Here is a 55,949-nt window from a genome sequence, read left to right as displayed (position 1 = left end):
GACGGCGAGGTTGCCGTCGAGCCGCCGCCCGAGCTCGGCGGGCACGGCCTCGGCGGCCGTGTCGATCAGCCAGGGCAGGACGACGACGAGGACGGCGCCGATCGCGGCCCCGCCGATGCTGCCGAGCCCGCCGACGACGGCGGCGACCACGAGCAGCAGGGAGAAGCCGAGCCCGTAGCCGCCGGGGGTGACCTGCTGCGTGGCGACGGCGAGCACCGCCCCGCCGAGCCCGGCCGGGATCGCACTGGCGGCGAACGCGCCGGTCTTGACGAGCGCGGGGTCCACTCCGGAGAGGCCGGCGGCGGTCTCGTCGTCGAGCACGGCCCGCATGCGCAGGCCCGCCCGTCCGCCGCGGATCACGGCGAGCGGCGTCACGGCCACCGCCGCGATGGCGATCGCGAGCCACGCGTGCCACTGCTCGACCGCGATGAGGGCCGAGAGCGCCTCGGGCACGGGAAAGAACGGCGCCGGGAGGCCCTGATCGCCGCCGAGTGGCAGCACGTTGGCTGCCGAAGGCAGGGCGATGACGAGGGCGAGGGTCAGGCCCGCGAGGTAGGGGCCGCGCAGGCGCGCGGCGGCCAGGCCGAGCAGGAGACCGAGGGCGCCGGAGGCGGCCGCGGCGCCGCCGAGCCCGGCGACGAGGACGACGGCCGGACCGGCGCCGGGCGCGGCGTCTTCGACGGCCGTGGCGGCCGCCGCGTACCCGTAGCCGCCCGCGGCCATGAGGACGGCGTGGCCGAGGGAGAGCTGGCCGGTGAGTCCGACCAGGACGGTCAGCCCGGCGACGGCGGCGAAGACGCCCGCGGCGGTGGCGAGCTGGTAGTTGCGGAAGGGGTCGAGGCCGAAGGTCGCGGCGATGGCGACGAGGGCGATGAGCGCGGCGCGCAGGGTGGTCCTCATGCCTTCCTGGCCTCCCCCGCCGCGAAGAGGCCGCCGGGCCGCAGCAGGAGCACGACCGTCAGCAGCGCCAGCACGGCCAGCGGCGCGGCCGAGGCCGAGACGTACCCGGTGACGAGGCCCGAGAGCATGCCGACGCCGATCCCGGCCGCGAGCGCGCCGAGCGGCGAGTCGAGCCCGCCGACGACGGCCACGGCGAAGGCGTCGACGAAGAGCAGGTCGGCGGCGTGCGGGCTGAGCCCGAGTTCGGTGGGCACCGAGAGGAGTGCGGCCAGGGCGGCGGTCGCCACCGAGAGCGTCCAGCCGACGGTGACCATGCGCGGCACGCGCACCCCGAGGAGCCGGGAGGTCTCGGGGGCGAATGCCGCGGCCCGCAGTCGCAGGCCGAGCGAGGTCTTCGTGAACAGCAGCGCGAGCGCGCCCATGACGGCGGCGGCCGTGGCGAGGACGAACAGGTCGTACGGGGAGAGGACGGGGACGCCGCCGATCACGAAGGGCCGCTCGGAGAACGGCGCCCGCATCGGCCGGTGCTCGGGGCCGAACGCGATCGCGAGTCCGGCTTGGAGCACCATCACCAGGCCGATCGCGCCGATCATGCCGGGCAGCGGCGTGCGGTGCGGCAGGCGCCGCATGAGGCCGCGTTCGACGGCCGCGCCGAGCAGCGCGCCGGTGGCGAGTCCGCAGGCGAGTCCGAGCCAGTACGAGCCCGAGGCGGCGGTGACGGCGAAGGCGGCGTATACGGCGACGGCCGCCATGGCGGCCTGGGCGAAGTTCACCGCCCTGGCCGCGCGCCACACGATGACCAGGGAGAGGGCGAAGAGCGCCAGGACGGCGCCGCGCGCCAGTCCGGTCGAGAGGAGGAAGACGAAGCGGTCCACTGGGCTCCTTTCAGAATCCGAGGTAGGCGTGCCGGAGGGCGGGGTCGGCGGCGAGTTCGGCGGCCGGGCGGTCGGCGACGGCCTCGCCGAGGGACAGGACCACGCCGCGGTCGGCGACGGACAGGGCGCCGGTGACGTTCTGCTCGGCGAGGAGCACGGTCAGACCGGTGCGTTCGGCGGTGTCGCGCAGGACGCCGAGGAGGTGGGCCACGACGATCGGGGCGAGCCCGAGCGAGGGCTCGTCGAGCAGCAGCACCGCGGGGTCGGCGACGAGCGCGCGGGCGAGTGCGAGCATCTGGCGCTCGCCGCCCGAGAGGGTGTGCCCGGCCGAGGCGCGCCTGCGGGCGAGCGGTTCGAACAGCTCGTAGGCGGCCGCGACGGCGCGGGTGCGGGCGGGGCCGCGGTGGCGCCACAGGGCGCCGAGGCGGAGGTTCTCCTCGACGGTGAGCTCGGCGACGACGCTGCGCCCTTCGGGGACGAGCGCGAGGCCGCGCCTGACGCGGTCTTCGGTGGACAGTCCGGTGAGGTCTTGCCCGCCGAGGAGGACGCGGCCGCCGCGGGCGGGCACGAGGCCGCAGACGGCGCGCAGGAGCGTGGTCTTCCCGGCGCCGTTGGCCCCCAGGAGGGCCACGACGGCGCCGTCGGGCACTTCGAGGCTCAGGCCGTCGAGCACGGGGGCGCCGTCGCCGTAGCCGACGGTCAGGTCGCAGAACGCCAGGGTGCTCACGAGGCCGCCTCCAGACCGAGGTAGGCCTCTTCGACGGCCGGGTCGGCTCGGACCTCGCCGGGGGTGCCGGAGGCGATGACCCTGCCGAAGTCGAGGACGACGACGCGGTCGGCGACGTCCATGACGAAGTCGACGTGGTGCTCCACGAGCAGGACGGCACACCCGGCGTCGGCCGTGGCGCGGACGGTGTGGGCGAGATCGGCGATGTCGGCCTCGCCGAGGCCGCCCGCGGGCTCGTCGAGCAGGAGGAGTCCGGGGCCGGTGACGAGGGCTCGGGCGAGGGCGAGGCGTTTGCGCTCGGGGTACGGGAGGGTCCCGGCGGGGCGGTCCGCGTCCGCCGCGAGGCCGAGGTCGGCGAGCGCGGCGCGGGCCTTGGACGCCTTGCGGGTGGCGGGGCCCGGGAGACTCGACAGCGGCACCAGGACGTTCTCGAGCACGGTCATCCGGTCGAAGAGCCCGAGCCCCTGGAGGGTGCGGGAGACGCCCGCTGCGAGGAGTCCGGTGGCTTTGGAGGGAGCGGGGCGGCCCGCGAGCCGCACGTGCCCCTTCCGGGGCCGCACGAGGCCGCACACGGCGTTGAAGACGGTGGTCTTGCCCGCGCCGTTCGGTCCGATGAGGGCGACGGTCTCGCCGTCGCCGACGGTGAACGAGACGCCGTCGAGGGCCTTGAGGCCGCCGAAGGCCACCTCGATGCCGCATACCTCGAGTCGTGGCGGTGGAGGGGTCGTGGTCGTCATCGGCGCCTCTTCGTGGGGTTCGACTGGTTGGTGTGTTCGGCGGGGTGTGCTGCCACTCTACATGAAATACCGACCGGACGGTATGTTGCGGAGCCAGGGGATTCGCCTCGATGGAAGATCACGGCTCAGCGGTGCGGGATGCCCGCCGTCATGCCGCCGTCGACCACGATCTCGGCGCCGGTGAGGTACGCCGAGTCCTCGCCCGCGAGGAACAGGACCGCACCGGTGAGGTCGCCCGGTGCCCCCGGGCGGGACAGCGGGATGACGAGCGAGTCGGGGTCGATCCGCACAGTCATGTCGGTGGCGATGAAGCCGGGGTGGACCGAGTTCACGCGGATTCCCGCGGGGCCGAGCTCGACGGCGAGGGACTTGGTGAGCCCGCGCACCGCGAACTTCGATGCGGTGTAGCCGTGGAGGTGGACGCTCCCGCGCAGTCCCTCCACAGAGGAGATGTTGACGATCGAGCCGCGCCCGGCGGCCTTCATGGCGGGGACGACGGCCCGGCAGCCGAGGAACGTGCCGGTGAGGTTCACGCCGATCACCGCGTGCCACTTCTCCAGCGAGAAGTGCTCGATCGGCGCGGCGTTCGCGATCCCGGCGTTGTTCACCAGCACCTCGACGACGCCGAACGACTCCAGCGTCTCGCGGACGACGCGCGCCCAGGCCGCCTCGTCGGTGACGTCGAGCTCGGTGAAGCGGGCACCGTCCCCCAGCTCGGCTGCCAGCGCCTTCCCCTCCCCGGCGAGGACGTCGGCGATGACGACGCGCGCCCCGGCGCCATGCAGCGCCCGCGCACAGGCCGCGCCGATGCCGCGCGAGGCGCCGGTGACGATCGCGACGCGTCCGCTCAAGTCCCCCACTGCCGCTCCCTCACTCCGCGACCCGCACCACGAGCCGCCCGGTCGTCGCGCCGCCCGCGAGGTCCTGGACCGCCGCCGACGCCTCCTCGAACGGCACGGTCCCGCCCACCACGGGGCGGACGGCGCCCTCACCGGCCAGCCGCACCAGCTCATCGTGCGCGCGTTCGACGAGGTCGGGGCGCCGCCGCTGGTACAGGGCCCAGTGCAGGCCGAGCACGCTGTAGTTCTTCACCAGGGCGTGGTTCGCGCGGACCGCGGGCAGCTCGCCGCTCGCGAACCCGACCACGACGATGCGGCCCTCGAACGCGACGCAGCGCGCCGATCCCTCGAACGCCGCACCGCCGACGGGGTCGAAGACGACGTCGGCGCCGCCGTGGGCCTCCTTGACCGCCGCGATCCAGTCGTCGCCGCGCAGCAGGACCTCCTCGGCGCCCGCCGCCCGCGCCACGTCGGCCTTGGCCTCGCCGCCGACCACGCCGATCACCTCGGCTCCGGCGGCGGCGCCGAGCTGGCAGGCCGCCGTGCCGACGCCGCCCGCGGCGGCGTGCACGAGCAGCGTCTCCCCCGGCCGGATCGCGGCGCGGCGGTGCAGGCCGAACCAGGCCGTCTGGTAGGCGATGGTGAGCGCGGCGGCGGCCGCGTCGTCGAGGGAGTCCGGCGCGGGGCGGACGGCCTGGGCGGGCAACGCCGCGTACTCGGCCATCACGCCGATCTTCGAGCCGACGACGCGCTGCCCCACGGCCAGGCCGGTGACGCCCTCGCCGAGCGCGGCGACGTCGCCGCACAGCTCGATCCCGGGCGTGAACGGCAGTTCGGGCCGCTCCTGGTACTGGCCGCGCGCCAGGAGCACGTCGGGGAAGTTCACGGCCACGGCACGGACCCGCACGAGGACCTCGCCGGGACCAGCGGCGGGCACGTCGGTCTCCCGCAGCGCCATGACGCGCTCGGGCTCGCCGTGCGCGGTCACCTGCCAGGCCCGCATCGCCTCAGTCATCGGTCCTCCTGATGCCGCGCAGGAACAGCTCGGTGAGCTGGTGGGCGACCTCGGTCTCGTCCTCGGGGCCGTCGGGCGAGTACCAGTGCGAGAGGTAGTGCACGTCGGAGAAGAAGTGCGCGATGAGGACCGAGACGGGGATGTCGTCCCTGAGCGAGCCCTCGGCCTGGCCGCGGGTGATGAGCGCGGCGAACTCGTCGTGGTACTCGCGGCGGCGCCGCTTCACCTCCTGCTGCCGTTCGGGGGTGAGCATGTGCTGGCTTCGGAAGAAGACGGTGCCCTCGGGGAGGAACTCGATGGACGTGATGACCACGTCCTCGCACACGGCGCGCAGCACGTCCTCGGCGGCGCCGCCGGTCGCGATGATCTCGTCGAGCCGCCGCTTCTGGAGGGACAGCATGCGCTCGTAGATCGCGAAGAGCAGGTCGTCCTTGGACGTGAAGTAGTGGTACATGGCGCCCTTGGTGACACCCGCGGCCTTGACGATCTGCTGCACACTGGTGTTGGCGTAGCCCTGGGCGGCGAACAGCTCCAGGGCGGCGCGGAGCACTTCATCGGCGACGTTCGTGGTCTTCATGGCTCCCATCCTTCACCCCACCGGCCGGATGCCGGCGCCGCCGTCGATCCTGAGGGTCTGGCCGGTGACCCATGCGGCGTCGTCGGAGAGGAGGAAGGCGGCCGGGCCCGCGACGTCGTCGGGGACGCCGAGGCGGGCCAGGGGGTAGGCGCGGGCGACGCCTTCCTCGCGGCCCTCGTAGAGCGCGCTGGAGAATCTGGTCTTCACGACGGCGGGCGCGAGGGCGTTGACGCGGACGGCGGGCGCGAGCTCCTCGGCGAGCTGGGCGGTCAGGTTGATGAGCGCGGCCTTGGAGACGCCGTAGAAGCCGATGTTGTCGCTGGCGGCGGTGCCCGCGATCGAGGACATGTTCACCACCGACCGCAGTGCGCCGATGGCGAGGGACGCTCGCGTCCACTCCAGTGCCGCGAGGACGTTGACCTCGAAGATCTTGCGGGCGGCGTTCGCGTCCAGCTCGGTCAGCGGGCCCCAGGCGGGGTTGATCCCCGCGTTGTTGACGAGGTGGTCGAGCCCGCCGAAGCGCTCGGCGGCGTGGCCGATCGCCGCAGTGCGGTGCTCGGCGTCGTCGACCCGCCCGGGGACGCCGGAGGCGCGCTCCTTCCCGAGGTCCGCCACGGCGGCCTCCAGGGCGTCCTCGTCGCGCCCGGTGATGACCACCGAGGCGCCCTCGGACACCAGGCGACGGGCGATCGCGAGGCCGATACCGCGGCTCGCTCCGGTGATCAGGGCGGTCCTGCCCTCGAATCGCTGCATCCACGCCTCCGTACCGTCTGGTCGGTTTGTGGGAGACCTTATCACGGGCCCCGCCCGACCGAGGCGGTACCGTCGTGGGGTGACCGCGCCACTGACCCCCGAAGCGGCGGCCGCGCGCCGACTCGCGGAGGCCGAGTCGGTCACCGTGCTGACCGGCGCCGGGATCTCCACCGACTCCGGCATCCCCGACTTCCGCGGCCCGCAGGGCCTCTGGACGAAGAACCCCGCCGCGCAGCACCTGTTCACGATCGAGAACTACCTGGCCGACCCCGACGTGCGGCGCCAGGCGTGGCGGGCCCGGCTGGCGAACCCCGTCTGGGCGGCCGAGCCCAACGACGCCCACCGGGCCCTGGTCGACCTCGAAGCGGACGGGCGGCTGGAGGCGATCCTCACCCAGAACATCGACGGCCTCCACCAGGCGGCCGGCTCGTCGCCCGAGCGGGTCGTCGAGCTCCACGGCACCGCCCGATGGGCGGCGTGCCTGGACTGCGGCGAGCGCACCCCCATGCCGGAGGTGCTGCCGAGGATCGAGGCGGGCGAGGACGATCCGCCGTGCCTGCGCTGCGGCGGGATCCTCAAGTCGGCCACGGTCTCGTTCGGCCAGCAGCTGGACCGGGACGTGGTCGCCGCGGCAGTCGATGCGAGCACCGGGTGCGACCTGTTCATCGCGATAGGCACCTCCCTGACCGTCCACCCCGCGGCCGGGCTGTGCGACTGCGCGCTCGACGCCGGGGCGCGGCTGGTCGTCGTGAACGCCGAGCCCACGCCGTACGACGAGTACGCCCACGCGGTGGTGCGCGAGCCGATCGGCGAGGTCCTCCCCCGCCTGACGGCGGCGGCAAGGCGGTCTTGACCTCCTCTCCGCGTTGAAGGGGGAGACTCCCGGCTGCGGCACCGTTCGGCACGGCACCGCCACGGGTGGGTTCCTGTTTCATCCCGCTGCGCCGTCTGCCGGCGGTCCGCGGGCGTTTGACGTGTCCGGCAGTCCCTCGGCCACAGGGCGACGGCCTTCGCGCCCGATGTCGATCTCAGCGTTCGCCTCCCGGTCATGACGCCCGCCGCGCCCGCACACCCACTCGCGAACCTTGAGCCTCTCGATCGCGGTCGGCCCGGTCGGCGCACCGCAGACCGAGCACCACCGTCAGGCCCGCCCTCCTCGGCCGTCCGGGCCTCGCCGAGGAGGGCGCCGAACCCGCAGTGCGTCCAACGTCTCCGCGGCGCCTCTCAGGACGTGTCCTGGGTTCGCGGCGGCCAGAGCGCGGCGCCGCTGGGAGACGCGGACGTGGAGCGCCGCGGCGGGGTCGGCGGGCGCCGACTCGCCCCACAGGTCGTCGACGAGGCGGTCGGCGGACACCGCGCGGCCCTCGTGGACGAGCAGGTCGGCCAGGAGCGCCCGGACCTTGCGTCCGGGAATCGGGACCGGCTCGTCGCGGTCGTTCCGCACGGCCAGCGGGCCGAGGATTCCGAAGTGCACGGCCCCCGCGGCGACATGGAAAACCCCGGAGGACGAGGGCCGCAAACTGGCAATTTGTCGTACATACGGACTAAAATTGATGGTGAGGGTGTACTCCAGGGGAAGAGGAGTTGCGTGCACATGATTCAGATCGACTCACGCGCGCCGGTGTCCGCAGAGCCGGTCCGCCGGACGGCGGCGCGGGGCGGGCTCCCGGGCGGCCGCGCCGACGCCGCCGAGAAGGTCGGGGCGCTGGTGTTCCTGTCCGACGACGTCCACGTCCCCACCGAGCAGGTGGCGGCGTTCTACGAGGTGCCGGTGGAGGACGTCAGGCACCTCATGCGGCAGCACCGCAGGGAGCTGCGGGCGGCGGGGCTCGCCGAGCTCCGCGGCGAGCGGCTGCGGGCGTTCAAGGAGCGGTGCGCGGACGGCCTGTCCGCGCACGACCTCCGCTCCTCGCAGCTGGTGGTGTGGTCGCGCGGGGCCGTGCTCGCCGCCGGGCAGCTGCTGCCCGACTCGCCCGTGGCCGCGCAGGTGCGGCGGTTCCTGCTGTCGGCCGAGGAGTCCGCGGCCGTCGACCGGCGCCTGGAGACGGCGCGGTTCACGCGGTTCCAGGAGCGGGCCGACTACCAGGGCGTGCTGCACTCGATGAAGATGGGCGGGGCCGTCTCGGAGGACTACCGGCTGATCCAGAACACGCTCTACGCCGGCCTGTTCGGGATGACCGCGGCCGTCATCCGGGAGAGCCGCGAGCAGCTGGACGGCGACAGGAAGCGCGACGGGTCGTTCACGGCCGCCTCGGCGCGGATCGCGAAGAACTACCTCACGGAGAACGAGCTGGAGCTGCTCGACAACGTCACCGTGACCATCAACGCCCAGTTGAACATCAAGTATCCGAGAGGCGCGACGGTGGACCAGATGCTCGGCGTCGTCTACAACGCCGTCGCCCTGTTCCGCCCCCGGATCCTGCGGGTCAGGTCGTAGGGGCTCCCCGGAACGCGGCCCGGCCGGAGCCCGACGAGGGTCCGGCCGGGCCGCCGCCCGGCGGCATCACTGGGGCGTGCGTGCGGGCGCGGGTACCGACGGGATCGTGCGGCGCTCTCGGCCCGCTCACCGGCTCAGGATCGCGGCCCGCCGGGACCACTGGCCGGTCTCGGCGAGGCCGAGCATGAACTCGGCGGCGTCGGCCCGACTGACGCCCGAGCCGATTCGGCGCCTCGGTGTATGGACCGCGGTGCACTTCCCGGTGCGCGGGCCGTTCGTGAGGGTCAGCGGGTACACGATGGTCCAGTCGAGCCGACTGGATCGGATGAGCTCGTCGGCGAGGGCCTTGTCCGCGAACAGGCCCCGCATCGCCAGCTTGATGCCGAGCTTCGGCAGCAGCGCGACGTGCTGGAGCGTGGAGCCGGCTCCCAGGGAGGACAGCCACACCACGCGGGCGACTCCGGCGGCCTCGGCTGCGGGGAGGACGGCCCTCGCGGCGCGGCTGGCGAGGTCGGACCTGAGGTCGAGCCCGGCGCCGAGCGTGGCGATCACGGCCCGGCTGCCGGTCATCGCGTTCTTGAGGTCTTCGGCGTCGGTGGCGTCCCCGACCACGAGGCTCACCCGGTCGTCATCGCGCTGGGGCAGCCGGGCCGGGTCGCGGAGCAGGGCGGTGAGGCGGTGGCCGGACCGCAGTGTCCGTTCGACGACCTGCTGACCAGTGGTGCCGGTGGCCCCCAGAACGGTGATGTGCACTGCTCGTCTCCTCTGATCGGTCAGCGGACGGTGCCCCGCCGCGAACGTCGACCGAGAGGTATACCCCCGCGAGAGGGGAACGACTCGGCTCGGCCGGGTTTGCCATACCCCCGCGAAAATAGGCTATAAATTATAGGCTATATTGGCCGTATAGCCTATAACCTCATCTAAGGAGGCCGAATTATGGAGCGCGTCGCACCGACCGCCACTAAGAGCGAATTCGCCTATCTGCGCCTGCGGGACATGATCGTGTCCGGTGTGCTGGCGCCCGGCGAAGTCATCAACCAGGCCGTGGTCGCGTCCGACATCGGCGTGAGCACCACGCCGCTGCGGGAGGCCCTGCGCCGCCTTGAGGGCGAGGGCCTCGTCCAGCTGGGCGCGCACCGCGACGCCCGGGTCACCGCGCTCACCGCCGAGGAGGCGCGCGACCTGCTCGAGATGCGCCGCTCGCTCTGCCCGCTCGCCGCGTCGCTGGCGACCGAGCGGCGCACCGACGAGGACATCGAGGAGATGCGCGAGGCCGCCAACGGCATCGACGCGCTCCCGAGCGACCCCGGCCTCGCCGAGCTGGAGGCCTACCACCGCTTCTACGGCGCCGTCTACCGCGCCTCGCACAACGAGCTGCTCGTCGAGGCGCTCGACTCGCTGGCGAACAAGGCCGACCGCTACCAGCGGCTGGCGCTGGCCGAAGGGAGCGCGAAGAAGGAGCGGGGCGGGAAGAACGCCGAGTACCGGAAGCTGCTCGAGTCCATCGTCTCCGGCGACGCGGACGCCGCGTCTGCCTCGATGCTCCGCCACGTCGAGTCCGGCCTCGGCGCGAAGGCCCTCGACAAGCTCGAAGCCGAGGCCTCCGGCGCCAAGTCCTGACTCCGAAGTGGATCGCAATGCGCCGCCGTGAGCGATCACGGCGGCGCTTTGCGTCCCGTGGGGTGCGCTTATGAGGCGCCGGGCCCGCGTTCGGCCTTGAGCGTCTCGGCGATCGCCTCGATCTGCGCGGGCGTGCCGGTCATGATGGTGCGCACGTGCTCGGTGACGGCCTCGATCGGCCAGTCCCACCAGGCGGCGCGGAGCATCCGCTCGGTGTCGGCCTCGTCGAACCGGCGCCTGATCGGCTTCGCCGGGTTGCCGCCGACGATCGTGTAGGGCTCCACATCGGAGGTGACCACGGCGCCGGAGGCGATGATCGCGCCGTCGCCGATGGTCACGCCGGGCATGACGAGGGACCGGTATCCGAACCAGACGTCGTTGCCGACGACGGTGTCGCCGCGGGTCTCCATGCCATGCAGGATGTCGAGCGTCCGCTCGGCCCATTCGCCGCCGAAGATGGTGAACGGGAAGGCCGAGACGCCCAGCATGGGATGGTCGGCCCCGGCCATGATGAAGCGCGTGTCGGTCGCGATGGCGCAGAACCGGCCGATGACGAGCCGCTCGGGGCCGTAGCCGTAGAGGACGTTCCGCCGCTCGAACTCGGTGGGGACGTCGGGGTCGTCGTAGTAGGTGTACTCGCCGACCTGGATGCGCTCGTCGGTCACCAGCGGCTTGAGCAGCACCACGCGGGGCTGTCCCTCCAAGGGGTGCAGGACGGTCGGGTCGGGGATCGCTGCTGGCATCGGTTTCCTCACGGTCGTGTCGGTTCGCGCGCGGGCCTTAACTTCGTACGTTGTACAACAATAGCGGGAGCGGGTCTCGGCGGCAAATGCCGCAGCCGTGGCAACGGCGTCGACTGGTCGCACCGGTCCCGTCGGCAAGCGGCCGGGCCGTGGACGGCTCGGTCGTCGGCCGGTCTACGGTTCGCGCCGTCGGCGAGTGGCCGTGTCGCGCGGTGATCCCCGGATTCGGTCGGATCCGGGGATCACCGCATGGAGGCGGCTGGCGGGGACGCGTTTTCAGACGGCGCGCGGACCGCTACGCCAGGAACACCAGCCCCGCCGCGACTATGAGGTCGATGACGCCGCACGCCTCGGCGTACGAGCGCGAGACGACCCTGTCGAGCCGGTGGTGGACGAAGTCCCAGACGGCGTGGGCCAGCCACGCCGCGGCCACCGCGTACCGGGCCGCGTCCGAGTCGACCGCCACGGCCACCAGCGTGAGCGCCCCGAAGCCGATCATGCCGAACACCTGGAGGCGGTACATGCCGTCCTTGAGCAGCCGCCCGTCGGCGACGCTCCAGACCAGCACGACCACGGCGACGGCGCCGAAGACCAGCGACGGCCGGAGCAGACCGACGATCTGCGCGGCGGCCATGACCAGCGACAGCGCCACGACCACCGGCCATGACCACCCGCGCCGGCCGAACTTCGCGATGAGCAGGTACTCGAGCGCCAGGAGCGGGACGAGTTCGCCGAAGCTCGTCACGAACTCGGCGTCCACGCCGCCGCCGGCGAAGATCAGCGCGCCCGCCGCGATGGCGAGGGCGGTGGGCCAGCGCCGCAGGAGCCATCGGCCCCAGGCGGCGCGTTCGGGCCGTGTCGCGGTGGTGCTCATGCCGACTGCCCTCCGTACTCGCCGCGGCGGCGCAGCATCGCCAGGAACATGAGCGGGAACATCGCCACGTGCTCCAGGAGCATCGCGGTGTCGGCGCCGAGGACGCCGAGCCGCACGAACGGGACGAGGACGAGTGCCGGGGCGATCATCACCGCGGCCATCTCCAGCGCACCGGCCCAGCCGTGGCCCCGGATGCGCATCCAGGCGACCATGCCGATCGACATCTCCAGGGCCATCTCCAGGATGGTGAGCTCGGGGTGGGTGGCCATGCCGTACTCGACGCCGCCCAGCGCCAGGGCGCCGCGCACGGCGCCGCCGAGGACGAGCATCCCGACCAGCATCGCGACGACCATCTCGGCATAGTGGACGAGGAAGCGCCGCTTGCCCGGCGCCCCATGGCGATGGGCCGCGTGTCCGATGTGCCGGTCCGTGGTGTGCATGGGAAACTCCTTCATACAGGGGCGGGGCATCCGCCTGACGCATCCACAGTCGCAGGTGCGCATCGGCGCCGGTAGTGCCGAATTCCCACGGCTCCGCATGGGACGGTCATCGACCCGGATGACATTTGTCATGCCCGGCGCGAGATCGGACTGCCGCCCTTCGTCGGTGACCTGCGACAATGACTCGCGTGCAGGACACGCCGATCGACCGCGAGGCGGGGCTGACGGGCCTCCGCCGCTACACGTGGTGGGCCGTGCCCGGAACGACCGCGTTCTTCCTGGTGTTCTTCGGCGCGGGCTGGGTCATGGACGCGAGCGTGCCGGTCTGGATCCGCGTCGTACGCGTCGCGGCGCTCGCCGTGGCGGCCTGGGCGAGCGTGGTCCTCCTCAACCGGCGCATGGCGCTCGAACCGGTGCCGCGCCTCGACCGCTCGACGGCGTGGTGGCTGGTCGCCGCGAGCGCCGCGTCGGTCGTCATCGGCGCCATCTCCTTGGCGCTGTACGACTACGGCATCTGGGGCGTCGTGCCCGCGACGACCGTGGCCATCGCCGCCACGTTCCTGCGCCTGCGGCCCCGGCTGATCCTCATCATCGCGGCGGCCGCCGTCGCGCCCCTGCCCGGTTGGATCATCAGTGCGGCCACGGGCGGCGACGAGACGCTCCACGCGGCGCTCATGCCGCTGGGGCTGGTCCTGTTCATCACCGTCATGGTGCTCGGGCCGCTGTGGGCCTGGGACATCGCCAGGCGCCTGAACGAGGCGCAGCAGCTGGCCGCCGAGCTCGCGGTCAAGAACGAGCGGCTGAGGTTCGCGGCCGATCTGCACGACATCCAGGGCCACCATCTCCAGGTCATCGCGCTCAAGAGCGAGCTGGCGGCCCGGCTGGCGGGTGCCGACGCGGAGCGGGCCTCAGCCGAGATGCACGAGGTGCGGCGCCTGGCCGTCACGGCGCTGGAGGACACGCGGGCGGTCGTGCGCGGCTACCGGCGCACCGCGCTCGACGACGAGCTCGCCAACGCCACCAAGGTCTTGGCGGCCGCCGACATCGACGCCGAGATGCGCCTGGAGCCCTCGGCGGCCGCGAGCATCGGCCGCCTCTCCCCCGCCGCCCGGCACCTGCTGGGCCTGGTGATGCGCGAGGCCACCACGAACGTGCTGCGGCACAGCGGCGCCGAGCACGCCGAGGTCGACTACCGGATCGAGGACGGCGCCGCCCGGCTGCGCATCGCGAACGACGGCGCGGGCGGGGAGGACGGGACCTCGACGGGCACCGGGCTGCGCGCGCTGGCCGAGCGCCTGGAGGCCGCGGGCGGCGGTCTGGCGTGGGAGCGCGAAGGGGACCGCTTCGCCGTCACCGCGTCGCTCCCGATCGGCATCGCACTCGAGAGCGCAACGGAGACAACGTGATACGGATCCTGCTGGCCGACGACGAGGACCTGCTCAGGGGCGCTCTGGCCTCGCTGCTGGACCTGGAGGCGGACTTCGAGGTCGTCGCGGAGGCGTCCACTTCGACCGACGCGGTGCGCCTGGCCGAGCGGCACCGCCCCGACATCGCGGTGCTCGACCTGGAGATGCCCCCGGCCGACGGGCTCCGCGCCGCCGAGGAGATCCGCGCCGCGCTCCCCACGCGGATCGTCCTGGTCACCAGGCACGCCCGGCCGGGCGTGCTGCGCCGGGCGCTCGGCGCGGGCGTCAGCGGCTTCGTGCCGAAGACGACGCCCGCCTCCCGGCTGGCCGAGATCATCCGCGACATCGCCGCCGGGAAGCGCTATGTGGACCCCGACATCGCCGCGTCGGCGCTGAGCGAGGACGACTGCCCGCTCACCGAGCGGGAACTGGAAGTGCTGCGGGAGACCAGGACCGGAGCGTCGGTGGGCGAGATCGCGTCACGGGTGCACCTGGCGCCTGGCACCGTGCGCAACTACCTGTCGTCGGCGATGGCCAAGCTCGGCGCCTCCTCGCGCCACGCGGCGGCGCACCGGGCCTGGGAGGAGGGCTGGATCTGAGGCCGCGGCGGACGGCGGCCTACGCGGGGCGGCGCAGTGGGAATACGCGCGTCCGCTGATGCGGCGAGCGGCCCCGAGCCGCGACATTGGAGGACATGAATCGATCGACATTGTTCAAAGTCCTCGCGGTCGTGGCGGCCGCACTCACGACGATCATGGCCGTCGGCGCTCCTTCGTACGCCGAGGATCCGTCCCTCGTGGAGACCTCGAGCGGATGGCTCCGCGGCACGGTCGAGGAGGGCCGCCGCACGTTCCTCGGCGTGCCCTATGCCGCGCCGCCGGTCGGCGAGCGGCGCTGGCGCGCCGCCGAACCGGTCGAGCCGTGGCCCGGAGTCCGCGACGCCACCGAGCCCGGCTCGATGTGCCCGCAGCTGGACTGGACCGTCGGCGGCCTCGCCGGAAGCGAGGACTGCCTCTTCCTCAACGTGGACGTTCCGAGCGATGCCCCCGGGCCCCTGCCGGTCATGGTGTACCTGCACGGCGGCGGTCTCATCAGCGGCCAGGGCGCGAGCTACGACCCGGCCCGCATCGTCGAGGGCGGCGACGTCATCGTGGTGACCGTGAACTACCGGCTCGGGGCGCTCGGCTTCCTGGCGCATCCCGGCCTGGACGACCCGTTCGCGGGGAACTTCGGGCTCGCCGACCAGCAGGAGGCGCTGCGCTGGGTGGAGGAGAACATCGCGGCCTTCGGCGGCGACCCCGGCAACGTCACGCTCTGGGGGCAGTCCGCCGGCGGCTACGCCGTCTGCGCCCAGCTCGCCGCGCCGGGCGCCGAGGGCCTGTTCGACAAGGCGATCGTGCAGAGCGCCACCTGCGCCAACGACGTGCTCACCGTCGAGGAGGCCGAGGCGAGGGGCGAGCGGCTGGCCGAGGACCTCGGCTGCACCGATACCGCGCTCGCCGTCGAGTGCCTCCGCGCCGTCGATCCCGCCGAGCTGGTGCCGTGGGGGATGGACGGGGTCGGCGCCATCACGCGCCACCACTCCGACTACACGTGGAACCCCGTGGCGGGCACCGAAGTGCTCCCCTCGCAGCCGCTGGCGGCACTGTGGCGCGGCGCGGCCGCGGACGTGCCGCTCATCCACGGCGCCACCGAGGACGAGGCGCGGATGTTCGTGGCGAAGGCCTACGACTGGCGCGGCGCGCCCCTCACCGCCGAGGCGTACCCCGGCGTCGTCGAAGACCTCTTCGGGCGACGCGACGCCCGGACGATCCTCGCGACGTACCCGCTCGCCGACTACGCGACGCCGAGCCTGGCGCTGGCGACGCTGCTGACCGACTACGGAGGACTGACCGGCACCTGCTCGCAGCTGCCGGCCCTTGAGGCGGCCTCGCGCCACGCGCCCGTGTACTCCTACGAGTTCGCCGAGCCCACCGGTGAGGTCGTGGGCGACTTCGCGCTCGGCGCCAGGCACAGCGCCGACCTCCCGTACTTCTGGGACGGCCAGCTCGAACCGGTGCCGCCGACCGAGGAGCGGGAGGCCCTGGCCGAGAGGCTGATCGGCCACTGGACCGCCTTCGCGGCCACCGGCGACCCCGGTTGGGAGCGGTACCGGCACGGGAACGCGATGTCGTTCGCCGTCGATGCGACCGGACCGATCGCCATCGCCGAGGGGCACCACTGCGGCTTCTGGATACCGCGTCTGCGGTGAGCGCACGGCGAAGCCCCGCGCCGAGCGGCGCGGGGCTTCGCCGTTGCCTTACCGCAGGATCGGGAAGCGGCGGACGGGACCGAGGTCCTGCCACCAGCGTCCCAGGCCCCACCGGTCGCCGGCGTTCGCGACGGCCAGAGCGACCATCGCCACCGCGTAGAAGATGTGGACGTCCACGATCGGGTTGGAGTCGAGCGGCAGCATCGACATCCACATCGTCACCATGAGCACGGGGCCGAGGATGGCGGCCACGCGCAGGCCGATGCCGAGCGTGAGGGCGATGCCGAGGCCGGCGAGGCCGCCCATGAACAGCCACCCGGACCAGGGCTGGTCGGACATGCTGCGGAACAGCTCGCCGAAGGAGCCGTCTCGGCTGGCGAGGAAGCCCTCGGTGGGGCTGGCGCCGTCGGCCCACCCGTGCCCTTCGGCGGTGGGGTAGCCGAGGCCGAAGGTCTTGTCCAGGAAGGCCCAGAGGAAGACCCAGCCCAGGACGATCCTGACGACGGCGAGCGAGCGCGCCGGGAGGGCGCGCTCGGGCGTATCGGGTTCGTGCGGGGCTGCGGTCGGGGTCGATGTCGAAGCACTTGAAGCCATGTGAAATCCCCTCGGAGTGCGGGACGACAGCGGGGATCGCGGCGGAAGGCACCCCCTGTTGGTGCCGGCCGCCTAGGGTTGGCCGTCGTCGATACATGCCATAGAAGCGCTCCCACTCTAACATAGAGATACGTCAATATCAAGTCCTAAGCCCCGACCGGGCGCAAAAGCGACCGATTCCGACGCTCGCCGCACGGTCGGAGGCTATGCACCGGCCCGCCGGACTCCTATACTTAACCCTTAGGCTAAGCATTGATAATTGCATGTATATGAATTTAGTTTCGCCGCCCGCGCGATTCCCCGGCACGCCCGCGCGAGCGCCGCCGACACCCCTTGTCCCCCATCAGAACGCACACCAGGGAGCGAACATGCGATCGCGAACACGCCCACGACTGACCCGACTCGCCGCCGCACTGGCGGTGGCACTGGCCTCGGTCTTCCTCGTCAGCCCGCCCGCCGCCGGCGCCGTCGACACCGGCACCTGGTACCTCCTCCAGTCCCGCAGCTCCGGCCTGGTGCTCGACATCGACGGCGCCTCCACCGAGCCCGGAGCCGGGCTCATCCAGTGGAACCGCAGCGGCGCGGCCAACCAGCAATTCCGGTTCATCGACGCCGGGAACGGCTACTACCGCATCCAGGCCAGGCACTCGGGCCACGTGCTCGACGTCTACGACTGGAGCGCGGACAACGGCGCCGAGATCGTCCAGTGGAACGATCTGGACAACACCAACCAGCAGTGGCAGGTGACCGAGTCGGGCGGCTACGCCACCTTCGTCAACCGCTTCTCCGGCAAGGCGCTCGACGTGTGGCAGCAGTCGACCGAGCCCGGCGCCCGCGTCTCCCAGTACACCCCCACCGGCGGGGCCAACCAGCAGTGGCGGCTCATCCCGGTCGACGACGGCTCCGGCAGCGCCGAGGGCGACCCGTACGGCTACCTCTTCGCCTACATGACCGGCGAGGGCAGCGCGGGCGGCGAGCAGGTCTACTTCGCGCTCAGCCGCGGGAACGATCCGCTGGCCTACGACGCCCTCAACGGCTCGCAGCCGGTCCTGACCTCCGATGTGGGCGAGCAGGGGGCGCGGGACCCGTTCCTCGTCCGGTCGCCGCAGGACGGCAAGTACTACATGATCGCCACGGACCTGAAGATCTACGGCAACGGCGACTGGGACCGCGCCCAGCGCCACGGGAGCCTGTCGCTGGTCGTGTGGGAGTCGGACGACCTGGTGAACTGGAGCTCGGCGCGCTTGGAGCAGGTCTCGCCGTCATCGGCGGGCAACACCTGGGCCCCCGAGGCCTACTGGGACCCCTCCCAGAACGCCTTCGTCGTCTACTGGGCCTCGAAGCTGTACGGCACCTCGGACCACTCGGGCAGCACCTACCACCGGATGATGTACGCGACCACCACGGACTTCCGGAACTTCAGCGAGGCGCGCGTGTGGGTCGACAAGGGATATTCCACGATCGACTCCACCGTCGCCGAGCACGACGGGACGTACTACCGCTACACCAAGGACGAGCGCAGCGGCACCTCGTGCGGCAAGTTCATCCTCTCGGAGACCTCGACCTCGCTGACGAACACGAACTGGGCCTTCCAGACCGAGTGCATCGGCTCGGGCACGATCAGCCACGGCGAGGGTCCGCTGATCTTCAAATCCAACACCGAGGACCGCTGGTACATGTTCATCGACGAGTACGGCGGCCGCGGCTACATCCCCTTCGAGACCACCGACCTCTCGAGCGGGCAGTGGACGCCGGTGTCGGGTTACAGCCTGCCGGGCCGCCCGCGCCACGGCTCCATCCTGCCGCTGACCTACGGCGAGTACCAGGCGATCCAGAACGCCTGGGGCTGAGGCGGAACGGCAAGGCCACGCGTCCGCCTGAGGGCCCTCAGGCGGACGCGGCGCCCGAGCGGCGGAGGTCCTCGATCACCTTCTCGGTGATGTGATCGGGGAGGTCGGCGACGTCGACGGTCATCCCCGCCTCGTCGGCCCCGAGCGGTTCGAGGTCGCGGAACTGCGAGTCGAGCAGGCGCGGCGGCATGAAGTGCCCGGTGCGGGCGCTGAGGCGGGAGGCGATGAGCTCGGGAGAGGCACTGAGGTGGACGAAGAAGACGCGGGCGGGCGCCTCGCGCAGCATGTCGCGGTAGGAGCGCTTGAGCGCGGAGCAGGTGACGACGGTGTTCACGCCCTCGGCGTCCTGCTCGCCGATCCAGTCGCGGATGTCCCGCAGCCACGGCAGCCGGTCCTGGTCGGTGAGCGGAACGCCCATCTCCATCTTGTCGATGTTGGCCTCCGAGTGGTACTCGTCGCCTTCGGCCATGGACCATCCGAGCCGGTCGGCGAGCCGCTTCGCGATGGTGCTCTTCCCGACGCCGGAGACGCCCATCACCACCAGGCAGGTCGTCGTCATGAACCCCTCCTCACAAGCCTCTAGCGCGAAAAGATATCACCGATCGCCCGGCGCGGCGCCGTCGAACCGATGGCGAGTGCGCCTCAGGGAGGTGCCGTCGACGATACGCTCGACGCGGCGCCCGCACCGGGCGGCGCCGACGAGGAGAGGACGGCGGCCGTGTCGTATCCGGAACCGAAGTACCTGGGCGAGACCGGCGAGGTCAGCGCCGTCTTCCGAGCCGCCGACCACCCCGCGGAGCTGCTGTTCGCCAGCGGCGGGTCCGCGGGCTACCTGGCCACCGGCGCCTCCACCGGCGGGCAGTTCGGGCTGTACCAGTGGAACATGGCCCCGGGCCGGTCCGGGCCGGACCCGCACTTCCACAAGTCCATCTCGGAGTCGTTCTACATCCTCTCGGGCACGGTGCGCCTCTACAACGGCACCACGTGGATCGACGCCGAGCGGGGCGACTTCCTGTACGTGCCCGAGGGCGGCGTCCACGGCTTCCGCAACGAGTCGGGGGAGGCCGCGTCGATGCTGCTGCTGTTCGCCCCCGGCGCGCCCCGCGAGGGCTACTTCGAGGGGCTCGCCACTCTCGGCGAGCTGAGCGAGGAGGAGCGGCGGGCGTTCTTCGAGTACCACGACACCTACTGGGTCGACGAATAGTCTGCGCCGCTTCGCAAGCGGCGGGCGAGCAGGCGGCCACTAGACTGGGATGCTCGGGACCGGTCCCGCAGTGCCCGTGGGACTCTCGAGACTGGCCGCCGTTACCGTCGGAGCAGAGCGGAGCCGGGCATGCAGGAAGGCCGCATCGGAATCGACCTGACCTCGATCGCGGGCGTCGACCTCTACCGCGGCAACGCCTTCCGGCTCAGCGGCCTGCCAGTGGACGCTTCCTTGCGGCGGGTGCGCCGGCGCTCGACCGAGATCGAGGCCGCCGACCGGCTCGGCGCGGAACTCCCCTCCCCCGGCGGCCCGCTCCCGGTCGACCCGCCTCCGGCGAGCACCGAGATCCTCGACGCGCTCAGGCGCCTGCACGACCCGACCGCCAGGATCGTCGACGAGTTCCTGTGGCTGTGGCCCGAACCGGCGGCCGCGGGCGAGGCGGACGAGGCGCGCGCCGTCGCCCTGCACAACCTCGCCGTCACCGCGCACGTAAGCGCCTTGGAGGACGACTACCCCGACGGAGCCGTCGAGGAGAAATGGGGCGCGGTCTACCGCCGATGGAACCAGGTCCTCGAAGAGGAGGCGTGCTGGCGCCGGCTCGCCCGCCGCGTCGAGGCCCTCGCCGACCCGCAGCTGCGGACCACCGCCGTCGACCGCCTCCGCCTCGGGCTGCCCGAGCTGGTGCTGTCGACCCACGCCGGGCTCGCCGTCGCCGACTTCGCCCGCGACCGGGACCGGGGCCTGCGCCAGGCCGACGCCATGCTGGGGTCCGATCACGACGACGCCATGATCGACCGGGCGCTGCTCGGCGCGCTCGGGCCGCAGGTGTCGCGGCTCAAGGCCCTCGCCGAGCAGACCAAGGACGCCGCGGGCGACCACGAGGCGTACCAGCGCACGTGCCAGGCAGCTCTGGAGGGCTCGGCCGCCGACCTGGCGGCGCTGCGGACCCTGGTGTGCGACGAGAACGCCGTCGTCTCCGGCATCGCCGACGACCTGGCCTCCGGCGTGCGCGAATGCGTGGTGGGCGCGATGAACCGCATACCGGAGGACGAGGCCGTCAGGCGGCGCGTCGAGGTCGCGCACGCCATCCGGTGGCTCGACCTCGCGAACGGGGTCGCGGTCGGGGACCACGTCAGGGAGCGGATCGGCGAGGACCTCCAGACGCTGCTGAGCAACCTCGTGGTCGCCGCCTGCCGTGCGGCCCAGGAGGAGAGCCGGAGGTCCCCCGCCTCGGGGATCACCGCGCAGCGCTCGCTCGTCGAGCAGACGCGCAAGCCGCTGCGGCGCATCATGGCCAAGGACCGGGGCCGCTACTTCGACCTGTGCGACGAGGTCGCGGGCACCGCGTTCCTGATCCTGCTCGAGTACGCCAACGTGACCGGCGAGGGCCGCGCGGTGCTGCCGGAGCTGCGGTCGCTGCTGCGCATCGCGCACGACCCGAAGCTGCGCGACCAGCTGACGCGGGCCGTCCACGCCTTCGAGTCCGGCGGCCCCGACACGGGGCGGCGGGGCGCCTCGCGCTCGGTGTGGAGCGCCGTCGACGCCTCGGCGGACGCCTGCGCGATGTGCGAGCGCACCGCCACCGGCTCGCGGACGGTCGTCATGGGCCATCCCCAGCGGTACGGCGAGGCGCTCGCCGTCACCGTGCCCTCCTGCGGCCGCTGCCACCGCAAGCGCCTGAACTCCGACCGCTCCGGCTGCCTCATCGGCCTGCTCTTCCTGGCCGCGATCGTGCTGGGGCTGGTGGTCCTGTTCTCGTCGCTGACGTGGTCGGCCACCGACGCGTGGTTCGGGTGGATGGTCGTCGCGGTCGCGCTGCTGGGCTACGTGTCCGAGCGCGGCGAGAAGCGGCGTCGGCGCCTCGGCGCGCACCCCGAGATCCGGCGGCGGCTGTCCGAAGGGTGGCGGATCGCCAATTGAGCATCCACATGGAGGTTGACGCATGCCCGTTGCCATAGACGAAGGACCGCTCGCCGAGCTCGCCGTCGCGGTGTGGCGGTTGCGGAGCCGGGCGCCCGACGGCCCGGTGGGTCGCCACGCCCTCAGCGCGGCCGACGCGCTGGCGGCGATGGGCGTCGAGGCCCGCGGCTACGACGGGGCCGCCTACTCCTCGGGGCTCCAGCTGCGCGTGCTGGCCTTCCAGCCCACCGCCGGCCTCGCCGAGGAGCGGGTCCTGGAGACCGTCAGCCCCGCGGTCTACCTGCGCGGCAAGGTGATCCGCATGGGCGAGGTCATCGTCGGCATTCCCGAGACCGAACCGGAAGCGCAGAAGGAGCAGGGCGAATGAGCAGGACCACCATCGACTTCGGCATCGACCTGGGCACCACCAACAGCGCGATCGCGGTGCTGCGCGGCGTCGGCACCGAGGTCGTCAAGAACAACGACAACGACGAGACCACCCCCTCGGCCGTGTGGGCCGACCGGCGCGGGCGCCTGCACGTCGGCCGCGCCGCCCGCGAGCGCAGCGAGTCCGACCCCGAGCACACCTGCGTCGAGTTCAAGCTGCGCATGGGCACCGTGGACCCGGTCAAGACCCTCGCGGGCACGCCCATGACCCCCGAGATGCTCTCGGCCGAGGTCCTCAAGTCGCTGCGCGCCAGTGCCGCCCGCCGCCTCGGGGAGGACGTCGAGGCCGCGGTCATCACCGTCCCGGCCGCGTTCGACCTGAGCGCGTGCGACGCCACCAGGCGCGCCGCCGAGCTGGCGGGCCTGGCCTCCTCGCCGCTGCTGCCCGAGCCCGCCGCCGCGGCGCACAGCTACGGCTTCCAGGCCACCGACGAGAACGCCATGTGGCTGGTCTACGACCTCGGCGGCGGCACCTTCGACGCGGCGGTGATCCGCCTGCGCGAGGGCGAGTTCTCGGTGGTGCGGCACGCGGGCGACAACTTCCTGGGCGGCAAGGTCATCGACTGGCGGATCGTCGACGAGCTGCTCATCCCCGCCGCCGTCGAGCAGGCCCCCGCGCTCGCGGGGCTCTCGAGGGGCGACGCCCGCTGGGCGGGCGCGATCGGCAAGCTCAAGCGCAACGCCGAGATCGCCAAGATCGAGCTGTCCCTGACCGACGGCGCGTGGATCGAGGCGGAGCTGGAGGACCGGCGCGGCGGGCGGCACGAGTTCGAGTACGAGCTGCGCCGATCCGACGTCGAGCGCCTCGCCGACCCGATCGTGTCGAAGTCGGTCAACCTGTGCAGGGACGCGCTCGCCGGGCTCGGCATCGGGCCGGGCGACATCGAGAAGGTCATCATGGTCGGCGGCCAGACCGCCATGCCGTACCTGCGCGAGCGGATCGCCGACCCCGTCAGTGGCCTGGGCATCCCGCTCGAGTTCGACCAGGACCCGATGACGGTGGTGGCCAGGGGCGCGGCGATCTTCGCGGGCGGCCAGCCGCTCGATACCGAGGCGCTCCCGGCCTCGCCGGAGCCGGGCGGGTACCGCGTCAGGCTCGAGTACCCGCGCGTCAGCCCCGACGTCGACCCGATCGTCATGGGCCAGGTCTCCGGCGAGGGCGAGGCGGCGCTGTCGGACCTCACGGTCGAACTGGTCGACCGGGAGGCCGACCCGGCGTGGCGCAGCGGGAAGATCCACCTCACCGACCGGGGGAACTTCTCGACGACGCTGTGGGCCACGCGCGGGAGACGACACACCTACGCGATCGAGCTGTCCGAGGCCACCGGTCGGCTCCTGCCGGTGAGCCCGGACGAGCTGTCCTACACCGTCGGGTCCGTCGAGGAGCGGCCCACGCTCGGCACGACGATCGCCGTCGGGCTCGACGGCAACCGGATGAAGCCGCTGATCCCCCAGGGCACGCCCCTGCCGACCCGGCAGGTCATCCCGCTGCGCACCACCGTCACCGTCCAGCGCGGCGAGGGCGGCGGCATCCTGCCGGTGCCGGTGCTGGAGGGCGTCCACGCGCGCGGGGACCGCAACCGGCGCATCGGCAGGATCGAGGTCCGCGCCGACGAGGTCGGCCGCACCGTCCCGGCGGGCAGCGAGGTCAAGTTGACGATCGCGATCGACACGTCCCGGATCATCCGCGCGAGCCTGGAGGTGCCGCTGCTCGACCAGGTCTTCGAGCACACCATCAACTTGAACACCGAGTCGGCGCCGGGCCATGAGGAATTGGAGGCGATGGCCGAGGAGGAGCTGTCGCGGCTCGCGGCGGTGCGCGAGCGCCAGGCCGGGCTGCACAGCCCGCTCGCCGAGATCCACCTCTCGCGCATCGACGACGAGCGCCTGCCCGAGGACGTCGCGAGCCTCGTGGCGGCGGCCCGCGCCAGCCAGGACGACGCCCTGGCGGCGCACAAGCGGATCATCGACCTGCGCGTGGCCATCGACGCGGTCGAGGACGAGCTGCGCTGGCCCGAGCTCGTCGAGGAGGCCGAGGGCATCATGGTCGAGGCGCGGGACCTCATCACCGCCCACGGCAGTGCTTCTGACCGGGAGAACCTGCCGCTCTACGAGCGGCGGATCACCGAGGCGATCGACTCGCGCGATTCGGATCTGCTGCGGCAGCGGACCGGTGAGCTCCAGGAGCACGTGATGCGGGTGCTCGACCGCGGGCCGGTGCTCCAGACGATGATCTTCACCAGCCTCACCGAGTACCGGTCGGACATGCGCAGTCCCGCGCAGGCCGACCGGCTCATCGTCGAGGGCCGCCGGGCGATCGACCAGGGCGAGCCGGAGCGGCTGCGCACGATCAACATGCAGCTGCGGGACCTGCTCGACGACCGGAGCGGCGGGCCGAGCGCGGCCGGTTCGATCTGGAGCGGCGTGGACCACCGCGGTTGAGTCGGAGCGGCGCCGGAGGCCGAACGTCTCGGCCTCCGGCGCCGGTGCGCCGTACGGGGTCCCGGCGCCGGCTGCGGGCCCCGTGCGCGGCGGCTTGGAGGCGGCCTAGTCGAGGTAGCGGGCGTAGGCCAGCAGGGTCAGGAACGTCGGGTAGTCCTCGCCGAGCGCGCATTCGGTGAAGATCTCCAGCGCGTCGTCGAAGCGGTCGCCCTCGAACCGGTCGAAGGAGGCGAACTCCTCGCGCATGAGCGCCTCGACCCATTGGCGGGTGACGACGCGCCCGGCGTCGGTGCACGCCTCGCCGTGGATCCACTGCCAGATCTGGGACCTGGAGATCTCGGCGGTGGCGGCGTCCTCCATCAGGTTGTTGATGGCCGCGGCGCCCTCGCCGCGCAGCCACGACTCGATGTAGCGGATGCCGACTTCGAGGTTCGCCCTGATGCCGCGTTCGGTGACGTCCCCTTCGGTCGAGGCGATGTCGAGCAGGGCGCGGTCGTCGGGGACGACGTCCTCGCGGAGCCGGTCGATCTGGTTGGGCAGGCCGCCGAAGGCCTCGTCGAAGACCGCCATGGCGACCGGGACGAGGTCCGGGTGGGCCACCCAGGAGCCGTCGAAGCCGTCGTCGGCCTCCCGTGTCTTGTCCTCCCTGACCTTCTCCAGGGCCGCGGCGTTCGCCTCGCTGTCGCGCCGGTTCGGGATGAACGCGGCCATGCCGCCGATCGCCGAGGCGCTGCGCCGGTGGCAGGTGCGGACCAGCAGCTCGGTGTAGGCGCGCATGAACGGCTGGGTCATGGTCACCAGGCCGCGGTCGGGCAGCATGAAGCGGGTGCCCCGCTCGCGGAAGTTCTTGATGACCGAGAAGATGTAGTCCCACCGTCCGGCGTTGAGCCCCGAGGAGTGGCGGCGCAGCTCGTAGAGGATCTCCTCCATCTCGAACGCGGCGGTGATCGTCTCGATGAGGACGGTCGCCCTGATGGTGCCCTGCGGGATGCCGAGCAGGTCCTGGGCGAGGACGAACACGTCGTTCCACAGCCGCGCCTCGAGGTGCGATTCGAGCTTCGGCAGGTAGAAGTAGGGTCCGCGGCCGAGTTCGATGAGCCGCTCGGCGTTGTGGAAGAAATAGAGACCGAAGTCGACCAGGCCGCCGCTGATGGGGACGCCGTCGATGCGCAGGTGCCGCTCGGTCAGGTGCCAGCCGCGGGGGCGGACGATGATCGTTGGCAGGTCGGTGAGCGCCTGGCCGTTCAGGCGGTAGTCCTTGCCCTGGTCGGTGGTGAAGTCGATGCGGTGCTCGATCGCGTCGATGAGGTTGAGCTGGGCGTTGACCACGTTGGACCAGCTGGGCGTGGAGGAGTCCTCCATGTCGGCCAGCCAGCACTTCGCGCCGGAGTTGAGGGCGTTGACGGTCATCTTGCGCTCGCACGGGCCGGTGATCTCGACGCGGCGGTCCTCCAGGCCGGGCGCGAGCGGCGCGACCGACCAGGAGAGGTCGTCGCGGATCGCGGCGGTCTCGGGCGGGAAGTGCGGGTCGGTGCCGTTGGCGATCTGGATGCGGCGCTCCTGGCGGCGCTGGAGGAGCTCCTGCCTGCGGCCGACGAAGGCGCGGTGCAGCTCGGCGAGGAAGTCGAGCGCCTTCGGCGTCAGGATCTCGTCTTGGCGGTCGACCGCGGCGGCGGTGACGGCCACCGCCTCGGCGGTGCCGGTCTCGGTGAGGGTGTCCATTGGCTTTCTCCTTGCTCGGTGTGTGTCGGTGGTGCCTGCTCAGAACTGCCCGGTCTCGGTGGAGCCCGCCAGCGCCAGCGTGGAGCCGCTCGGGTTGAGCGCGCCGGTGACGTGGTCGAAGTAGCCGGTGCCGACCTCGCGCTGGTGCCTGGTGGCGGTGTACCCGCGTTCCTCGGCGGCGAACTCGCGTTCTTGGAGTTCGACGTAGGCGCTCATGCCGTCGCGGGCGTAGCCGTGGGCGAGGTCGAACATCGAGTAGTTGAGGGCGTGGAATCCGGCGAGGGTGATGAACTGGAAGGTGAAGCCCATCGATCCGAGTTCGCGCTGGAACTTGGCGATCGTGTCGTCGTCGAGGTGGCGGCGCCAGTTGAACGACGGCGAGCAGTTGTAGGCGAGCATCTGCTCGGGGTGCTCGGCCTTGACCGCTTCGGCGAAGGCGCGGGCCGTTTCGAGGTCGGGCGTGCCGGTCTCCATCCACAGCAGGTCCGCGTACGGCGCGTAGGACTTGGCGCGGGCGATGCACGGCTCCAGTCCGGACCGGACGCGGTAGTAGCCTTCGGCGGTGCGCTCGCCGGTGAGGAAGGCGGCGTCGCGCTCGTCCACGTCGGAGGTGAGCAGCGTGGCGGCCTCGGCGTCGGTGCGGGCGATGATGAGCGCGGGGACGCCTTCGACGTCGGCGGCGAGGCGGGCGGCGTTCAGGGTGCGCAGGTGCTGGGAGGTCGGGACGAGGACCTTGCCGCCGAGGTGCCCGCATTTCTTCTCGGAGGCGAGCTGGTCCTCCCAGTGGACGGCGGCGGCGCCCGCGGCGATCATGGCCTTCATGAGCTCGTAGGCGTTGAGCGGGCCGCCGAAGCCGGCCTCGGCGTCGGCGACGATCGGGACGAGCCAGTCGTCGACCGAGGCGGTGCCCTCGGCGCACTCGATCTGGTCGGCCCGCATGAGCGCGTTGTTGATGCGCCGCACCACCTGCGGGACGGAGTTCGCCGGGTACAGCGACTGGTCGGGGTAGGTCTGGGCGGCGAGGTTGGCGTCGGCGGCCACCTGCCAGCCCGAGAGGTAGATCGCGCGCAGCCCGGCCTTGACCTGCTCGACGGCCTGGTTGCCGGTGAGCGCGCCGAGCGCGCCCGTGTAGCCGCCGGTCGCGGCGTCGTCGGTCAGCTGTGCCCAGAGCTTCTCGGCGCCGCGGCGGGCCAGGGTGTGCTCTTCGGTGACGCGGCCGCGCAGCCGCACGACGTCGGCGCTGCTGTAGTCGCGGACGGTGTGCGCCCAGCGCGGGTCGGCGGCCCAGGCGAGGGCCAGCTGCTCGGCGGCGAGGCGCTGATCGCGTGCGGTGTCGGACATCGTCTTCTCCCAAGGTCCCCGGCGGCCGTCGCGAGGCGGCCACTACTTGCAGGTAACAGCATCTTTTCCCGTCTTGGCTCCACAAGTAAGCGGTTCTGTCTGGAAAGATCGGCGTTTCTTCGCTGATAATGAAGAAATGGCAAAGAATTTTCCAGCGGGCGCGGCGCCCGCGGCGGAGCCGCCGTCCGGGCACCGGCCTTGGGGCGCCGCCGAGGCGGCCGAGCTGTCGGCCGGCGAGGACACCGCCGTGGACCTCATCAGCCTCGGCAAGCAGATCCGCCACTTGCGCAAGCGGCGCGGGATGAGCCTCGACGACCTCGGCGGGGCCGTCGGCACGGCGCCCTCGCAGCTGTCGCTGATCGAGAACGGCAAGCGGGAGCCGAAGCTGTCGATGCTGCGGGCCCTGGCGCGGGCGCTCGGGGTCAGCTCGGACGAGCTGCTCGGGGCCGAGCCGCCGAACCGCCGCGTGGCCCTGGAGATCGAGCTCGAGCGCTCGCAGCGCAGCGAGCAGTACGCCGCGCTCGGCCTGCCGAGCATCAGGCCGTCCTCGCGGATCCCCACCGAGGTGCTGGAGGCGCTCGTGGGCCTGCACCGCGAGGTCGACCGGCAGGTGAACCTGCACGCGGCCACGCCCGAGGAGGCCAGGCGCGCGAACACCGAGCTGCGCCGCCGCATGCGGGAGAAGGACAACTACTTCGCCGACATCGAGGCCGAGGCCCGCGCGCTCCTGGGGCACGTGGGGTACGCGAGCGGCCCGCTCTCGCAGCACCAGATCTCCGACCTGGCCGCCCATCTCAGGTTCTCGCTGCGCCACGTCGACGACCTGCCGCACTCGACGCGCTCGGTGACCGACCTGCGCAACCGGCGGATCTACCTGACGCCGAACAAGGACTCCTCGCACGACCCGCGGACGGTGCTGCTCCAGGCGATCGCCAGCCACGTCCTGGAGCACCGGGTGCCGCAGACCTACCTGGAGTTCCTCGGCCAGCGCGTGGCCACGAACTACCTGGCCGCCGCGCTCCTGATCCCCGAGCAGAGCGCCGTGCGGTTCCTGCGGGAGGCCATGCGGGAGAAGGAGATCGCCGTCGAGGACCTGCGCGACAACTTCGCGGTGTCCTACGAGGCCGCCGCGCACCGGTTCACCAACCTCGCGACGCAGCACCTCGGCATCCGCACGCACTTCCAGAAGGTCCACAAGTCCGGGATCGTCTTCAAGGCCTACGAGAACGACGACGTGGCCTTCCCCGTCGACGCGACGGGCGCGATCGAGGGCCAGCCGGTGTGCCGGTACTGGACGAGCCGCCAGGTGTTCGACGTGCCCGACAAGTTCAACGCGTTCAACCAGTACACCGACACGGCCACGGGCACGTACTGGTGCACCGCCCGCACCGAGCGCGGCCCGGACGGGGAGTTCTCGCTGAGCATCGGCGTGCCGTACGAGTCGGCGAGGTGGTTCCGCGGCAAGGAGACGACGGCGCGCTCGGTCTCGCGCTGCCCCGAGCCCGACTGCTGCCGCAATCCGCCGCGGGACCTGGCCGAGACGTGGGCGGGGCAGGTGTGGCCGACGGCGCGGGCGGCCTCCTCGCAGTTCGCCGCGATGCCGCTGGGGTCCTTCCCCGGCGTGGACGAGACCGAGGTCTACCGGTTCCTGGAGCGCCATTCGGACCGATGACCGGTGCGAACCTTCACATCACGCGGTGTAACCGCCGCCGAGTCGGGTAATACCTCCCCGGCCCGAGCGGGCCGTGAGCACAGGGATCGCAGGGAGGCGGACCGGATGCGGGTATGCGGGGCAGTGGTGGTCATCACCGGAGCGAGCAGCGGGATCGGGAAGGCGACGGCGCTGGCCTTCGCCAGGGAAGGGGCGTCGCTGATGCTGGCCGCCCGCCGGAAGTCGGCGCTGGACGACACCGTGGGCGCGTGCGAGGAGCTGGGCGCCTCGGCGACGGCCGTGGAGGTCGACGTGACCGACGCCGACGCGGTGGACGGCCTGGCCGACGCCGCGGTCCGGCGGTTCGGCAGCCTCGACGTGTGGGTCAACAACGCGGGGGTGACGATCTTCTCCCCGTTCCTCCAGATGCCGCCGGAGGACCTGCGGCGGGTCCTCGACGTCAACGTGCTCGGCTGCGTCAACGGCGCGCGGGCGGCCCTGCCGTGGATGCGCGAGCAGGGCTCGGGCGTGCTCATCAACGTCGCCTCGGCCGTCGTCGACGCGCCCCCGCCGTACGTCTCGGCGTACGCCATGTCGAAGGCGGCGGTCCGGTCGCTGTCGGCGAGCCTGCGCGGCGAGCTGCTGCTCGAAGACCTGCCCGAGGTGCGCGTCTGCACCGTCCTGCCGGGCACCGTCGACACGCCGCTGTTCGGCGAGGCCGCCAATCGCACCGGCCGCGGCGTGCGGCCGATGCCGCCGGTGAACGCGCCGCAGCGGATCGCCCGCGCGATCGTCAGGACGGCGCGCTCGCCGCGCCGCGAGGTGCGAGCCGGGGCGGGATCGCACCTGGTGGCGATGATGAGCGAGCGGGCCCCGGGTCTGACCGAGCGCCTCATGGCCCGGAAGGCCGACCGGCAGCACTTCTCGCGCAGGCGGGCGGCCGAGGATACCGAGGGCAACCTCTACGAGCCGTCCGAACGGGCCGAGGACGGCAAGGTCACGGGCGGCTGGGGAGGGCGGCGGCACACCGTCCAACGCGGGGTCGCCATGGCCGCCGCGGTCGGCATCACCGGGGCGCTGCTGCTGCGCCGCCGCAGGCGCCGCGCCGAACGACGCTCGCGTTGAGCGCACCGGTCCGCGCTGTCGGGCATGGCCGGGGCGCGTGGAGCCGCTGATCCGTCCCGAGGGGCTGGCCGCGATCCTCGCCTCACTGGCGTGAGGGGGGCTCTTCGGCAGTCCACACCGCCAGTTCCCCGCCGGGCATGCAGACGATGCGCTGCCCGGCCGGGCCGGTGACGCCCCACGACTCGTAGTGCGGATCGGGCGGCGCGACCAGTTCGCCGCCGCCGGTGAAGGCGAGGTGGAGCGAGCCGTCCTCGACGGTGGAGGCCCGGAACGTCAGACCTTGCAGCAGCGTTCCCAATGCGGCGACGGCCTCGGGATCGTCCCCTTCGAAACACCGGGTGGCATCGCCCGCATCGGTGAAGGTCAATGCCGATTCCACGGTGACGGACCATTCCCCACTGGTGTACAGGATGAGCGGCGACTGTTCCGATACCCGAGCGATGGTCTGACCGTCCAATTCAATCTTCGTCATGGTGCCATCCCTGCGGTATGTCGTAGGTCCCGTCTTTCCGGACCGGTATGTGGGTTTCGGAGCGTGAACCGGGTTTGCCGTCGAGCCCTATCGGCTGACCGAATTGATTGTAAAACCGTATGTAGCCGTAGGGGTAGCGCTCGGTCGGCTCCATGGTCCTGAGCGTGTCGGCGTTCCCGCGCGAACCGGGCCGCTGCCATACCCGGCCCTTCCCGTTGTCGGCGGGCGAGTCCCGCCATGGCCGAGGGACGCCGGGAGGGCGGCCTCCCTGCGAAGCGGGGACCGGGACGGGTTCGGACCGGCCCGCGGCGCCATCGCTCGATCGGAGCGCCGCCGCCCGGCTCCGCAATTGCTCGGCCCGATCGGTGAGGACGGTGGCGATGCGGTGCCCGGATTCGAGTTCCCGCTTGACGGTCTCGATCGCGGCGGTCTTGTCGGTCGCGCCGAGGCCCGCGAATTCGTCTCGCAATTCGTTCGCGAGCGACAATGATCTCGCGATACCGGCGCCTATGCGATCGATCCGTTCTTTCACGGCACCGATCACGGCGGTGAGCTCATCGATCGAGGCCATAGGTCTCCAGCCGTCGAGGGGCATTCCAGATTATCGCGATACGGCGCTGAACGGGGCCCCCGGAATCGCCGGAGGACGGCATTCTCGCAATCTGCTCAAGATCCGACAGCCATGACGAACCGCGAGTCGAATGGTTCCCCTGGCGGCTCACAATGCCATCACGAACCGTCCTTCGAGGACCGCCACAATGGCATCATCGGACATGCGATCAGGGGCGGAACGCCTGCGCGTTCCCACCCCTGTGCTTTGAACCCCTGTGCTTTGAACCCCTGCCCGATCGCTCGGCTATTCGTTGGCGAGCTTCGCCAGCCGCTCGGCGGTGGGCCATTTGACGTTCTCGGCCCAGCCTGCCTTCTCGAACAGGCGGATGAAGCGGGCCGAGGTGTCGATCTGGCCGCGCCCCACGCCGTGGCGGGCGCAGGACGGGTCGGCGTGGTGGGAGTTGTGCCAGGACTCGCCGAACGACAGCAGCGCCAGCGGCCAGAAGTTCGCGGCCTTGTCGCGGCTCTTGAACGGCCGCTCGCCGATCATGTGGCAGATCGAGTTGGTCGACCACGTGGTGTGGTGCAGCACCGAGACGCGGACCAAGCCCGCCCAGAAGAAGGCGGTGAGCGCGCCCGTCCACGACATGGTGATCAGGCCGCCGAGCACGGCGGGCAAGAGGAACGTCAGGATCGTCCACAGCCAGAACAGCTTGTCGATCGCGACGATGTCCTTGTCCTTCAGCAGGTCAGGGGCGAAGCGCTCCTGGTTGCTGGTGTTGTCGCGCTGGAACATCCAGCCCATGTGCGCGTGCCAGAAACCCTTGGTGAGCGCCCAGGCGGAGGTCCCGAACAGCCACGGCGAGTGCGGGTCGCCCTCCTTGTCGGAGAACGCGTGGTGGCGCCGATGGTCGGCCACCCAGTTGATGATCGGGCCCTGGACGGCCATGCTGCCCAGGATCGCGACGGTGATCTTGAGCGGGCGGCTCGCCTTGAACGAACCGTGCGTGAACAGCCGGTGGTAGCCGATGGTGACGCCGTGGCCGGTCAGCTCGAAGAACACGACCGCGAGGATTACGTCCGTCCAGCTGAGCAGGCCGGTCGTCCACGCCAGCGGCACCGCGGCCGCCAGGGCGGCCATCGGCACGATCAGGAAGAGGTAGACCAGCGACTGGCGCCCGGCGTCGCGCGGCTCGCCCTTGACGGGCCTGGGCCCGGCCGCCTTGGTGCTGCTTCCGGTCAGTACGGCCATGACATGCCCCCTCGACTGGTTCGACGCCTCCATCGTCGTCCCGAAAGGACAGGGGCGCAGTGGGGCGAACCACCGCTTTCCGGACGGTAATGCCCACCCTCAACAGGGGGCTTAGGTCTACTTCAGTTGCCTTCGAGGTAGGCGAGGACGGCCAGGACGCGCCGGTTGTCGTCCTCTGACTGGTTGAGCCCGAGCTTGCGGAAGACGTTGGCCGAGTGCTTGCCGACGGCCTTCTCGCTGACGAACAGCTGCGAGGCAATCGCGGCGTTGGTCCGGCCCTCGGCCATGAGGGCCAGGACCTCCTGCTCGCGGGCGGTGAGCGCGTCGAGCCGGTTCTGCTGCCTGCCGAGCAGGCGGGCGACCACCTCGGGGTCCATGGCGGTGCCGCCCGCGGCGACACGCCGCAGTGCCTCGATGAACTCCCCCACGTTCGAGACGCGGTCCTTGAGCAGGTAGCCGACGCCGCCGCGGCGGTCGCCGAGGAGTTCGCGCGCGTACAGCTGCTCGACGTACTGGGAGAGCACCAGGATCGGCAGGGCGGGGATGGTGCGGCGGGCCTCGATGGCGGCCCGCAGGCCCTCGTCGGTGAAGGTCGGCGGCAGCCGGATGTCGACCACGGCGACGTCGGGCCGGTGCCCCAGCAGGGCCGCGGTGAGCGCGGGACCGTTGTCGACGGCCTCGACGACGGTGCAATTGTGGGCTTCGAGCATCCGGGTGAGTCCGTCGCGCAGGAGGGAGTGGTCTTCGGCGAGGACGACGTCCATGGCGGTCCTTAATCGGTGGTGCGGTCATCACCGGCGGCGCGGTGCCCGCCGGTCGCCGCGGCCAGGGGAATCGGCTCGCAGGGGATCTTCATCGTCACGATCGTGGGGCCGCCGGCCGGGCTGACCACCACGAGCGTGCCGTCGAAGGCGCCCAGGCGCCGGCGCACGCCGTCGAGGCCGCCGCCGGGGGCGGCCTCGGCGCCGCCCCGGCCGTCATCATAGATCTCGACGAGCAGCTCGCCGTCGACGTGGCCCGCGAGTACGCGGACCTTCGTGGCCTCGGCGTGCTTGGCGATGTTGGTGAGGACCTCGTTGGCGGCGAAGTAGGCGGCCGCCTCGACGGGGGCGGGCAGCGGCCCGCGGAGCCGGTCGACGACGGCGACCGGCAGCGGGTGGTCGAGCGACATCGCCTGGAGCGCGCCGGAGAAGCCGCGGTCGGCCAGGACCGGAGGGTGGATGCCGCGCGCGATGTGGCGGACCTCGTTGAGCGCCTCGGAGCAGGCCTCGCGGGCCTCGCCGACGAGCTTGGCGGCCTCGTCGGGCTGCGCGTTGTGGAGCAGCTCCTCGGCCATGCCGAGGGTCAGGCTGAGCGCGACGATGCGGGCCTGGGCCCCGTCGTGGAGGTCGCGTTCGATGCGGCGCAGCTCGGCGGCGGCGTGGTCGACGGTCTGGTCGCGCGATTCGCGCAGTTCGAAGACGCGGGCGGTGAGCAGCGCGTTCACGGTGGGGCCGAGGAGCTTGGCGCCCAGGTGGCCGTACCAGCGCAGGAACAGCTCGCCCCAGCGCCACCATGCCGCGCCGAAGCCGAGGGCGAGCGGCATGAGCAGGAGCGTCTTGGCGGGGGTGTCGAAGTCGTAGAAGCGCAGGTCGTTGACCACGGGGTGGGAGGCGTCGAGGACGGTCGCCAGGAGCACGGGCTGCACGAGGTAGTAGACGGCGACGCCGAACAGGCCGAGGTAGACGAGGTGGACGGCGAGCCCGAGGGTGGCGTCGATGGCGAGCCAGGCGACGTCGCGCCAGGTGGCGGAGTCGCGGATGAGCGCGAGCGCCCGCTGGTCGAGCCTGGTCCTCGGCACCGGCTTGTAGGGCTCGGGGATGTCGATGCGGAGCTGCTCGCCGACGCTGCGGCGCTCGAGCCTGGCCCAGCCGCGGATGGCGAGGATGGCGGCGACGGCGAGGGGGATGCCGATCCAGAAGACGACGAGGGCGCCGGTGAGCAGCGCGAAGACCAGCAGCACGGCGGCGGCGAGCGTGAGGCTGAACCGTCGGACGGACCAGCCCAGGAGGGCGAGCCGTCGCGTCATCGGGTTGGTCGTCTGTGGCATCACCATGAGCGTACCTGGATGCAGTGGATGCGAGCGGTGGCGCGAATGCGCGGTCAGCGGCCGTGGCGGCCGATGAGTTCGCGGCACTGGTCGAGCACGGGCTCGGGCTCCAGTTCGAGCAGGCCGGGATCGGGGCTCTCGCCGAGCGGGTCGCCGGTGCGCCCGGCCCACATCGCCACGTGGCGCCGCACGCCGGGCGGCGGGCCCCACAGCGTCGGCGGCGAGGGCCCGAACAGCACCACCGACGGGGTGCCGAACGCGGTGGCGAGGTGGGCGATGCCGGTGTCGCCGCTGACGACCAGGCCGGCGGCGGCCACGACGGCGGCGAGCTCGTCGAGCCGGGTCCGTCCGGCCAGGACGCGCTCCGGCGCGATGCCCGCGGCCTCGGCCACGGACCGCGCGAGGTCCGCCTCGGCGGGGCCGCCGGTGAGGACGACGTCGTGGCCGTCGTCTTGCAGATGCCGGGCGACCCAGGCGAAGCGGTCGGGGGGCCAGCGCCGGGCCGCCGCGGCGGCCCCGGCGTGGACGACGACGGCGCCCCGGTGCGCCGCGGGCCGCGGCGGCGGCCCGAGCGCGAGATCGGTCGGGTCGGCGGCGATGCCGTACTCCTCCAGCAGGCGGCACCAGCGGTCGACCTCGTGCAGTTCGGGGCGCCAGTCGGGCCCGGGCACGTTCGGCACGGCCGGGTTGCGGTGCGAGATGAGCGCCGACGGGTCGGCGTCGAGGAGGTCGCGCAGGCTCTCGGGCCCCTTGCCGTGCAGGTTGACGGCCACGGCGGGCGGCTCGGCGTGCCATTCGAGCTCGCCGAGCCCGGCCGTCGGGTGGAGGCGGTCGACGGCCTCGACGAGGTCGGCGAGCTCGCGCAGCGCCTCGGGCGCGGCGAGGACGATCCGGTTGCCGTCGAACTCCTCGCGCAGGGCGCGCAGCGCCGGGACGGCGGTCAGAAGATCGCCGACGCCGAGCGCCCGCAGGACCAGGACGGTGCCGCTCACGGCCAGGAAGTCTCCTCGGAGCAGCAGACGACCATCTCGCGCACCTCGCAGCCGGGCGGCTGCCCGAGCGCGAAGACGACGGCGCGGGCGACGTCCCTGGGGTCGTTGAGCTTCGCGTCGGGCGCGGGCTTGTACTGCTCGGGCCGGTCGTCGAAGAACGCGGTGTGCATCCCGCCGGGGATGAGGAGGGTGACGCCGATGCGCCCGGCGGTCTCGGCGGCCAGGGCGCGAGTGAAGCCGACGACGCCGAACTTGGAGGCGCAGTAGGCGGTGGCGTCGCCGACGGCCTTGACGCCGAGCGTGGAGGCGCAGGTGACGACCTTGCCGCGGGTCTCGGCCAGGTGCGGCAGGGCGGCGCGGACGGTGGCGGCGGTGCCGAGCAGGTTGACCTTGATCACCTGCTCCCAGTCCTCGGCGGGCACGTCGGCCAGCGCGCCGCAGGCGTCGATGCCCGCGGCGGTGAAGACCGCGTCGAGGCGCCCGGCCTCGGTCGCGAGCTCGTCGACGGCCTCGGCGGTGGCCGCGGTGTCGGCGAGGTCGGCCTTGCGGTAGGGGACCTTCTCCTCGGGGGCCTTGCGGTCGAGGATCAGCGGCGTGCCTCCGGCGGCGAGGATCTCGGCGGCGGCCGCGGCGCCGAGTCCCGAGGCGCCTCCGGTCACGAGGACGTTGCCCAGCATCATTCGTTCTCCGTTCTCATCGTTCAGGTCTGCGTGCTCATGGTCGCGATGAGCTTGGTCGTGGAGTAGCCGTCGACGGTGGGGACGACGACGACTTCACCGCCGTGGCGGTACACGGTGTGCGATTCGGGGATCGGGCGGCCCGCGTAGTCGGCGCCCTTGACCCAGATGTGGGGCCGCAGCCGTTCGAGGACCTGGGTGGGCGTCGGCTCGTCGAAGACGACGACGGCGTCGACGACGGCGAGTTCGGCGAGCAGCCGGGCCCGGTCGGCGGCGGTGAGGATGGGCCTGCCCGCGCCCTTGAGCATCCTGATGGAGTCGTCGGAGTTCAGGCACACGACCAGGGCGTCGCCCATGGAGCGGGCGCGCCGGAGCAGGCTGACGTGGCCGGGGTGGAGCAGGTCGAAGCAGCCGCCGGTGGCGACGAGGGTGCCGCCCTCGCCGCGGACGCGGGCGGCCAGTTCGAAGGCGTCGACGATGCCGGTGTCCATCTCGGGCTCGTCGGCGGACTGGTCGCCGTGGAGGACGCCGACGCCCCCGGCGGCGACGAACCGCGAGGCGGCCTCGACGCCGCGGGACACGGCCCGGTGGACGTCGCCGCCGGTCAGCAGGGCGTTCGCGGCGGCCGCGCTGAACTGGTCGCCGGCGCCGCACGTGTCGACCCACCGGTCGGCGGCGACGGGGACGTCGGGCGGCGGCGGGACGCGCGTGGTCTGCGTCTCGGTCGCCAGGGTCGCGCCCTGGGCGCCCCGGGTGACGGCGACGGCGTGGCTGGCGAAGGCGCCCCGCAGGTGCTCGGCGAGCTGCCGGTGGTTGTCGGCGCCGGGCGCGAGGCGCTCGGCCTCGGCCTGGTTGGGCGTCACGAGCCGCAGGCCGCGGACGGGCAGCGGCCCGGACGGGTGCGGGTCCCACACGATGGGGATCGCGGGCGCCAGTTCGGCCAGGAGGCGGCGGAGCCCCGAGTGCTCGGCGATGCCGCGGCCGTAGTCGGCGACGAGGACGGCGTCGGCGCGGAGGAGGGTCATGGCGGCGGCCTCGTCGAGCTCGCCGGTGGGCGATCGGCCGTCGCCGTGGTCGATGCGGGTGATGAGCTGGTTGCCGACGCGGATGCGGATCTTGCGGACGGTGGTGCCCGCCAGCGGCATGGCGACGAGGTCGACGTGCGGTTCGAGCAGTTCGCGCAGCTGCCGTCCGGCCTGGTCGTCGCCGAGGGCGGTGATGAGGCTGGTGCGCGGCGAGTCGCGGGCGGCGAGCATGGCGGCCAGCCCGGCGGCGCCGGGCCGCCGGACCTCTCTGGCGGCGTCCACGACGGGCACGGGCGCTTCGGGGCAGAGCCGGTCGGAGCGCCCGTGGATGTCGATGTCGAGGAACGTGTCGCCGACGATCACGAGCCGCTTCATGCCGCGCCCCCCGAGGTGGCCCCCAGGGCGTCGTCGAAGGCGCCGCACAGGGCGTGGACGATCGACAGGTGCGCCTCCTGGACGGTGGCGGTGGTCTCGGCGTCCACGGCGATCGCGTCGTCGGCGAGCGTGGCCAGCTGGTTGGGCCCCGGCCCGGTCATGCCCCACACCGTCAGCCCCTCTTGGAGGGCGGCCTTGGCGGCGTTGATGACATTGTGGCTGGTGCCGCTGGTGGACAGGGCGATGAGGATGTCGCCGGGGCGTCCATGCGCGCGGACGGCCCGGGCGAAGTACTCGTGTTCGCCGTAGTCGTTGAGGATGGCGGTGGCCGCCGAGGTGTCGGCGTGCAGCGCGATCGCCGAGAACGGCGGCCGGTCGGCCCGGAAGCGGCCGACCAGTTCGCCGGTCAGGTGCTGCGCTTCGGCGGCGGAGCCGCCGTTACCGCAGGCGAGGAGGCGGCCGCCGCCGGAAAGGGTCCGCGCGAGGTGTTCGCCCCAGCGTTGGACGCGAGGCGCTTCGGCGTGGAGTCGGCCCATGGCGGCTCCCAGTCGACGCCAGTGCTGCTCGGCTGTGTCGGTCATGATGTCCCTTCCTCTCGTCTCGCATCGTCAGTGCTCTCTTGATCAGGCGGTCCTCATGTTTCGGCGGTCCTCATGCTTCAGCTGCGCACGCCTCCACGGTGCTCATGCTTCGACCGTGGCGGCCATGAGCGATTCGGCGGCCGCGAGCACGGCCTCGGGCGACACCGTCTCGAGGCACGGGTGCCGCGTGACGGGGCAGGTTCGGGCGCGCGTGTCGCGGCACGGGGCGTCCTGGTCGCCCAGGAGCACGTGCGGCACCCCGTAGGGTCCCCATTTCACGGCCGGGACGACGGGCGCGAAGAGGCTGACGACCGGGGTCCCGACGGCGGCGGCCAGGTGCGCGGCCCCGGTGTTGGGGGCGACGACGGCGTCGGCGCGGGCGATGACGGCCGCGAGCTGGTCCAGTGTGGTCTGTCCGCCCAGGTCGAGGGCGCGGCCTTGGGCGACGCAGGCGGTGAGGGGCCGTTCGGGCTTCGAGCCGGTGACGACGACCGGGTGCCCGGCGTCCTGGAGCGCTTCGGCGATGGCGGCCATGCGCGGCAGGGACATGCGTCTGGCCGGGGCCGAGGCCCCGGGGTGGACGACGATGTAGCGGTCGGGCAGGCCGAGGTGGCCGGTGTCGGGCAGCGGCCCGGCCAGGGCCAGGCGGCCGTCGTCGCCCTCGGGCAGGCGGTATCCGGCGGCGGTGGCGAGGCTGAGCGCGCGTTCGGCCTCGGGGAGGGCCTCGGGGACGCGGTGGCGCAGGTCGAGCAGGGAGCCGGGGTAGTCCTCGCTGATCGCGCCGATCCACTGGATGCCCGCGAGGCGCAGCAGCATCGCCGTCGGCAGCGGCGACTGGTGAAAGGAGGTGAGGATGAGCGCGGCGTCGAAGTCGCGGCGGGCGATGTCGTCGCGGATCGCCTCGATGTCGTCGGCCTCGACCGGCGGCGGCGCGGGGTCGATCCACGGCGCGCGCCAGGTGAGCGTGTCGCAGGCGCCGGGCAGGAGCGCCGCGGCGGCGGCCCCGTGCGGTCCGGCGAGGACGGTGACCGACGCGCCGGAGGCGGCGACGGCCCGCACGCACGGGCCCGCCAGCAGGACGTCGCCGATGTTGTCCTGCCTGGCGATGAGGACGCGTCTGCTCATGCGATGTCCCCCAACGCGAGGTTGACCGCCTCGCACAGGTCGGCGGCGACGGCGGCGCGGCGCCTGGCGAGGGCGATCTCGCTGGGGCGCGTGGCGCTGGTGGGCACGAGGATCGCCCGCGCGCCCGCGTCGAGCGCGGCGGCGACGTCGGCGCCGGTGTCGCCGATCATGACGCACCGCTCGGGCCGGGCGCCGAGTTTCGCGGCGGCCGAGCGGACCATGCCGGGCGCTGGTTTGCGGCACCGGCAGCCGTCCTCGGCGCCGTGCGGGCAGACCTTCCACACGTCGAAGGGCCCCAGGAGCGCGTCGACGCGGCGGTTGACCGCCTCCAGCTCCTCGGGGGCGATCAGTCCCTTGGCGACGCCGGACTGGTTGGTGACGACGCCGACGGGGACCTGGGCGGCCCGCAGGCGCCGCAGCGCGATCTCGGCCCCCGGCATGGGCCGGACCTTCTCCGCGTCGGACAGGTAGGGGCCGTCGGCGATGAGCGTGTCGTCGCGGTCGAACAGGACCGCGTCGGGGCGCGGGCTCGGCCGGTGCCGCAGGGTGCCGACGGCGCTCCAGAAGATCGCGGCGGGCGGGATGAGCGCGCTGGAGAGCGCCATGTCGGCGATCTCGGCGGGGCGCTTCGGGCCGGGTGCGATGCGGCTCGCGGCGAAGCGGGCGGTCTGCACGCCCCAGGCCGCGGCGGCGGCACCGGCCCAGCGGCGGCCCCGCAGCGCTCCGATCAGCGCGGCGGCGCCGAGGCCGGTGGTGGCGAGGTGGCTGAGGAACCTGGCGGGCCGCTCGCCGGAGCGCTGGCGCCAGGTGAGGCCGTGCTTGGCCCGCATGAGCGCGTTGTCGGCGTTGCCGGCTTGGTCGCGAACGCTCGCGAGGAAGCCTCTCGGGCGAGCCGGGTGGGTGCTGACGCGCTCGCCGTAGCCGATGCGCCAGCCGGCGTCCACGATCCGCAGCGCCAGGTCGGAGTCCTCGCGGAAGGCGCGGGTGAAGCGCTCGTCGAACCCGGAGACGGCCTGGAGGGCCTCGCGCCGGTAGGCCATGTCGGCGGTGATCCACCGCGCGTCGGCGAGCGAGGCGGTGCCGCGCTCGGAGTCGGTCGGCCTGCGGCCTTCGGGCAGCGGCACCTCGATGCGTCCCTGGGAGGCGGCGTCGTCGTCGCCGAGCGGCGCGAGGTCGGCGTCGAGGTCGGCGAACCAGGTGGCCGACGGGATGACGTCGTCGTCGAGGAAGGCGACCCATTCGGTGTCGGCGGCCCGCCAGCCGAGGTTGCGGGCCGCGGCGGGGCCGCGGCCGTAGGAGCGCAGCACGTCGCACGGGAAGGGCAGGTCCGGCAGTTCGAGCCTGCCGGGCCGGGGCCGGTCGTCGACGAGGACGAGGCGCCTGGGCTCGGGGCCCTTGGCCGCGGCCAGGGCGGTCAGGAGCGTCCGCAGGCTCGGCCTGCCGATCGTGGGGACGACGATGGTGATGGTGGTCATCGGCGCCTCACCGTGAACGGGCCGAGGGCGAGCAGGTCGATCGGCGCCGACCCGAAGCACTCGAGGGCGTCCCTGGGGTGGTCGACCATCGGCCGCCCGGCGGTGTTGAAGCTGGTGTTGACCACCGCGGGCAGGCCGGTGCGGCGCTCGAAGTCCGCGAGCATCGCGGCCAGGAGCGGGTGGTCGGCGCGGTCGACGGTCTGGATGCGGGCGGTCCCGTCGACATGGGTGACCGCGGGCAGCCGGTCCCGCCAGCTCGGGTCGACGTCGTGGACGAACAGCATGTACGGCGAGGGCTGCGGGCCGCGCCCGAACACCTCCGGGGCCCGCTCGGCGAGCACCATCGGCGCCACCGGGCGGAACGACTCGCGGCCCTTGACGGCGTTGAGCCGCTCGAGGTTGTCCTCGCGGCCGGGGTGGGCGAGCAGGGACCGCTGGCCGAGGGCGCGGGGCCCGAATTCGGCGCGGCCCTGGAACCAGCCGACGATCTCGTCGGCCGCCAGGGCGGCGGCGACCTCGTCGGCGAGGTCGTCGGGGCGCTCGTAGGGGAGCCCCGAGCGCACGAGTTCGGCTTCGATCGCCGCCTCGCTCCAGCCGCGCCCGAGCGCGGCGGTGCGCATGGGGGCGACCTCGTCGCCCAGTTCGGCGGCGACGTGGAGGGCGGCGCCGAGCGCGGTCCCGGCGTCGCCCGCGGCGGGCTGGACCCAGATGCGCTCGAACGGGCCCTCGTTGTGCAGGCGGGTGTTGGCCACGCAGTTGAGGGCGACGCCGCCGGCGAGGGCGAGGTCGGTCGCGCCGGTGCGCTCATGCGTCCAGCGGGCGAGTTCGAGCAGGACGTCCTCGAGGCGGCGCTGGACGCTCGCGGCGAGGTCGGCGTGGTCGCGGGTCGGCTCGGCGTCGGGATCGCGGGGCGGGGCGAGGCGGTCCCAGTCGATCGGCTCGGTGCGGAAGCCGCCGTCGCCGGTGGCGTGGACGGCCTCGGTCAGCTCGGGGAGGAATCGCGGCGTGCCGTAGGAGGCGAGGGCCATGACCTTGTACTCGTCGCTGGAGCGCGCGAAGCCCAGGTGCGCGGTGGCGTCCTCGTAGAGCAGGCCGAGCGAGTGCGGCAGGTCTTGGGCGGCCAGCTCGACGAGCTTGCCGTCGAGGTACTGCCCGGCGAGGTAGGAGGCGCATTCGCCGCGGCCGTCGGCGACGATGACGGCGCAGTCGGCGGCGCCGCCGTCGGCGAAGGGGGCGGCCAGCGCCGCGGAGGCGGCGTGCGCCACGTGGTGCCGCACGAACACCACTTTGGAGTTGTCGAGGCTCGGCAGAGCGGTGTGGAGGAACAGCGGCGCCCGCCTGGCGTAGGTGGTGCGCAGCGGCTCCCACTGCGGGTCGAGGCCGCCGCCCTCGTGATCGACCGCGTCGGGGTCGTAGGCGTAGGCCACCGCGTCGAGTTCGCTCGCGTCCAGGCCGCCTTCGGCCAGGCACCAGGCCATGGCCTGGTCGGGCAGCTCCCAGGCGGCGAACGGCACCGGCCGCTTGCCGTGCTTGCGGCGGCTGAACCGCTCCTCTTCGGCCGCGGCGACGATCTCCCCGTCGACGACCAGTGCCGCCGAAGAATCGTGGAAGATCGCGTTGACGCCCAGAACCTTCACTGCAGCCCCCTGAGTTCGCCTCGGACCCGCGAAATCGCGCGTCACTTCAGTACGCCATAGCTACCCTGTGTCTTCACTTGTAAACATCGGCCAGTTGAGAGCCGTTACAGTGCTCGCGCAGGTGTGCGCACCGGACCTTCGGGGTATCCGCGCCGCATGTTCGACGAGCGCACCAGTGTCGTCATCGCCACCAGGAACCGGGCGACCGAACTCAAACGCACCATTGTGGAGCTGCTGTCGCTGGATCCGACACCGCAGGTGATCGTGGTCGACAACGCCTCGGACGACGACACCGGCCCGCAGATGCGGGCCCTGGCCGCCGGATGCCCGCACGTGCACTACCGGCGGCTGCGCGCCAACGAGGGCTCGGTCGCCAGGAACGTGGGCGTCCGGTCCGCCACGACGCCGTACGTCGCCTTCGCCGACGACGACTCGTGGTGGGAGCGCGGCGCTCTGGCGCGGGCCGCCGACCTCCTCGACGCGCACCCGCGCCTCGGCCTGGTCGCCGCCCGCACCCTCGTCGGCGACGAGGCCAGGCCCGACCCGCTCAACGACGCGATGGCCGCCAGTCCGCTTGGGACGCCCGAGGGGATGCCCGGGCCCGCCGTCCTCGGCTTCCTCGCCTGCGCCTCCGTCGTGCGCCGCTCGGCGTACACCCAGGCCGGCGGCTTCAGCCCGATCCTGCGCTTCGCCGGGGAGGAGCAGCTGCTCGCCTTCGACCTGGCCGCCCGCGGCTGGCACCTGTGCTACGCCGACGACGTCATCGCCCGCCACTACCCGTCCGCCGAGCGCCCGCCCTCGGCGTGGCGCCGCGCCCGCGAGCTGCGCAACAGCGCCCTGACCTCGTGGCACCGCAGGCCGCTCGGCGTGTGCCTGCGCGACACGCGGCCCCTGGCTGCGGCGGCGCTGCGGGACCGGAGCGCCGCCGCCGCCCTGGCCGAGCTGCTGGCGCGCCTGCCCGCGGTCCTGACCAGACGGCGCCGCCTGCCCGCCGAGATCGAGGCCGCGATCGTCCGCTTGGAGACGGCGCAGGTGGAGCCCCGCCCATGAGCCGCGGACGCGTCACCATCGTCGTCATCACCCGCAACCGCCGAGCCGAGCTGGAACGCACCCTCGCGCACATGACCGCGCTGCCCGACGCCGGGCCGGTCATCGTCGTCGACAACGGCTCGTCCGACGGCACCGCCGCGGCGGTCGAGCGCCGCTTCCCCGCCGTCCGCCTCGTCCGCTCCGAACGCAACCTCGGCGCGATCGGCCGCAACGTCGCGGTCGGCCTCGCGCGCACCCGCTACGTCGCCTTCTGCGACGACGACGTGTGCTGGGAGCCCGGTTCGCTCGAACGCGCGGCCGACGTCCTCGACGCCCACCAGTCGGTCGCGAGCGTGACCGGCCGGTGCCTCGTCGAGCCGGGACTGGAGGAGGACCCGCTCACGCCCGAGCTGCGCGAGTCGCCGGTCCCAGGCCCGGCGTGGCTGCCGGGCAAGCCGCTCCTGGGCGTGCTGGCGGGGGTCACCATGTTCCGCACCGCCGCCTTCAGGCAGGTCGGCGGGTTCGACCGGCGCATGTGGTTCAGCGGCGAGGAGGAACTGCTCGCGCTCGACCTGGCCGCCGCCGGTTGGTGGATGTGCTGGGTCGAGGACGTCGTCGTCCGCCACCGGCCGTCCGGATCGCGCGATTCGGCCGAGCGCCGCCGCCTCGGCATCCGCAACACGCTGTGGACGCAGTGGCTGCGCCGCCCCGCCCGCAGCGCCCTGCGCCGCAGCATGGAGGTCCTGCGCTCGGCCCCGGCCGACGCCACGACCGCGGCGGCCGTCGTCGAGGCCGTCCGCGGCACGCCGTGGGTGCTGCGCCGCCGCCGCGTCGTCCCGCCGGGCATCGAGGCGGCGCTGGCGCTCCTGGAAGGACCGCAGCGGGCCTCGAAGGCCCGCCGCTACATCGGCTTACGAGGCGGCCAGTTCGTACGCCTTGATCGTCTCGGCCGCGATCGCGTCCCACGAGTAGAGCGCGCACGCCCGCTCCCGCCCGGCCTGGCCGGTCCGGCGCCCCAGCTCGGCGTCCTCCAGATAGGGCCGGAGCGCCTCGGCGACGGCCTCCGGAGACGGGTCGGGGACGAGCGTGCCGGTGACGCCGTCCTCGACGGAGTCGATCATGCCGCCGACGGCGCTGGCCACCACGGGCACGCCGCAGGCCATCGCCTCGAGCGGGACGATCCCGAACGGCTCGTACCAGGGCGTGCAGACCACGGCGTCGGCAGAGCGGAACTGCGCGGGCATGGCCTCGTGCGGGACGCGGCCGGGCATGAGCACCCGGTCGGCGACGCCGGCCTCCTCGGCGACGCGGCGCAGCCGCCGCGCCTCCGGGTCACCCTCCACCGGGCCCTCGGCCGGTCCCCCGGCGACGACCAGCTCGGTGCCCCGCAGGTCCCGCAGCGCCTTGATGGCCGTGTCGACGCCCTTGCGCGGCACGAGCCTGCCGGCGGTGACGACGCGGCGGCGCCCGGTGCGATCCCCGGCGGGCCCGTCGGGGTTGAAGTGCTCGAGGTCCACCCCGCACGGGATGACCTCGACCTTGTCACCGTCGACGTCCATGGCGGCGAGCTCGTCGACCTCGTCGCGGCAGGTGGCGATGACGCCCGCGCACCGCGCGCCGATGTCGCGTTCGAGCTGGAGGCGGCTCGGCGGGCTCGTGTCGGCCTCGCCCTGGTGGCGGCGCTTGACCGTGCCGAGCGCGTGGTAGGTCTGCACCACCGGCAGGTCGGCCTCGTCGGCCGCCCACAGCGACGCCAGCCCCGACATCCAGAAGTGCGCGTGCGCGATGTCGGGCGGCTCGGCGTCCCACAGCGCGCGCAGCCGCTCGGCGAAGGCGCCCATGTGCGGCAGCAGGTGGTCCTTGGGGACGCGACCGGCCGGACCCGCCTCGACGTGAACGACCTCGTAGCCCTCGGGCGCCTCGACGCGCTCGGCGAGGTCGGGCCGATCGCGCCTCGTGTAGACCGAGACACGGTGGCCCTGGCGGGTGAGCGCGGCGGCGAGCTGCGCGACGTGCACGTTCTGGCCGCCCGCGTCCTCGCCGCCCATGTCCGCGATGGGGCTCGCATGCTCGGACACCATTGCGATCTTCATACTGCCTCCTCGGTTGCTCACGCGGCGACCCTCGCCAGCAGCGCGTCCCAGCGCCGCAGGAAGTCCTCGAGGCCGAAGTTGGCCAGCGCGTACTCGCGCGCGGCCTTCCCCGCCGCGACGGCCTGCTCGCGGTCCTCGATCAGCTCGCGCACCCCGGCCACCAGGGCCCCCGGGTCGCACGAGACGACGCCGACCTCCTGCGGGAACGAGGCGGCCTCGGTGGCGGCGACGACGGCCACCGGCATGGCCAGGTGCATCGCCTCCAGCAGCGACAGCCCGAGCGAGGTCCAGCGGGCGGGGTGGACGTAGACGCGGCGCCGGGCCATCTGCCGGTGCAGCTCGTCGAGCCGGAGGTCGGCGCCGCCGACCAGTTCGTGCCTGCCGGGCCCGGCGTCGATCCGCATCTGGGAGGCCTTGATGCCGAACACGTCGACGGGGGCGGCGGCGCAGAAGTGCGGCAGCAGGTCGCCCCCGGCGACCCTGCCGCGGCGCACCGGTTCGTTGATGACGGCGACGGCCCTGGCGAGGTCGCCCTCGTAGAGTGGGCCGGGGTCGACGATGCCGTGCCCGATGACCTCGGTGGGGGCCTCGCCGCAGTCCCACATGAGCCGGTTGAAGTCGGTGACGTGGACGACGGTGATGTCGCCGCGCTCGGACAGGACGTGCTCGGTGGTGGCCGCGCCCTCGTTCGGCGTGTTGTGCTGGACGTACACGGCGGGCACGTCGATGCCGGGCCTGCGGCCCAGCCAGCGCTCGACGAGGCCGAGCTCCTCGGGCCGCTGGAGCACCACGACGTCGACCTCGGCCTCGCGCAGTTCGGCGGCGGGGACTTCGACCGCGTTCGGTCCCCAGGGCCGATCGGCGCGGCCCAGGCCCCACGGGCCGCGTTCGGGCAGCGTCGGCAGGAGGTACTCGTGGCGGCCCTGGACGAAGGAGTGCTGCCAGGAGCCGTGGACGTGCCAGGACAGGACCCGGAGCCGCCGGTCGCCGTCTCGCGCCCCAGTGCCGCCTGCCCCGGTGTCGTCTACAGGGGAATTCGCGCGGCGATCGCCGCCGATCCTCGCCTCGGGCCTGCTCGAACCTCGCATGAGGCGGCTGTACCCAGAAGGCGCCGCCGCCAATCTTCAACGAGGACCGCGTCGCTCCTTACTCGAGTACGCGGGCGATCGAGAGGCCGTCGTAGCCCTTGACGCCGACGGTCTGCACCACGGTGCCCTCCAGGCGCGGGTTCGCGGCCACCGCCTCCAGGTAGGCGCGCACGCCCCGCACGTTGGTGTCCCTGCTCAGCGCGTCGGCCACGGCCCCGCCGCGCACGACGTTGTCGGCGACGATGAGGCCGCCGGGGCGCGTCAGCTTCAGCGCCCACTCCAGATAGGCGGGGTATCCGGCCTTGTCGGCGTCGATGAAGACCATGTCGAACGGCTCGGGCCCCTCCTCGGCGAGCTTCGGCAGGCTCTCGGCGGCGCGGCCCACGCGGATCTCGACGGTGCCGACCAGTCCGGCGCGGGCGACGTTCCCGCTGGCGACCTCGGCGTGCCTCGGGCTGGCCTCCATGCTGATGAGGTGCCCGCCCGCGGGCAGGGCCCTGGCCATCCAGATGGCGCTGTAGCCGCCGAGCGTCCCGATCTCGAGCACGCGCCGGGCGCCCTGGACCTTCGCCAGCAGGTACAGCAGCTTGCCCTGGGCGGCCGAGACCTGGATCGGCGGCAGGCCCGCCCGTTCGCTGGAGGCGACGGCCTCGGCGAGGGCGTCGTCCTCTCCGATGAGGAGCGAGTCGAGGAACGTGTCGACCTCGGTCCATTGCGCCTGTCCCATGGGCTGCTCCTTCCGCGGAGTCCTGAAGCTGTTCGGGAAACGCTATCACCCGGCCCCGACACGCGCCGCCGCCGAGGCGTCCGATGTCCCCACCGGACGGTCCGGCCCAGCGCCGCTCAGCGGTGTCCTTTCGCCGCGGTCGGGTTTCGGCGAGGCCCGAGAATGGTACTCCTAAAGCATGAACGACGCGGGTGTAATTACCGCAGAGACAGAAAATAGACGATGGTCTTTTGTAGGTTTTTGCCCCCGTATCACCAGAACGCGCCGGGGTCGGTCTTGCCGATCGCCGTACGGCGCAACGGCTTGAATGATAGACCTGAATCACGACATGTTCACCGCCGTGGATCCGGATCGGTACCGGCGGGCGGGGGCAGAGAGGCCGGCCGGCTTCGGGGAGCCTGCCGCACACTGGGGGGTATCGCTATGAGCATGGCACGATCGGCGACGGTCGACATCGGCACCACCATGCGACTCGTCGCGCCCGACTTCGCCACCGTCAGCGTGCGCGCGAGTCTGCGCTACGACCCGGACGACCCGTACGCGGTGTGCGTCATGTTCCACCCCGACGGCTCCGACGCCGACCAGGTGGCGTGGTCCTTCTCGCGAGAGCTCCTCGCGAAGGGCCTGGAGGAGCCCACGGGCATCGGAGACGTGCGGGTCTGGCCGTGGACGACGCCGCGCGGCGAGTCGGTCGCCCTGGCACTGTCCTCCCCCGACGGGAACGCGCTGTTCGAGATCAACCGCGCGGTGGTCCAGCGGTTCCTGCGCCGGGCCTACAGCCTGGTGCCCAGGGGCCGTGAATCGGCGCATGTGGACCTGGACTCCACGTTGACGAAGCTGCTGGCCGGAGGCGTGTTAATACGGACCGAGGCGAGCCGGAGGGGCGGGTCGGCGGCCCGCCCCTTCCGCATGTCCGGCTATGAGCGCAGCAGCGCCGCGGTCTGCTCGGCGATCTCGCCCTCCTCGTCGGTGGGGATGACCATCGCCGTGATGCGCGAGTCCGACGTCGAGATGACCGGCCCGCCCGCCTGGTTGGCCGACTCGTCGAGCCTGAGCCCGAGCGCCGCGAGCGGCTCCAGCGACCTGGCCCGCACCTCGGCGCTGTTCTCCCCCACCCCCGCGGTGAACGCGACGGCGTCGGCGCCCCCGAGCGCGGCGATGTAGGACCCGATGTACTTCCTGACCCGGTAGCAGTAGATCTCGAGCGCACTCGCGCAGGTTTGATCGCCCTCGGCGGCGGCCCGGACGATCCCCCGCATGTCGATCGCGCCGGTCAGCGCGAGCATCCCCGACCGCTTGTTCAGCGCCTCGTCGAGCTCGTCGAAGGAGGCGCCGGTCCGGCGGTGCATGTGGAAGACGATCGCCGGGTCGATGTCGCCCGAGCGAGTGCCCATGACCAGGCCTTCGAGCGGCGTCAGGCCCATCGAGGTGTCGATCGAGCGGCCCCGCTCGACGGCGGTGATCGACGCCCCGTTGCCGAGGTGGGCGACGATGACGTTGACCTCCTTGGGGTCCTTGCCGAGCATCTCGGCGGCCCGGCGGGAGACGTAGGCGTGCGAGATGCCGTGGAAGCCGTAGCGGCGCACCCCGTGCTCCTCGCGCCATGCGGTCGGGACGGCGTAGACGTGTGCGCGCTCGGGCATGGTCGCGTGGAAGGCCGTGTCGAACACCGCCACCTGCGGCAGGTCGGGGAACAGTCGCCGCGCCACCCGGATGCCCTCCAGGTTGGCGGGGTTGTGCAGCGGCGCGAGCTCGATGAGATCGGCGACCACGGCCTCGACCTCGTCGTCGATGACCACCGGCTGCACGAAGCGCTCGCCGCCGTGGACGACGCGGTGGGCGACGGCGATGAGCCCGGCCTCCGACAGCGGCGTGCCGAACTCGCCGCAGGCCTTGACCATCGCCGCGAGTCCGGCGGCGTGGTCGTCCAGGTGCTCGTTCCAGACGCGCTTCTCCTCGCCGGTCTTGTGGGTGATGACCGATTCGGACTGTCCGATCCGCTCGATGAGCCCGGACGTCGACGCCTCGCGGGTATCGCCGTCGACCAGCTGGTACTTGATCGACGACGAACCGGAGTTGATCACCAGGACCGGTGCGCTCATTGGTGTCCTTCCACTCGGGGTGCCTCGGCCCCGCTGTCCGCCTGGATGGCGGTCAGCGCGACGGTGTTGACGATATCGGGGACGGTGGCGCCCCGGGAGAGGTCGTTGACGGGCTTGCGCAGCCCCTGGAGGACCGGGCCGACGGCGATCGCCCCGGCCGAGCGCTGCACGGCCTTGTACAGGTTGTTGCCGGTGTTGAGGTCGGGGACGATGAAGACCGTGGCCTTGCCCGCCACCTCCGAGTCGGGGGCCTTGGTGCCCGCGACGCCCGCGTCGGCGGCCGCGTCGTACTGGATCGGTCCGTCGATCGGCAGGCCGGGCCTGCGGGACCGGACGAGCTCGGTGGCCTCGCGGACCTTCTCGACCGCCTCGCCGCTGCCGGAGCTGCCGGTGGAGTAGGACAGCATCGCCACGCGCGGCTCCACGCCGAACTCGGCGGCGGTGTCGGCCGAGGACAGCGCGATGGCGGCGAGCTGCTCGGCGTCGGGGTCGGGGTTGACCGCGCAGTCGCCGTAGACCAGGACGCGGTCCTCCAGGCACATGAAGAACACCGAGGAGACGACGGCGACGCCCGGCTTGGTCCTGATGATCTCGAAGGAGGGCCGGATGGTGTGGGCGGTGGTGTGGACGGCGCCGGAGACCATGCCGTCGGCCATGCCGGTGTGGACCATCATGGTGCCGAAATAGGACACATCGGCGACGGTGTCGTAGGCGGCCTCGGCGGTGACGCCCTTGTGGGCGCGGATCCTGGCGTACTCCTCCGCGAAGCGCTCGCGGATCTCGTGGTCGCCGGGGTTGAGCACCGCCGCGGCGCTGACGTCGACGCCGAGCTGCGCCGCCTGCGAGCGGACCTCGGACTCCTCGCCGAGCAGCGTGAGTCGGGCGACGCCGCGCCGCATGAGGATCTCGGCGGCCTTGAGGATGCGCGGCTCGGCGCCCTCGGGGAGCACGATGTGCTTGTCGAGGCCCTTGGCGCGCCCGAGCATGGAGTGCTCGAACATGATCGGGGTGACCACGGTCGGCTTCGACAGGCGCAGCCGGTCGAGCAGGTCGTCGCCGTCGACGCCCGCGGCGAAGGCCTCCAGGGCCAGCGCGGCCTTGCGCTCGCCGCCGGAGGCGAGCGAGCCGATGACGCCCCCGGCGAGGTTGGCCATGTCGAAGGTGTCGTGCTGGACCAGGGCGATCGGCAGGCGCGAGTCGAGCCCGGCGACGATGTCGAAGATCTGCGGGGCGGGGTGGATGCCGCCGGTGAGGAAGATGGCCGACAGGCTCGGCGTGCCCTCGGCCTGGTGAGCGGCGAGCAGGCCGAGCAGGACGTCGGAGCGGTCGCCGGGGAGGATGACGGCCTTGTCGTCGGCCAGTCGCAGCAAAAGGTTCGGCAGGGTCATGGCGGCGACGACCACGTCGCCCACGGTCCTGGTGAGCACGTCGGTGTCGCCGGACAGGAGCGTCGCGTCGGCGGCCTCGATGAGCTCGGCGACGGTGGGGGCGCCCAGGGCGGGGTCCTCGGCGATGACGCCGGTGCCGGGATGGGCGGCGCGGACCTCCTCGACGTCCTTGGGGTCGACGCGGTTGACGATGGTGCCCAGGACAGTGGCGTGCTCGGCCTCGGCCTCGGCGACGCCGAAGCGCAGCGCGGCGTCGATGTCGGCCGGGCGCTGCCGGTAGCCGGTGATGATGAGGACCATGGGGGCGGCGAGGTTGACCGCGACGCGCGTGTTGAAGGCGAACTCGACCGAGGCGCCCACATCGGAGTAGTCGCTGCCGACCACCAGCACCACGTCGTGGTCGTCGGCCAGCGCGTGGTAGCGCTCGACGATGAGCGACAGCGCCGCCTCGGCGTCCGCGCGGACGTCGGAATAGGTGGCGCCGACGGCGCTCTCGTAGGTCTGGGAGAGCCGGTAGTGGCCGCGCAGCAGGGTGATGACGGGGTCGCCGCCGGACGGTTCGGCCTCCAGGCCATCGGCGGGCCGGCGGGCGTGCTCGTCGCGGACGATCGGCCGGAAGACGGCCACCGAGCCCGCCCGCTTGGTGAGCAGGTCCATGACGCCGAACGCGACACCGGACTTGCCGCTGTTGGTGTCCAGGCTTGCGAGGTAGAGACTTTGAGCCACGATTTCAACGCTATCCATCCGCGGAGCGCCGCGCAGCCGATCTGCGCGGCGGCTCACCTGTGACGTTGCGTGCAACCCCGCGGTTACGGGTGGGAGACCGGAACGGGCTGCGGCGGCGGAGGCCCGACGTAGCGGGCGCGGGGCCGGATGATCTTCGAATCATGTGCCTGCTCAAGGATGTTGGCGCTCCAGCCGACGACGCGACTGGTGGTGAAGGTGGGCGTGAACATCTCCCGGGGGACCCCGGCGAGCTCCATGACGACGCCCGCGTAGAACTCCACGTTGGTGTAGAGGCTGCGGCCGGGCTTGACCTCGGCGAGGATCTCGATGACGCGGCGTTCGACGGTCTTGGCGAATTCGACGATGTCGCCGTCGAGCCCGGTGGCGACGTCGCGCAGGTGGACCGAGCGCGGGTCGTCGGTCTTGTAGACGGCGTGGCCGAAGCCCATGATGCGGCGCCCGGCCTCGAGTTCGGTGCGGATCCAGTTGTCGATGTTGTCGACCGAGCCGATGGCGTCGAGCGCGTCGAGGGCGCGCGAGGGGGCGCCGCCGTGGAGCGGGCCGGAGAGCGCGCCGACCGCACCCACCAGGGCCGCACCGAGATCGGCCCCGGTGGAGGCGATGACGCGGCTGGTGAAGGTGGAGGCGTTGAAGCCGTGGTCGATGGTGAGGATGAGGTAGTGCTCGATGGCGCGGGCGTGCTCCTCCGAGGGCACCTCGCCGGTCATCATGTAGAGGTAGTTGGCGGCGTAGGCGAGGTCCTCGCGCGGCTGGAGCGGCTCGTCCCCCTGGCTGATCCTCCACATTGCCGTGAGGATGGTGGGGGCGACGGCGCAGGCGTAGAGGGCGTCGTCGCGGCGGGTCTCGTCGTCGATGTCGAGCAGCGGGCGCATGGGCCGGGCGGCGCAGGCGGCCGAGAGGGCGGTGCGGAGCCCGTCGAGCGGCGAGGCGCCCTCAAGGCGCGGCAGCAGCTCGGCGACCTGCGGCGTGAGCTTGCGGTACGGAGCCACCGTGCTCTTGAAGTCGGCGAGCTGCTCGTCGGTGGGGAGCTCGCCGTGGATCATGAGGTGCCAGACCTGCTCGAAGGAGCACCGCTCGGCGAGCTCGACGGCGTTGTACTGGCGGTAGTGGTAGAAGCCCTCTTCGCCTCGGACGTCGCCGATCTCGGTGTCGGCGACGATGACGCGGTCAAGGCCTCGGGGAACTTCGATGAATTCGGTCATTGGTCCTCCCGACCATGGCGAAGCTTGCGAGCCGTCCGTTGGCACAACCTGTCACGGACCGGTGCTTGCGGCCGAAGAGTAGCGCCATGGCCGCCGGGTGTCGTCACAGCGGGTGGGGGGCTGTGTCACCTCTCATGCGAAACCGGCCCGTCTGGCACGATATCAACAGACGGTTGCCCCTCTTACGTGATTGGTCTGCTGTATGAACGAAGATCTGAGTGCCGCTCCCGGTGTGGCGGTAGGAGTCCTGCTCATCGTCGCGGCCGTCATGTGGTTCTCCCCCGGGGCGCGCCACAAGTTCCGCCGCGCCACGCTGTGGCTGGTGGTCGCCGCGGTCGCGGTGATCATCGTCTTCGGCTACCTGGGGGCCGGGAACCAGAGCTGAGCGTCGGGCGGCCTCCGCACCGCCCTGAACTCGGTGTTCGATCTCCGGCGAGTTATTTCTACCCTTCTATTGGAACGGATCGTTCCGGTCTGATATAGTGGAATCAAACGTTCCGTTCCGATAGATTCAGACCAGACACCGGAGGCACCCGTGTCCGTCACCGCAGAAGCCGCTCCCGTCGCGAAACCGACCGCTCCGAAAACCGAGACCCGCTTCCCCCACCGCTGGTGGGGCCTGGTCGCCGTCCTCGCCGCGACCCTGCTCAACCTCCTCGACGCCTCGATCGTCAACGTCGCGGCCCCCGCGATCCGGACCGAGCTCGGCGGCACCGCCGCCACCATCCAGTGGCTCGCCGCCGGATACACCCTCGCGCTCGCGGTCGGGCTGCTCACCGGCGGCCGCCTCGGCGACATGTTCGGCCGCAAGCGGGTCCTCATGACCGGCCTGATCGGATTCCTCGCGGCCTCGCTCGCCTGCGGGGCGGCCGGGTCGATCGAGGTGCTCCTCGCCTCCCGGGTCGTCCAAGGCGCGTTCGCGGCGATCATGGTGCCGCAGTGCTTCGGGCTCATCCGCGACATGTTCGGGCGCGAGCTCGGCAAGGCCTACGCCGTCTTCGGCCCGCTCATCGGGCTCGCCACGATCGGCGGCCCCGTCGCTGCCGGGCTGCTCATCGACGCCGACCTGCTGGGCACCGGCTGGCGCTCGATCTTCCTGATGAACCTGCCGCTCGGCCTGGCCGCCCTCGTCCTGGGCGCCAAGGTGCTGCCCGCCGGAGCCCCGAGCGTCAAGGGACTGCGGCTCGACCTGGGCGGCGCTCTGGTGGCCGCCGCCGGGATGTGCCTGCTGCTGGTGCCGCTCGTCGAGGGCCGCGAACTCGGCTGGCCCGCGTGGACGGTGGCGATGCTGGTGGCCTCCGTCCCGGTCCTGGGCCTGTTCGCCCTCGGCCAGATCAGACGCTCGCGCTCGGGCAAGGCCGCGCTCATCGAGCTGAGCGTCTTCACCAAACGCTCCTACACCTCGGGGATCGCGTTCGTGGTCGTCTTCTTCGGGGCCGTGACCGGCTTCTCCCTGGCCGTGGGCCTGTTCCTCCAGCTCGGCCTGGGCTTCAGTCCGCTGAAGGCCAGCCTGTCGATGGCCGCCTGGGCGGTCGGCGCGTTCATCGGCTCGGGCGCCGGCGCGGGCCTCGCGCCGAAGCTCGGCCGGAAGATCCTGCACGTCGGGCTGGCGGGGATGGCGATCGGCCTCGCGGTGCTGTTCCTCCAGTTCGGCGGCTCGGCACCGAGCCCGTGGGCGCTGTCCCCGGCGCTGCTGGTGTACGGGATCGGCATGGGCATGATCTTCGTGCCGCTGTTCGGCATCATCGTCGGCGACCTGGAGGACCACGAGATCGGCTCGGCCTCGGGCCTGCTCGAATCGTTCCAGCAGGGCGCGGCGGCCCTCGGCGTCGCGGGCCTGGGGACGGTCTTCTTCAGCCGGTTCGCGATCGGCGGCGGCGAGGCGGAGGCCATGTCGGCCGCGCAGACGATCACCGGCATCACGATCGCGCTGACCGTCGTGGCCTTCGCGGTGGCCTTCGGGCTGCCGAAGAAGGCGCGCGACGAGCATTAGACCGCGTCCGATTCGCCGCGGGCCCCTTCGGGGGTTCGCGGCTTTCGGCTTCCCTCATTCAGAACAAAATACTCTGTTCCAGTTAGGATGTCCTCATGATCGACAAGCCGCTGAGCGGGCGCAAGGCGCAGGCCGCCCGCAACGACAAGCTCATCCTCGAAGCCGCGAAGGAGGTCTTCGTCGCCGACCCCGAGGCGCCGATCGCCGACGTCGCCAAGCGGGCGGGGGTGGGCATCAGCGCCCTGTACCGGCGCTATCCGAGCAAGGAGGACCTGCTGCGCAAGCTCTGCGGCGACGGGCTGGCGCGGTACACCGAACTGGTCCGCGAGGCGGTGGACGCCGAGGGCGATCCGTGGGAGGCGTTCCGCGAGTTCCTGCGGAAGGTCGTGGTGGCCGACACGCCGTCGATCACGGTGCGGCTGGCGGGGACGTTCACGCCGACGCCGGACATGTTCGCGGCGGCGACAGCGGCCGACGAGTTCAACCGGGCGCTGCTGGCGCGGGTCAAGGACGCGGGCGTGCTGCGCGGCGACGTGGAGAACGGGGACCTGGCGATGATCACCGAGTCGATCTCATCAATCAGCCTCGGGGACGCCGAGCGGACGCGCGAGCTGCGGCTGCGCATGCTGGAGCTGTACCTGGAAGCGCTGCGAGCGCCAGGGGCCGGGCCGCTGCCGGGCTCGCCCGCGAGCGACGATGAGCTGGGCGCCCGCTGGGTACCGAAGACTGAGTGAAGGCAGAAGAAAGGCCCGGCGATCACGCCGGGCCTTTCCATTCACTGGAGCGGACGACCGGGATCGAACCGGCGACCTACACCTTGGCAAGGTGTCGCACCAGCACGAAGTGCTGCCATTGACAC

At 72.4% G+C, this 55,949-nt stretch carries 51 protein-coding genes and 4 pseudogenes (1 of these 55 running past the window's edge); 20 read left to right on the top strand and 35 right to left on the bottom strand.

Going from position 1 to position 55,949, the window contains the following annotated elements:
* The 8 genes from H613_RS26415 to H613_RS0113235 form a co-directional block, all read right to left on the bottom strand.
* A protein-coding gene (locus tag H613_RS26415; RefSeq protein ID WP_084546596.1) for a branched-chain amino acid ABC transporter permease crosses the window boundary here: on the bottom strand, positions 1-900 show its 5' portion. 168 nt of this gene lie to the left of the window's left edge; only the first 900 of its 1,068 coding nucleotides appear in the window; the start codon lies at positions 898-900; the stop codon falls past the left edge of the window.
* Positions 897-1,775 carry a branched-chain amino acid ABC transporter permease gene (locus tag H613_RS0113265; protein WP_026924181.1) on the bottom strand — a complete coding sequence of 293 codons (879 nt, stop codon included), beginning with the start codon at positions 1,773-1,775 and terminating at the stop codon, positions 897-899. Before H613_RS0113265 ends, H613_RS26415 begins: the two co-directional genes overlap by 4 nt.
* Positions 1,776-1,785: 10 nt before the next feature.
* Positions 1,786-2,502 (bottom strand): ABC transporter ATP-binding protein, encoded by a 717-nt coding sequence (locus H613_RS0113260; RefSeq protein ID WP_026924180.1) that lies wholly within the window; start codon positions 2,500-2,502, stop codon positions 1,786-1,788.
* A complete protein-coding gene (locus H613_RS0113255) occupies positions 2,499-3,239 on the bottom strand; it encodes an ABC transporter ATP-binding protein (RefSeq protein WP_026924179.1) in 741 nt (246 codons plus the stop codon). Before H613_RS0113255 ends, H613_RS0113260 begins: the two co-directional genes overlap by 4 nt.
* 125 nt (positions 3,240-3,364) lie before the next feature.
* Positions 3,365-4,099 carry an SDR family NAD(P)-dependent oxidoreductase gene (locus H613_RS0113250; RefSeq protein WP_026924178.1) on the bottom strand — a complete coding sequence of 245 codons (735 nt, stop codon included), beginning with the start codon at positions 4,097-4,099 and terminating at the stop codon, positions 3,365-3,367.
* A 10-nt stretch (positions 4,100-4,109) separates the two neighbouring features.
* On the bottom strand, positions 4,110-5,093 hold the full coding sequence (locus H613_RS0113245; RefSeq protein ID WP_211234813.1) for an NADPH:quinone oxidoreductase family protein: 984 nt from the start codon (positions 5,091-5,093) through the stop codon (positions 4,110-4,112).
* The gene (locus H613_RS0113240) at positions 5,086-5,670 is read right to left on the bottom strand and encodes a TetR/AcrR family transcriptional regulator (RefSeq protein ID WP_026924176.1); all 585 of its coding nucleotides are present in this window, start codon (positions 5,668-5,670) and stop codon (positions 5,086-5,088) included. Before H613_RS0113240 ends, H613_RS0113245 begins: the two co-directional genes overlap by 8 nt.
* A gap of 12 nt (positions 5,671-5,682) precedes the next feature.
* The gene (locus H613_RS0113235; RefSeq protein ID WP_026924175.1) at positions 5,683-6,423 is read right to left on the bottom strand and encodes an SDR family oxidoreductase; all 741 of its coding nucleotides are present in this window, start codon (positions 6,421-6,423) and stop codon (positions 5,683-5,685) included.
* A 79-nt stretch (positions 6,424-6,502) separates the two neighbouring features.
* Here H613_RS0113235 and H613_RS0113230 point away from each other — a divergent pair, with 79 nt between their 5' ends.
* A complete protein-coding gene (locus H613_RS0113230; protein WP_245598554.1) occupies positions 6,503-7,276 on the top strand; it encodes an SIR2 family NAD-dependent protein deacylase in 774 nt (257 codons plus the stop codon).
* Between the two features lie 288 nt (positions 7,277-7,564).
* Here H613_RS0113230 and H613_RS0113225 read toward each other — a convergent pair whose 3' ends face one another.
* Positions 7,565-7,897 carry an AfsR/SARP family transcriptional regulator gene (locus H613_RS0113225; RefSeq protein ID WP_026924173.1) on the bottom strand — a complete coding sequence of 111 codons (333 nt, stop codon included), beginning with the start codon at positions 7,895-7,897 and terminating at the stop codon, positions 7,565-7,567.
* Between the two features lie 120 nt (positions 7,898-8,017).
* Here H613_RS0113225 and H613_RS29295 point away from each other — a divergent pair, with 120 nt between their 5' ends.
* A complete protein-coding gene (locus tag H613_RS29295; RefSeq protein ID WP_051393320.1) occupies positions 8,018-8,860 on the top strand; it encodes a hypothetical protein in 843 nt (280 codons plus the stop codon).
* 126 nt (positions 8,861-8,986) lie between these two features.
* On the opposite strand, the gene H613_RS0113215 is transcribed toward H613_RS29295, so the two are convergent.
* Complete coding sequence (locus H613_RS0113215) at positions 8,987-9,613, bottom strand: NAD(P)-dependent oxidoreductase (protein ID WP_026924172.1); 627 nt, start codon at positions 9,611-9,613, stop codon at positions 8,987-8,989.
* 183 nt (positions 9,614-9,796) lie between these two features.
* On the opposite strand from H613_RS0113215, the gene H613_RS0113210 reads away from it, so the two are divergent.
* Positions 9,797-10,480, top strand: coding sequence for a GntR family transcriptional regulator (locus tag H613_RS0113210; RefSeq protein ID WP_026924171.1), 684 nt, complete (start codon positions 9,797-9,799; stop codon positions 10,478-10,480).
* A 68-nt stretch (positions 10,481-10,548) separates the two neighbouring features.
* Here the strand turns inward: H613_RS0113210 and H613_RS26405 are convergent, their stop codons facing one another.
* The 3 genes from H613_RS26405 to H613_RS0113195 form a co-directional block, all read right to left on the bottom strand.
* Positions 10,549-11,223, bottom strand: a complete 675-nt coding sequence (locus tag H613_RS26405; RefSeq protein WP_035738049.1) for a CatB-related O-acetyltransferase — start codon at positions 11,221-11,223, stop codon at positions 10,549-10,551.
* 295 nt (positions 11,224-11,518) lie between these two features.
* On the bottom strand, positions 11,519-12,097 hold the full coding sequence (locus tag H613_RS0113200) for a hypothetical protein (protein ID WP_026924170.1): 579 nt from the start codon (positions 12,095-12,097) through the stop codon (positions 11,519-11,521).
* A complete protein-coding gene (locus tag H613_RS0113195; protein WP_035738047.1) occupies positions 12,094-12,537 on the bottom strand; it encodes a hypothetical protein in 444 nt (147 codons plus the stop codon). Before H613_RS0113195 ends, H613_RS0113200 begins: the two co-directional genes overlap by 4 nt.
* A gap of 188 nt (positions 12,538-12,725) precedes the next feature.
* On the opposite strand from H613_RS0113195, the gene H613_RS0113190 reads away from it, so the two are divergent.
* From H613_RS0113190 to H613_RS0113180, 3 genes are all read left to right on the top strand, one after another.
* Positions 12,726-13,943, top strand: coding sequence for a sensor histidine kinase (locus tag H613_RS0113190; protein WP_026924168.1), 1,218 nt, complete (start codon positions 12,726-12,728; stop codon positions 13,941-13,943).
* Positions 13,940-14,542, top strand: coding sequence for a response regulator transcription factor (locus tag H613_RS0113185; RefSeq protein WP_026924167.1), 603 nt, complete (start codon positions 13,940-13,942; stop codon positions 14,540-14,542). Before H613_RS0113190 ends, H613_RS0113185 begins: the two co-directional genes overlap by 4 nt.
* A gap of 95 nt (positions 14,543-14,637) precedes the next feature.
* The gene (locus H613_RS0113180) at positions 14,638-16,194 is read left to right on the top strand and encodes a carboxylesterase/lipase family protein (RefSeq protein WP_026924166.1); all 1,557 of its coding nucleotides are present in this window, start codon (positions 14,638-14,640) and stop codon (positions 16,192-16,194) included.
* 48 nt (positions 16,195-16,242) lie between these two features.
* Here the strand turns inward: H613_RS0113180 and H613_RS0113175 are convergent, their stop codons facing one another.
* Entirely contained in the window at positions 16,243-16,788 is a 546-nt protein-coding gene (locus H613_RS0113175; RefSeq protein ID WP_035738045.1) for a DoxX family membrane protein, read from the bottom strand.
* Positions 16,789-16,994: 206 nt separating this feature from the next.
* Here H613_RS0113175 and H613_RS32935 point away from each other — a divergent pair.
* Positions 16,995-17,630: pseudogene (locus tag H613_RS32935) on the top strand (RICIN domain-containing protein); the annotation flags it as partial.
* 87 nt (positions 17,631-17,717) lie between these two features.
* A pseudogene (locus H613_RS32930) lies at positions 17,718-18,638 on the top strand (glycoside hydrolase family 43 protein); the annotation flags it as partial.
* Between the two features lie 37 nt (positions 18,639-18,675).
* Here H613_RS32930 and H613_RS0113165 read toward each other — a convergent pair.
* Positions 18,676-19,197 carry a gluconokinase gene (locus H613_RS0113165; protein WP_026924164.1) on the bottom strand — a complete coding sequence of 174 codons (522 nt, stop codon included), beginning with the start codon at positions 19,195-19,197 and terminating at the stop codon, positions 18,676-18,678.
* A 159-nt stretch (positions 19,198-19,356) separates the two neighbouring features.
* Here H613_RS0113165 and H613_RS0113160 point away from each other — a divergent pair, with 159 nt between their 5' ends.
* The 4 genes from H613_RS0113160 to H613_RS0113145 all read left to right on the top strand — a co-directional run bounded on the left by H613_RS0113160 (position 19,357) and on the right by H613_RS0113145 (position 24,630).
* Positions 19,357-19,842 carry a cupin domain-containing protein gene (locus H613_RS0113160; protein WP_026924163.1) on the top strand — a complete coding sequence of 162 codons (486 nt, stop codon included), beginning with the start codon at positions 19,357-19,359 and terminating at the stop codon, positions 19,840-19,842.
* A gap of 129 nt (positions 19,843-19,971) precedes the next feature.
* Positions 19,972-21,762 (top strand): hypothetical protein, encoded by a 1,791-nt coding sequence (locus H613_RS0113155; protein WP_026924162.1) that lies wholly within the window; start codon positions 19,972-19,974, stop codon positions 21,760-21,762.
* 22 nt (positions 21,763-21,784) lie between these two features.
* Positions 21,785-22,129 (top strand): hypothetical protein, encoded by a 345-nt coding sequence (locus tag H613_RS26395; RefSeq protein ID WP_051393317.1) that lies wholly within the window; start codon positions 21,785-21,787, stop codon positions 22,127-22,129.
* On the top strand, positions 22,126-24,630 hold the full coding sequence (locus H613_RS0113145; RefSeq protein ID WP_035738044.1) for an Hsp70 family protein: 2,505 nt from the start codon (positions 22,126-22,128) through the stop codon (positions 24,628-24,630). Before H613_RS26395 ends, H613_RS0113145 begins: the two co-directional genes overlap by 4 nt.
* Positions 24,631-24,735: 105 nt before the next feature.
* Here the strand turns inward: H613_RS0113145 and aceB are convergent, their stop codons facing one another.
* Positions 24,736-26,352: a malate synthase A gene (gene aceB / locus H613_RS0113140; protein ID WP_026924160.1), complete on the bottom strand. Its 1,617-nt coding sequence runs from the start codon at positions 26,350-26,352 to the stop codon at positions 24,736-24,738.
* 39 nt (positions 26,353-26,391) lie between these two features.
* Complete coding sequence (aceA, locus tag H613_RS0113135; protein WP_026924159.1) at positions 26,392-27,693, bottom strand: isocitrate lyase; 1,302 nt, start codon at positions 27,691-27,693, stop codon at positions 26,392-26,394.
* Between the two features lie 136 nt (positions 27,694-27,829).
* On the opposite strand from aceA, the gene H613_RS0113130 reads away from it, so the two are divergent.
* A complete protein-coding gene (locus H613_RS0113130; RefSeq protein WP_026924158.1) occupies positions 27,830-29,365 on the top strand; it encodes a helix-turn-helix domain-containing protein in 1,536 nt (511 codons plus the stop codon).
* A gap of 123 nt (positions 29,366-29,488) precedes the next feature.
* On the top strand, positions 29,489-30,469 hold the full coding sequence (locus H613_RS0113125; protein WP_211234811.1) for an SDR family oxidoreductase: 981 nt from the start codon (positions 29,489-29,491) through the stop codon (positions 30,467-30,469).
* An 82-nt stretch (positions 30,470-30,551) separates the two neighbouring features.
* Here the strand turns inward: H613_RS0113125 and H613_RS29285 are convergent, their stop codons facing one another.
* The 12 genes from H613_RS29285 to H613_RS0113065 form a co-directional block, all read right to left on the bottom strand.
* Entirely contained in the window at positions 30,552-30,941 is a 390-nt protein-coding gene (locus H613_RS29285; RefSeq protein ID WP_156926013.1) for a DUF6188 family protein, read from the bottom strand.
* Positions 30,928-31,428, bottom strand: a complete 501-nt coding sequence (locus H613_RS26385) for a hypothetical protein (protein ID WP_156926012.1) — start codon at positions 31,426-31,428, stop codon at positions 30,928-30,930. Before H613_RS26385 ends, H613_RS29285 begins: the two co-directional genes overlap by 14 nt.
* Before the next feature lie 369 nt (positions 31,429-31,797).
* Entirely contained in the window at positions 31,798-32,745 is a 948-nt protein-coding gene (locus H613_RS0113110; protein ID WP_035738042.1) for an acyl-CoA desaturase, read from the bottom strand.
* Between the two features lie 122 nt (positions 32,746-32,867).
* Entirely contained in the window at positions 32,868-33,509 is a 642-nt protein-coding gene (locus H613_RS0113105) for a LuxR C-terminal-related transcriptional regulator (RefSeq protein ID WP_026924154.1), read from the bottom strand.
* An 8-nt stretch (positions 33,510-33,517) separates the two neighbouring features.
* Positions 33,518-34,834 carry a sensor histidine kinase gene (locus H613_RS26380; protein ID WP_169731993.1) on the bottom strand — a complete coding sequence of 439 codons (1,317 nt, stop codon included), beginning with the start codon at positions 34,832-34,834 and terminating at the stop codon, positions 33,518-33,520.
* A gap of 53 nt (positions 34,835-34,887) precedes the next feature.
* Positions 34,888-35,832, bottom strand: coding sequence for a glycosyltransferase family 9 protein (locus H613_RS0113095; RefSeq protein ID WP_035738040.1), 945 nt, complete (start codon positions 35,830-35,832; stop codon positions 34,888-34,890).
* The gene (locus H613_RS0113090) at positions 35,823-36,506 is read right to left on the bottom strand and encodes an SDR family oxidoreductase (protein WP_026924152.1); all 684 of its coding nucleotides are present in this window, start codon (positions 36,504-36,506) and stop codon (positions 35,823-35,825) included. Before H613_RS0113090 ends, H613_RS0113095 begins: the two co-directional genes overlap by 10 nt.
* A gap of 20 nt (positions 36,507-36,526) precedes the next feature.
* The gene (locus H613_RS0113085) at positions 36,527-37,903 is read right to left on the bottom strand and encodes a PfkB family carbohydrate kinase (RefSeq protein ID WP_026924151.1); all 1,377 of its coding nucleotides are present in this window, start codon (positions 37,901-37,903) and stop codon (positions 36,527-36,529) included.
* Positions 37,900-38,484, bottom strand: coding sequence for a D-sedoheptulose-7-phosphate isomerase (locus tag H613_RS0113080; RefSeq protein WP_035738038.1), 585 nt, complete (start codon positions 38,482-38,484; stop codon positions 37,900-37,902). The genes H613_RS0113085 and H613_RS0113080 overlap by 4 nt, the downstream gene beginning before the upstream one ends.
* 102 nt (positions 38,485-38,586) lie before the next feature.
* Positions 38,587-39,609: a glycosyltransferase family 9 protein gene (locus H613_RS0113075; protein WP_026924149.1), complete on the bottom strand. Its 1,023-nt coding sequence runs from the start codon at positions 39,607-39,609 to the stop codon at positions 38,587-38,589.
* Positions 39,606-41,084 carry an HAD-IIIA family hydrolase gene (locus H613_RS0113070; protein ID WP_026924148.1) on the bottom strand — a complete coding sequence of 493 codons (1,479 nt, stop codon included), beginning with the start codon at positions 41,082-41,084 and terminating at the stop codon, positions 39,606-39,608. Before H613_RS0113070 ends, H613_RS0113075 begins: the two co-directional genes overlap by 4 nt.
* Positions 41,081-42,721, bottom strand: a complete 1,641-nt coding sequence (locus tag H613_RS0113065) for a carbamoyltransferase family protein (RefSeq protein WP_026924147.1) — start codon at positions 42,719-42,721, stop codon at positions 41,081-41,083. The genes H613_RS0113070 and H613_RS0113065 overlap by 4 nt, the downstream gene beginning before the upstream one ends.
* A gap of 156 nt (positions 42,722-42,877) precedes the next feature.
* Here H613_RS0113065 and H613_RS0113060 point away from each other — a divergent pair, with 156 nt between their 5' ends.
* A complete protein-coding gene (locus H613_RS0113060) occupies positions 42,878-43,771 on the top strand; it encodes a glycosyltransferase (RefSeq protein WP_026924146.1) in 894 nt (297 codons plus the stop codon).
* A pseudogene (locus tag H613_RS32615) lies at positions 43,768-44,661 on the top strand (glycosyltransferase family 2 protein); the annotation flags it as partial. The gene H613_RS0113060 and the pseudogene H613_RS32615, both read left to right, overlap by 4 nt.
* On the opposite strand, the gene H613_RS0113050 reads toward H613_RS32615, so the two are convergent.
* From H613_RS0113050 to H613_RS0113040, 3 genes are read right to left on the bottom strand one after another with little or no spacing between them, the layout of a single operon-like run.
* The gene (locus tag H613_RS0113050; RefSeq protein WP_026924144.1) at positions 44,662-45,843 is read right to left on the bottom strand and encodes a glycosyltransferase; all 1,182 of its coding nucleotides are present in this window, start codon (positions 45,841-45,843) and stop codon (positions 44,662-44,664) included.
* A 17-nt stretch (positions 45,844-45,860) separates the two neighbouring features.
* Positions 45,861-46,931 (bottom strand): glycosyltransferase, encoded by a 1,071-nt coding sequence (locus tag H613_RS0113045; protein ID WP_084546591.1) that lies wholly within the window; start codon positions 46,929-46,931, stop codon positions 45,861-45,863.
* A gap of 58 nt (positions 46,932-46,989) precedes the next feature.
* Complete coding sequence (locus tag H613_RS0113040; RefSeq protein ID WP_026924142.1) at positions 46,990-47,658, bottom strand: O-methyltransferase; 669 nt, start codon at positions 47,656-47,658, stop codon at positions 46,990-46,992.
* Between the two features lie 423 nt (positions 47,659-48,081).
* Between H613_RS0113040 and H613_RS32380 the strand changes: the two are divergent.
* Positions 48,082-48,507, top strand: a pseudogene (locus tag H613_RS32380) (SsgA family sporulation/cell division regulator); the annotation flags it as partial.
* A gap of 68 nt (positions 48,508-48,575) precedes the next feature.
* On the opposite strand, the gene H613_RS0113030 reads toward H613_RS32380, so the two are convergent.
* From H613_RS0113030 to H613_RS0113020, 3 genes are all read right to left on the bottom strand, one after another.
* On the bottom strand, positions 48,576-49,760 hold the full coding sequence (locus tag H613_RS0113030; protein ID WP_026924140.1) for an acetate/propionate family kinase: 1,185 nt from the start codon (positions 49,758-49,760) through the stop codon (positions 48,576-48,578).
* Positions 49,757-51,874, bottom strand: coding sequence for a phosphate acetyltransferase (pta, locus tag H613_RS26375; RefSeq protein WP_035738036.1), 2,118 nt, complete (start codon positions 51,872-51,874; stop codon positions 49,757-49,759). The genes H613_RS0113030 and pta overlap by 4 nt, the downstream gene beginning before the upstream one ends.
* 83 nt (positions 51,875-51,957) lie before the next feature.
* On the bottom strand, positions 51,958-53,097 hold the full coding sequence (locus H613_RS0113020) for a citrate synthase/methylcitrate synthase (protein WP_026924139.1): 1,140 nt from the start codon (positions 53,095-53,097) through the stop codon (positions 51,958-51,960).
* Between the two features lie 202 nt (positions 53,098-53,299).
* Here H613_RS0113020 and H613_RS30890 point away from each other — a divergent pair, with 202 nt between their 5' ends.
* The 3 genes from H613_RS30890 (at position 53,300) to H613_RS0113005 (ending at position 55,824) form a co-directional block, all read left to right on the top strand.
* Entirely contained in the window at positions 53,300-53,482 is a 183-nt protein-coding gene (locus tag H613_RS30890; protein ID WP_156926011.1) for a hypothetical protein, read from the top strand.
* Positions 53,483-53,632: 150 nt separating this feature from the next.
* The gene (locus H613_RS0113010) at positions 53,633-55,090 is read left to right on the top strand and encodes an MFS transporter (protein ID WP_026924138.1); all 1,458 of its coding nucleotides are present in this window, start codon (positions 53,633-53,635) and stop codon (positions 55,088-55,090) included.
* 95 nt (positions 55,091-55,185) lie between these two features.
* Positions 55,186-55,824: a TetR/AcrR family transcriptional regulator gene (locus H613_RS0113005; RefSeq protein WP_026924137.1), complete on the top strand. Its 639-nt coding sequence runs from the start codon at positions 55,186-55,188 to the stop codon at positions 55,822-55,824.
* The last annotated feature ends 125 nt before the right edge of the window (positions 55,825-55,949 follow it).

It is taken from the genome of Glycomyces arizonensis DSM 44726, from assembly GCF_000482705.1.
GTDB lineage: Bacteria > Actinomycetota > Actinomycetes > Mycobacteriales > Micromonosporaceae > Glycomyces > Glycomyces arizonensis.
The sequence above is the reverse complement of the archived record's forward strand: the minus strand, read 5'-3'. Positions and strand labels throughout refer to the sequence as shown.

Excerpts from the sequence above, each read along its gene's own strand:
- H613_RS0113040 (WP_026924142.1), bottom strand. The coding sequence starts at position 47,658 with ATGGGACAGGCGCAATGGACCGAGGTCGACACGTTCCTCGACTCGCTC.
- H613_RS0113075 (WP_026924149.1), bottom strand. The coding sequence starts at position 39,609 with ATGAGCAGACGCGTCCTCATCGCCAGGCAGGACAACATCGGCGACGTC.
- H613_RS29285 (WP_156926013.1), bottom strand. The coding sequence starts at position 30,941 with ATGACGAAGATTGAATTGGACGGTCAGACCATCGCTCGGGTATCGGAA.
- H613_RS0113045 (WP_084546591.1), bottom strand. The coding sequence starts at position 46,931 with ATGCGAGGTTCGAGCAGGCCCGAGGCGAGGATCGGCGGCGATCGCCGC.
- H613_RS0113175 (WP_035738045.1), bottom strand. The coding sequence starts at position 16,788 with ATGGCTTCAAGTGCTTCGACATCGACCCCGACCGCAGCCCCGCACGAA.
- H613_RS0113005 (WP_026924137.1), top strand. The coding sequence starts at position 55,186 with ATGATCGACAAGCCGCTGAGCGGGCGCAAGGCGCAGGCCGCCCGCAAC.
- H613_RS0113090 (WP_026924152.1), bottom strand. The coding sequence starts at position 36,506 with ATGATGCTGGGCAACGTCCTCGTGACCGGAGGCGCCTCGGGACTCGGC.
- H613_RS0113110 (WP_035738042.1), bottom strand. The coding sequence starts at position 32,745 with ATGGCCGTACTGACCGGAAGCAGCACCAAGGCGGCCGGGCCCAGGCCC.
- H613_RS0113105 (WP_026924154.1), bottom strand. The coding sequence starts at position 33,509 with ATGGACGTCGTCCTCGCCGAAGACCACTCCCTCCTGCGCGACGGACTC.
- H613_RS26380 (WP_169731993.1), bottom strand. The coding sequence starts at position 34,834 with ATGCCACAGACGACCAACCCGATGACGCGACGGCTCGCCCTCCTGGGC.
- H613_RS0113210 (WP_026924171.1), top strand. The coding sequence starts at position 9,797 with ATGGAGCGCGTCGCACCGACCGCCACTAAGAGCGAATTCGCCTATCTG.
- H613_RS0113080 (WP_035738038.1), bottom strand. The coding sequence starts at position 38,484 with ATGACCGACACAGCCGAGCAGCACTGGCGTCGACTGGGAGCCGCCATG.
- H613_RS29295 (WP_051393320.1), top strand. The coding sequence starts at position 8,018 with ATGATTCAGATCGACTCACGCGCGCCGGTGTCCGCAGAGCCGGTCCGC.
- H613_RS26405 (WP_035738049.1), bottom strand. The coding sequence starts at position 11,223 with ATGCCAGCAGCGATCCCCGACCCGACCGTCCTGCACCCCTTGGAGGGA.
- H613_RS0113085 (WP_026924151.1), bottom strand. The coding sequence starts at position 37,903 with ATGAAGCGGCTCGTGATCGTCGGCGACACGTTCCTCGACATCGACATC.
- H613_RS0113020 (WP_026924139.1), bottom strand. The coding sequence starts at position 53,097 with ATGACCGAATTCATCGAAGTTCCCCGAGGCCTTGACCGCGTCATCGTC.
- H613_RS0113235 (WP_026924175.1), bottom strand. The coding sequence starts at position 6,423 with ATGCAGCGATTCGAGGGCAGGACCGCCCTGATCACCGGAGCGAGCCGC.
- H613_RS0113255 (WP_026924179.1), bottom strand. The coding sequence starts at position 3,239 with ATGACGACCACGACCCCTCCACCGCCACGACTCGAGGTATGCGGCATC.
- H613_RS0113165 (WP_026924164.1), bottom strand. The coding sequence starts at position 19,197 with ATGACGACGACCTGCCTGGTGGTGATGGGCGTCTCCGGCGTCGGGAAG.
- H613_RS0113145 (WP_035738044.1), top strand. The coding sequence starts at position 22,126 with ATGAGCAGGACCACCATCGACTTCGGCATCGACCTGGGCACCACCAAC.
- H613_RS0113195 (WP_035738047.1), bottom strand. The coding sequence starts at position 12,537 with ATGCACACCACGGACCGGCACATCGGACACGCGGCCCATCGCCATGGG.
- H613_RS0113240 (WP_026924176.1), bottom strand. The coding sequence starts at position 5,670 with ATGAAGACCACGAACGTCGCCGATGAAGTGCTCCGCGCCGCCCTGGAG.
- H613_RS30890 (WP_156926011.1), top strand. The coding sequence starts at position 53,300 with ATGAACGAAGATCTGAGTGCCGCTCCCGGTGTGGCGGTAGGAGTCCTG.
- H613_RS0113050 (WP_026924144.1), bottom strand. The coding sequence starts at position 45,843 with ATGAAGATCGCAATGGTGTCCGAGCATGCGAGCCCCATCGCGGACATG.
- H613_RS0113245 (WP_211234813.1), bottom strand. The coding sequence starts at position 5,093 with ATGACTGAGGCGATGCGGGCCTGGCAGGTGACCGCGCACGGCGAGCCC.
- H613_RS0113180 (WP_026924166.1), top strand. The coding sequence starts at position 14,638 with ATGAATCGATCGACATTGTTCAAAGTCCTCGCGGTCGTGGCGGCCGCA.
- H613_RS0113130 (WP_026924158.1), top strand. The coding sequence starts at position 27,830 with ATGGCAAAGAATTTTCCAGCGGGCGCGGCGCCCGCGGCGGAGCCGCCG.
- aceB (WP_026924160.1), bottom strand. The coding sequence starts at position 26,352 with ATGGACACCCTCACCGAGACCGGCACCGCCGAGGCGGTGGCCGTCACC.
- H613_RS0113070 (WP_026924148.1), bottom strand. The coding sequence starts at position 41,084 with ATGACCACCATCACCATCGTCGTCCCCACGATCGGCAGGCCGAGCCTG.
- aceA (WP_026924159.1), bottom strand. The coding sequence starts at position 27,693 with ATGTCCGACACCGCACGCGATCAGCGCCTCGCCGCCGAGCAGCTGGCC.
- H613_RS0113030 (WP_026924140.1), bottom strand. The coding sequence starts at position 49,760 with ATGAGCGCACCGGTCCTGGTGATCAACTCCGGTTCGTCGTCGATCAAG.
- H613_RS0113200 (WP_026924170.1), bottom strand. The coding sequence starts at position 12,097 with ATGAGCACCACCGCGACACGGCCCGAACGCGCCGCCTGGGGCCGATGG.
- H613_RS0113060 (WP_026924146.1), top strand. The coding sequence starts at position 42,878 with ATGTTCGACGAGCGCACCAGTGTCGTCATCGCCACCAGGAACCGGGCG.
- H613_RS0113155 (WP_026924162.1), top strand. The coding sequence starts at position 19,972 with ATGCAGGAAGGCCGCATCGGAATCGACCTGACCTCGATCGCGGGCGTC.
- H613_RS26395 (WP_051393317.1), top strand. The coding sequence starts at position 21,785 with ATGCCCGTTGCCATAGACGAAGGACCGCTCGCCGAGCTCGCCGTCGCG.